52 protein-coding genes, 5 tRNA genes, 2 pseudogenes and 1 riboswitch (2 of these 60 running past the window's edge) are annotated in these 55,319 nt (G+C 69.8%); of the genes and pseudogenes, 22 read left to right on the top strand and 37 right to left on the bottom strand.

What is annotated here, in order from left to right:
* Positions 1-204: the start of a family 16 glycosylhydrolase gene (locus tag ACMATS_RS20540; RefSeq protein WP_414168667.1), read on the bottom strand. Its footprint begins 753 nt before the window's first position; only the first 204 of its 957 coding nucleotides appear in the window; the start codon lies at positions 202-204; the stop codon falls past the left edge of the window.
* Between the two features lie 231 nt (positions 205-435).
* On the opposite strand from ACMATS_RS20540, the gene trmB reads away from it, so the two are divergent.
* From trmB to ACMATS_RS20520, 4 genes are all read left to right on the top strand, one after another.
* Positions 436-1,254, top strand: coding sequence for a tRNA (guanosine(46)-N7)-methyltransferase TrmB (gene trmB, locus ACMATS_RS20535; protein ID WP_414168666.1), 819 nt, complete (start codon positions 436-438; stop codon positions 1,252-1,254).
* A 38-nt stretch (positions 1,255-1,292) separates the two neighbouring features.
* Positions 1,293-2,651: a PrsW family intramembrane metalloprotease gene (locus tag ACMATS_RS20530; protein ID WP_414168665.1), complete on the top strand. Its 1,359-nt coding sequence runs from the start codon at positions 1,293-1,295 to the stop codon at positions 2,649-2,651.
* 34 nt (positions 2,652-2,685) lie between these two features.
* Positions 2,686-3,162 carry a very short patch repair endonuclease gene (locus tag ACMATS_RS20525; protein WP_414168664.1) on the top strand — a complete coding sequence of 159 codons (477 nt, stop codon included), beginning with the start codon at positions 2,686-2,688 and terminating at the stop codon, positions 3,160-3,162.
* Positions 3,163-3,393: 231 nt separating this feature from the next.
* Positions 3,394-4,614, top strand: a complete 1,221-nt coding sequence (locus ACMATS_RS20520; RefSeq protein ID WP_414168663.1) for a NaeI family type II restriction endonuclease — start codon at positions 3,394-3,396, stop codon at positions 4,612-4,614.
* Here the strand turns inward: ACMATS_RS20520 and ACMATS_RS20515 are convergent.
* Positions 4,615-5,119 (bottom strand): annotated as a pseudogene (locus ACMATS_RS20515) (transposase family protein); the annotation flags it as partial.
* Positions 5,120-5,434: 315 nt separating this feature from the next.
* Positions 5,435-6,568 carry a DNA cytosine methyltransferase gene (locus ACMATS_RS20510; protein WP_414168662.1) on the bottom strand — a complete coding sequence of 378 codons (1,134 nt, stop codon included), beginning with the start codon at positions 6,566-6,568 and terminating at the stop codon, positions 5,435-5,437.
* Positions 6,569-6,726: 158 nt separating this feature from the next.
* Here ACMATS_RS20510 and ACMATS_RS20505 point away from each other — a divergent pair, with 158 nt between their 5' ends.
* Complete coding sequence (locus tag ACMATS_RS20505) at positions 6,727-7,482, top strand: HNH endonuclease (RefSeq protein WP_414168661.1); 756 nt, start codon at positions 6,727-6,729, stop codon at positions 7,480-7,482.
* 7 nt (positions 7,483-7,489) lie between these two features.
* Here the strand turns inward: ACMATS_RS20505 and ACMATS_RS20500 are convergent, their stop codons facing one another.
* Entirely contained in the window at positions 7,490-8,179 is a 690-nt protein-coding gene (locus ACMATS_RS20500; protein WP_414168660.1) for an ATP-binding protein, read from the bottom strand.
* Positions 8,180-8,378: 199 nt separating this feature from the next.
* Between ACMATS_RS20500 and ACMATS_RS20495 the strand changes: the two genes are divergently transcribed.
* Both ACMATS_RS20495 and ACMATS_RS20490 read left to right on the top strand, forming a co-directional pair.
* Complete coding sequence (locus ACMATS_RS20495) at positions 8,379-9,224, top strand: helix-turn-helix domain-containing protein (RefSeq protein ID WP_414168659.1); 846 nt, start codon at positions 8,379-8,381, stop codon at positions 9,222-9,224.
* Positions 9,224-9,433, top strand: coding sequence for a DUF397 domain-containing protein (locus ACMATS_RS20490; RefSeq protein ID WP_414168658.1), 210 nt, complete (start codon positions 9,224-9,226; stop codon positions 9,431-9,433). The genes ACMATS_RS20495 and ACMATS_RS20490 overlap by 1 nt, the downstream gene beginning before the upstream one ends.
* 114 nt (positions 9,434-9,547) lie before the next feature.
* Here the strand turns inward: ACMATS_RS20490 and ACMATS_RS20485 are convergent, their stop codons facing one another.
* The gene (locus tag ACMATS_RS20485) at positions 9,548-10,774 is read right to left on the bottom strand and encodes a serine hydrolase domain-containing protein (RefSeq protein ID WP_414168657.1); all 1,227 of its coding nucleotides are present in this window, start codon (positions 10,772-10,774) and stop codon (positions 9,548-9,550) included.
* Positions 10,775-10,919: 145 nt separating this feature from the next.
* Here ACMATS_RS20485 and ACMATS_RS20480 point away from each other — a divergent pair, with 145 nt between their 5' ends.
* Entirely contained in the window at positions 10,920-11,219 is a 300-nt protein-coding gene (locus ACMATS_RS20480; protein WP_414168656.1) for a hypothetical protein, read from the top strand.
* Between the two features lie 7 nt (positions 11,220-11,226).
* On the opposite strand, the gene ACMATS_RS20475 is transcribed toward ACMATS_RS20480, so the two are convergent.
* From ACMATS_RS20475 to ACMATS_RS20445, 7 genes are all read right to left on the bottom strand, one after another.
* Positions 11,227-12,171, bottom strand: a complete 945-nt coding sequence (locus tag ACMATS_RS20475) for an aldo/keto reductase (RefSeq protein WP_414168655.1) — start codon at positions 12,169-12,171, stop codon at positions 11,227-11,229.
* 53 nt (positions 12,172-12,224) lie between these two features.
* Positions 12,225-13,703, bottom strand: coding sequence for an MFS transporter (locus ACMATS_RS20470; RefSeq protein ID WP_390781380.1), 1,479 nt, complete (start codon positions 13,701-13,703; stop codon positions 12,225-12,227).
* 90 nt (positions 13,704-13,793) lie between these two features.
* Positions 13,794-14,885: a peptidoglycan DD-metalloendopeptidase family protein gene (locus ACMATS_RS20465; protein ID WP_414168654.1), complete on the bottom strand. Its 1,092-nt coding sequence runs from the start codon at positions 14,883-14,885 to the stop codon at positions 13,794-13,796.
* A 12-nt stretch (positions 14,886-14,897) separates the two neighbouring features.
* A riboswitch (cyclic di-AMP (ydaO/yuaA leader) is annotated at positions 14,898-15,068 on the bottom strand.
* 149 nt (positions 15,069-15,217) lie between these two features.
* Positions 15,218-16,339, bottom strand: coding sequence for a PP2C family protein-serine/threonine phosphatase (locus ACMATS_RS20460; protein ID WP_391150519.1), 1,122 nt, complete (start codon positions 16,337-16,339; stop codon positions 15,218-15,220).
* 100 nt (positions 16,340-16,439) lie between these two features.
* Complete coding sequence (locus tag ACMATS_RS20455) at positions 16,440-17,936, bottom strand: DEAD/DEAH box helicase (RefSeq protein ID WP_414168653.1); 1,497 nt, start codon at positions 17,934-17,936, stop codon at positions 16,440-16,442.
* Positions 17,937-18,148: 212 nt separating this feature from the next.
* The gene (locus tag ACMATS_RS20450; RefSeq protein WP_336410109.1) at positions 18,149-18,352 is read right to left on the bottom strand and encodes a cold-shock protein; all 204 of its coding nucleotides are present in this window, start codon (positions 18,350-18,352) and stop codon (positions 18,149-18,151) included.
* Between the two features lie 195 nt (positions 18,353-18,547).
* Entirely contained in the window at positions 18,548-19,384 is an 837-nt protein-coding gene (locus tag ACMATS_RS20445; RefSeq protein WP_391150514.1) for a DUF6227 family protein, read from the bottom strand.
* Between the two features lie 203 nt (positions 19,385-19,587).
* On the opposite strand from ACMATS_RS20445, the gene ACMATS_RS20440 reads away from it, so the two are divergent.
* Entirely contained in the window at positions 19,588-20,004 is a 417-nt protein-coding gene (locus ACMATS_RS20440) for a glyoxalase (protein ID WP_391150512.1), read from the top strand.
* A gap of 48 nt (positions 20,005-20,052) precedes the next feature.
* Here ACMATS_RS20440 and ACMATS_RS20435 read toward each other — a convergent pair whose 3' ends face one another.
* The 4 genes from ACMATS_RS20435 to ACMATS_RS20420 all read right to left on the bottom strand — a co-directional run bounded on the left by ACMATS_RS20435 (position 20,053) and on the right by ACMATS_RS20420 (position 22,384).
* The gene (locus ACMATS_RS20435; protein ID WP_336410112.1) at positions 20,053-20,325 is read right to left on the bottom strand and encodes a DUF1876 domain-containing protein; all 273 of its coding nucleotides are present in this window, start codon (positions 20,323-20,325) and stop codon (positions 20,053-20,055) included.
* A 485-nt stretch (positions 20,326-20,810) separates the two neighbouring features.
* A complete protein-coding gene (locus ACMATS_RS20430; RefSeq protein ID WP_390781371.1) occupies positions 20,811-21,059 on the bottom strand; it encodes a hypothetical protein in 249 nt (82 codons plus the stop codon).
* Positions 21,060-21,270: 211 nt separating this feature from the next.
* Positions 21,271-21,555 carry a hypothetical protein gene (locus ACMATS_RS20425; RefSeq protein WP_190076246.1) on the bottom strand — a complete coding sequence of 95 codons (285 nt, stop codon included), beginning with the start codon at positions 21,553-21,555 and terminating at the stop codon, positions 21,271-21,273.
* A 223-nt stretch (positions 21,556-21,778) separates the two neighbouring features.
* Complete coding sequence (locus ACMATS_RS20420) at positions 21,779-22,384, bottom strand: DUF5994 family protein (protein ID WP_390781370.1); 606 nt, start codon at positions 22,382-22,384, stop codon at positions 21,779-21,781.
* A gap of 302 nt (positions 22,385-22,686) precedes the next feature.
* Here ACMATS_RS20420 and ACMATS_RS20415 point away from each other — a divergent pair, with 302 nt between their 5' ends.
* Complete coding sequence (locus tag ACMATS_RS20415; protein WP_171086204.1) at positions 22,687-23,163, top strand: DUF5994 family protein; 477 nt, start codon at positions 22,687-22,689, stop codon at positions 23,161-23,163.
* Between the two features lie 21 nt (positions 23,164-23,184).
* Here ACMATS_RS20415 and ACMATS_RS20410 read toward each other — a convergent pair whose 3' ends face one another.
* The 3 genes from ACMATS_RS20410 to ACMATS_RS20400 form a co-directional block, all read right to left on the bottom strand.
* Entirely contained in the window at positions 23,185-23,607 is a 423-nt protein-coding gene (locus tag ACMATS_RS20410; protein ID WP_171086206.1) for a YjbQ family protein, read from the bottom strand.
* 396 nt (positions 23,608-24,003) lie between these two features.
* A complete protein-coding gene (locus tag ACMATS_RS20405) occupies positions 24,004-24,300 on the bottom strand; it encodes a hypothetical protein (RefSeq protein ID WP_190108330.1) in 297 nt (98 codons plus the stop codon).
* Positions 24,301-24,583: 283 nt separating this feature from the next.
* On the bottom strand, positions 24,584-25,909 hold the full coding sequence (locus ACMATS_RS20400) for a UDP-glucose dehydrogenase family protein (RefSeq protein WP_414168652.1): 1,326 nt from the start codon (positions 25,907-25,909) through the stop codon (positions 24,584-24,586).
* Positions 25,910-25,993: 84 nt separating this feature from the next.
* Between ACMATS_RS20400 and ACMATS_RS20395 the strand changes: the two genes are divergently transcribed.
* Positions 25,994-27,304 carry a UDP-glucose dehydrogenase family protein gene (locus tag ACMATS_RS20395; RefSeq protein ID WP_227723949.1) on the top strand — a complete coding sequence of 437 codons (1,311 nt, stop codon included), beginning with the start codon at positions 25,994-25,996 and terminating at the stop codon, positions 27,302-27,304.
* Between the two features lie 46 nt (positions 27,305-27,350).
* Here ACMATS_RS20395 and ACMATS_RS20390 read toward each other — a convergent pair whose 3' ends face one another.
* Together ACMATS_RS20390 and ACMATS_RS20385 are read right to left on the bottom strand one after the other, a co-directional pair.
* Complete coding sequence (locus ACMATS_RS20390) at positions 27,351-28,181, bottom strand: class I SAM-dependent methyltransferase (RefSeq protein WP_171086212.1); 831 nt, start codon at positions 28,179-28,181, stop codon at positions 27,351-27,353.
* 79 nt (positions 28,182-28,260) lie between these two features.
* A complete protein-coding gene (locus ACMATS_RS20385; protein WP_171086214.1) occupies positions 28,261-28,461 on the bottom strand; it encodes a hypothetical protein in 201 nt (66 codons plus the stop codon).
* Positions 28,462-28,667: 206 nt separating this feature from the next.
* Between ACMATS_RS20385 and ACMATS_RS20380 the strand changes: the two genes are divergently transcribed.
* Positions 28,668-29,390: a GntR family transcriptional regulator gene (locus tag ACMATS_RS20380; protein ID WP_171086236.1), complete on the top strand. Its 723-nt coding sequence runs from the start codon at positions 28,668-28,670 to the stop codon at positions 29,388-29,390.
* Positions 29,391-29,985: 595 nt separating this feature from the next.
* Here the strand turns inward: ACMATS_RS20380 and ACMATS_RS20375 are convergent.
* From ACMATS_RS20375 to ACMATS_RS20360, 4 genes are all read right to left on the bottom strand, one after another.
* Entirely contained in the window at positions 29,986-31,554 is a 1,569-nt protein-coding gene (locus tag ACMATS_RS20375) for a hypothetical protein (RefSeq protein WP_171086215.1), read from the bottom strand.
* On the bottom strand, positions 31,551-32,597 hold the full coding sequence (locus ACMATS_RS20370) for a bifunctional DNA primase/polymerase (RefSeq protein WP_171086217.1): 1,047 nt from the start codon (positions 32,595-32,597) through the stop codon (positions 31,551-31,553). The genes ACMATS_RS20375 and ACMATS_RS20370 overlap by 4 nt, the downstream gene beginning before the upstream one ends.
* Before the next feature lie 147 nt (positions 32,598-32,744).
* Positions 32,745-33,029, bottom strand: a complete 285-nt coding sequence (locus ACMATS_RS20365) for an integrase (RefSeq protein ID WP_171086220.1) — start codon at positions 33,027-33,029, stop codon at positions 32,745-32,747.
* Positions 33,026-33,271 carry a helix-turn-helix domain-containing protein gene (locus ACMATS_RS20360; RefSeq protein WP_414168651.1) on the bottom strand — a complete coding sequence of 82 codons (246 nt, stop codon included), beginning with the start codon at positions 33,269-33,271 and terminating at the stop codon, positions 33,026-33,028. Before ACMATS_RS20360 ends, ACMATS_RS20365 begins: the two co-directional genes overlap by 4 nt.
* A gap of 267 nt (positions 33,272-33,538) precedes the next feature.
* Between ACMATS_RS20360 and ACMATS_RS20355 the strand changes: the two genes are divergently transcribed.
* Together ACMATS_RS20355 and xerC are read left to right on the top strand one after the other, a co-directional pair.
* A complete protein-coding gene (locus tag ACMATS_RS20355) occupies positions 33,539-34,216 on the top strand; it encodes a hypothetical protein (RefSeq protein ID WP_171086222.1) in 678 nt (225 codons plus the stop codon).
* A pseudogene (gene xerC, locus ACMATS_RS20350) lies at positions 34,213-35,763 on the top strand (site-specific integrase); the annotation flags it as partial. The gene ACMATS_RS20355 and the pseudogene xerC, both read left to right, overlap by 4 nt.
* Before the next feature lie 86 nt (positions 35,764-35,849).
* On the opposite strand, the gene ACMATS_RS20345 reads toward xerC, so the two are convergent.
* The 4 genes from ACMATS_RS20345 to ACMATS_RS20330 all read right to left on the bottom strand — a co-directional run bounded on the left by ACMATS_RS20345 (position 35,850) and on the right by ACMATS_RS20330 (position 39,429).
* Positions 35,850-35,922 (bottom strand) — tRNA-Lys (locus ACMATS_RS20345).
* 132 nt (positions 35,923-36,054) lie between these two features.
* Positions 36,055-38,229 (bottom strand): DEAD/DEAH box helicase, encoded by a 2,175-nt coding sequence (locus tag ACMATS_RS20340; RefSeq protein ID WP_414168650.1) that lies wholly within the window; start codon positions 38,227-38,229, stop codon positions 36,055-36,057.
* 232 nt (positions 38,230-38,461) lie between these two features.
* Positions 38,462-38,950, bottom strand: coding sequence for a hypothetical protein (locus ACMATS_RS20335; protein ID WP_390781366.1), 489 nt, complete (start codon positions 38,948-38,950; stop codon positions 38,462-38,464).
* Between the two features lie 128 nt (positions 38,951-39,078).
* On the bottom strand, positions 39,079-39,429 hold the full coding sequence (locus tag ACMATS_RS20330) for a metallopeptidase family protein (protein WP_336410129.1): 351 nt from the start codon (positions 39,427-39,429) through the stop codon (positions 39,079-39,081).
* Positions 39,430-39,599: 170 nt separating this feature from the next.
* On the opposite strand from ACMATS_RS20330, the gene ACMATS_RS20325 reads away from it, so the two are divergent.
* From ACMATS_RS20325 to ACMATS_RS20300, 6 genes are all read left to right on the top strand, one after another.
* A tRNA-Glu gene (locus tag ACMATS_RS20325) sits at positions 39,600-39,672 on the top strand.
* Between the two features lie 38 nt (positions 39,673-39,710).
* Positions 39,711-39,785: transfer RNA gene (locus ACMATS_RS20320), tRNA-Asp, on the top strand.
* Positions 39,786-39,808: 23 nt separating this feature from the next.
* Positions 39,809-39,882 (top strand) — tRNA-Phe (locus ACMATS_RS20315).
* Positions 39,883-39,983: 101 nt separating this feature from the next.
* A complete protein-coding gene (gene hrpA / locus ACMATS_RS20310; RefSeq protein ID WP_414168649.1) occupies positions 39,984-43,970 on the top strand; it encodes an ATP-dependent RNA helicase HrpA in 3,987 nt (1,328 codons plus the stop codon).
* A 224-nt stretch (positions 43,971-44,194) separates the two neighbouring features.
* Positions 44,195-44,269 (top strand) — tRNA-Asp (locus tag ACMATS_RS20305).
* 211 nt (positions 44,270-44,480) lie between these two features.
* Positions 44,481-44,657, top strand: a complete 177-nt coding sequence (locus ACMATS_RS20300) for a DUF6274 family protein (protein ID WP_390781364.1) — start codon at positions 44,481-44,483, stop codon at positions 44,655-44,657.
* Positions 44,658-45,060: 403 nt separating this feature from the next.
* Here ACMATS_RS20300 and bldC read toward each other — a convergent pair whose 3' ends face one another.
* Together bldC and ACMATS_RS20290 are read right to left on the bottom strand one after the other, a co-directional pair.
* Positions 45,061-45,267 carry a developmental transcriptional regulator BldC gene (bldC, locus tag ACMATS_RS20295; RefSeq protein WP_003949541.1) on the bottom strand — a complete coding sequence of 69 codons (207 nt, stop codon included), beginning with the start codon at positions 45,265-45,267 and terminating at the stop codon, positions 45,061-45,063.
* A gap of 484 nt (positions 45,268-45,751) precedes the next feature.
* Positions 45,752-46,597, bottom strand: coding sequence for a hypothetical protein (locus tag ACMATS_RS20290; RefSeq protein WP_391150500.1), 846 nt, complete (start codon positions 46,595-46,597; stop codon positions 45,752-45,754).
* A 202-nt stretch (positions 46,598-46,799) separates the two neighbouring features.
* Between ACMATS_RS20290 and ACMATS_RS20285 the strand changes: the two genes are divergently transcribed.
* Entirely contained in the window at positions 46,800-47,933 is a 1,134-nt protein-coding gene (locus ACMATS_RS20285) for a Leu/Phe/Val dehydrogenase (protein WP_414168648.1), read from the top strand.
* 319 nt (positions 47,934-48,252) lie between these two features.
* Complete coding sequence (locus ACMATS_RS20280) at positions 48,253-48,513, top strand: DUF3073 domain-containing protein (protein ID WP_390781361.1); 261 nt, start codon at positions 48,253-48,255, stop codon at positions 48,511-48,513.
* A gap of 163 nt (positions 48,514-48,676) precedes the next feature.
* Here the strand turns inward: ACMATS_RS20280 and purM are convergent, their stop codons facing one another.
* Complete coding sequence (gene purM / locus ACMATS_RS20275; RefSeq protein ID WP_414168647.1) at positions 48,677-49,771, bottom strand: phosphoribosylformylglycinamidine cyclo-ligase; 1,095 nt, start codon at positions 49,769-49,771, stop codon at positions 48,677-48,679.
* A 47-nt stretch (positions 49,772-49,818) separates the two neighbouring features.
* Positions 49,819-51,336 carry an amidophosphoribosyltransferase gene (gene purF, locus ACMATS_RS20270; protein ID WP_336410136.1) on the bottom strand — a complete coding sequence of 506 codons (1,518 nt, stop codon included), beginning with the start codon at positions 51,334-51,336 and terminating at the stop codon, positions 49,819-49,821.
* A gap of 112 nt (positions 51,337-51,448) precedes the next feature.
* A complete protein-coding gene (locus ACMATS_RS20265; RefSeq protein ID WP_390781359.1) occupies positions 51,449-52,237 on the bottom strand; it encodes a maleylpyruvate isomerase family mycothiol-dependent enzyme in 789 nt (262 codons plus the stop codon).
* Between the two features lie 155 nt (positions 52,238-52,392).
* Complete coding sequence (gene purL, locus ACMATS_RS20260) at positions 52,393-54,642, bottom strand: phosphoribosylformylglycinamidine synthase subunit PurL (protein WP_391150494.1); 2,250 nt, start codon at positions 54,640-54,642, stop codon at positions 52,393-52,395.
* Positions 54,639-55,319 carry a phosphoribosylformylglycinamidine synthase subunit PurQ gene (purQ, locus tag ACMATS_RS20255; protein WP_390781357.1) on the bottom strand — a complete coding sequence of 227 codons (681 nt, stop codon included), beginning with the start codon at positions 55,317-55,319 and terminating at the stop codon, positions 54,639-54,641. The genes purL and purQ overlap by 4 nt, the downstream gene beginning before the upstream one ends.
* On the bottom strand, positions 55,316-55,319 hold the 3' end of the coding sequence (gene purS, locus ACMATS_RS20250; RefSeq protein WP_006604673.1) for a phosphoribosylformylglycinamidine synthase subunit PurS. The gene runs 242 nt beyond the window's last position; only the last 4 of its 246 coding nucleotides appear in the window; its start codon lies off the right edge, out of view; the stop codon is at positions 55,316-55,318. Before purS ends, purQ begins: the two co-directional genes overlap by 4 nt.

Genomic DNA, 55,319 nt, shown 5'->3' with positions numbered 1-55,319 from the left:
GACGAGCTTCCAGTCGCCGCGCTCGCGCGGGGCGGCGGCGTCGTCGCGGGAGCCGTCGGCGGGCTGCCCGAGGTGGCAGCCGGAGAGCAGTCCGGCGGTGACGAGGAGCGTCAGCGCCGAGAGCCGGGCGGCGGCGGGCAGGAGGCGCGGGCTCGTACGCCGTTTCGCGCGCCGTCTCGTACGCGATGTCGTGCACGTTCTCATGCGCGATCTCATGCGGATGTCCGTCTCGTGCGGGTGCGGGCGCCCTGACGGGCCGAGCGAGAAGGATCGTAAAAGCTGACATATCGCACTTTGGGTGCCGACACGGCGAGCCCGGCCCGGAGTGCCCCGTGCGGCTGTCCGCAGCCGGATTCCGTCGCCGGATTCCGTGGTCCGATCCGGGCCCAATGGCCCGGGACGCCCCACGCACCGCGCCCGTAGACTGACAGCACTGTGTCCGAGAACCTCACCCCCACCCAGGCCGCCGCCGTCCCGGCCCAGGCGCCCGCCCCCGCAGACCGGCCCCGCAGGGACCGTTCGGAGCCGATGTTCCCCGACGGCCCGGCAGCGGACCCGGCGGGTTCGCACCACGAGCGCCGCATCCGCTCGTTCCAGCCGCGCCGCAGCCGGGTCACGCCCGGCCAGGGCGAGGCACTGCGCCGGCTGTGGCCCACGTGGGGCCTCGACATCGACGGCCTCAGCCGCCTGGACCTCGGCGAGCTCTTCGGCGACCCGGCCCTGCCCGTCGTCCTGGAGATCGGCTTCGGCATGGGCGAGGCCACGGCGCAGATGGCGGCGGCCGACCCCGGCACCGGCATCCTGGCCTGCGACGTCCACACCCCCGGCCAGGGCAATCTGCTGAACCTCGCCGAGCGCAACGGCCTCACCAACGTCCGCGTGGCGAACGGCGACGCGATCATCCTGCTCCGCGAGATGCTCGCCCCCGACTCCCTCGCCGGCCTCCGCGTCTACTTCCCGGACCCCTGGCCCAAGAAGCGCCACCACAAGCGCCGCCTGATCCAGCCGGAGTTCCTGACCCTGGCCGCGACCCGCCTCGCGCCGGGTGCGCTGCTGCACTGCGCGACGGACTGGGAGCCGTACGCCGAGCAGATGCTGGAGGTCCTGACGGCGGCGCCCGAGTTCGAGAACACCCAGGCCGACGGCGGCTTCGCCCCGCGCCCGGAGTTCCGCCCGCTGACCCGCTTCGAGGGCCAGGGCCTGGACAAGGGCCACGTGGTCCGCGACCTGCTGTTCCGCCGCAAGACGGCGTAAGGCGTCTGAGGGGGAACCCTCTTCGTTAGGGTCAATGGGTGCATGAGTCCCTGCCCCCGTACCCGCAGCAGCCGCCCCAGCCCCCGCCGGGCGGTGTCCGGCACTACCGGCCCCGCCGGGCCCTGTGGGACACCCTCTGGGACAACAAGGCGGTCCGCGCGGGCGGGCTGATCCTGCTGCTCGCGCTCTGCGGCCTGATCATCCTGGCCCTGGTGCGCGAACAGACCGGCACGGAGGGCTTCCTCGTCGGCCTCGGCCTGGCCGTCCTGCCCGTGCCGCTCCTGATAGCGGCCTTCCGCTGGATGGACAGCGTCGAGCCCAAACCCTGGCGCAACCTCGCCTTCGCCTTCGCGTGGGGCTCCTGCGCGGCCACCCTCGTCGCGATCCTCGCGAACGGCTTCGCGACGAAGTGGCTCATGAACACCATCGACGTCGCCGACCGCGCGCGGGCCGCGGGCTGGGGTGCCACGTTCGTGGCCCCGGTGGTGGAGGAGAGCGCGAAGGCGGCCGCGGTCCTTCTCCTCTTCACCTTCCGCCGCCGGGACTTCAACGGCCTCCTGGACGGCGTGGTCTTCGCCGGCATCACGGCGACGGGCTTCGCCTTCACCGAGAACATCCTCTACCTGGGCAACGCCTTCGCCTCGGACCAGAGCTTCGGCCACGAGGGGTTGCCGTCGACGACGGCGGCGACGTTCTTCGTCCGCGTGCTGATGTCGCCGTTCGCGCACCCCCTGTTCACGTCAATGACGGGCGTGGGCTTCGGCATAGCGGCAGCCCTCCCGCCACGCAGACGGGTGTTGCGGGCGACGGTCCCCGTGCTGGGCCTCCTGACCGCCATGACCCTGCACGGCATCTGGAACGGCTCGGCGAGCCTGCCCGGCCTGGGTTTCCTGGCGGTCTACGCGCTGTTCATGGTGCCGGTCTTCGGCGTCCTGACGTGGCTGACGATCTGGTCCCGCCAGAACGAACTCCGCACGATCCGCACGTACCTCCCGGCGTACCAGGCAGCAGGCTGGCTGACGTGGCCGGAACCACTGGCGTTGTCGTCAATGCGCGCCCGGGGCATAGCCCGAGACACGGCCCGCCGCCAGGGCGGCGCCCCGGCGGCGCGCGTCGTGGCGGAGTACATATCCTTCGCGACGTCGCTGGCGTTCCTGCGGCAGCGGGCATACCGGGGGCTGGGGACAGAGGATTTCGGGGCGCGGGAGCAGGAACTGCTGCACCACTTGTGGGTGCGGAGGGATGTGGCCCAGCCGGCGCTGGCGGTGGCGGCGGGGGTGGGGGTTCCGGCGGCTGCGGGCCCGGGCCCGGTGCCGCCCGGGGCTTACGGGGCGGGGGCGGCGCCTTGGGGGTGGCCGGGGGCGTATGGGGCGGGGTGGCCGCCGCGTTCAGGGTGAACGCACCCCTCTGGACGGCACTACCCTCGGAACCGTGCCTGACGAGACCGAGTGGACGGCCCCTGAAGGATCTTGGGCCTCATCAGCTGCCCGCCGCCGCAACATGCAGGCAATCCGCAGCCGGGATACGAAGCCGGAGCAGCTGATCCGGCGCCTGGTGCACGCGCAGGGCCTCCGCTATCGCGTCGCGGCGAGGCCGCTGCCGGATCTGCGCCGCACCGCGGACCTCGTCTTCCGCCCGGCCAAGGTCGCCGTTTTCATCGACGGCTGTTACTGGCACGGCTGTCCGGAGCACTACGTGGCGCCCCGGACCAACTCGGGCTACTGGTCAGAGAAGGTAACCCGCAACGTGGCGCGCGACCGGGACACGGACGAACGGCTCATCGCTGCGGGCTGGCTGGTGCTCCGCTTCTGGGAGCACGAGGCGTCAGACGCTTGCTGCCTCAAGATCGTCGACACTGTGCGAACCCGACGAGCTGAGCTCGGTTCACCGGATACTGGACGGGACTAGGGCGCGTATCGGGTTGTGATCGATCTGTGGGGCTTTCCCGTGCTGCGTGACGCGTTCTGGTAGGCCGTCTTCCATGGCGCGGGAGCAACTGACGGATGCGGAGTGGGAATTCATCGATCTGCTACCTGCCGGTCGGCGCGTACGGCATGCGTCTCCCGCCGATTGACGACCGCGCCCGCCGCGGTCGGGCTCGTCGAACACGGCTGAGTACCTGCTGCCAGACTTCAGCGCATGACGATACAAGAGGGTTTGCCGTTCCCGCAGGATGCTGCTCAGGCTGGCATGCAGGGGTCGCGAGCGTTGGCGGCGATGCACTCGCGCCGCAACACGTTCCACACCTGGGCCCCCCCGCGCGAGGCCATGGGCAAGATGCCGCGCGAGTGGCGGATCCAGTCCGGTCTTACGCAGCACGTCCCCGATGACCTTGCCCCGTTCGTGGAGTGGTTCGACAACCAGCCGGAGGCGCGAGAGCGCTTCCGATGGGTGCTCCGGGACTCCCTCGATGAGTTGCTCGATGGTCAGCGGACGGGGCGCTGGGCGTACCAGCACCTGACGAAGACCGAGAAGACGTATCTCGGCACGGCCGTCGAGGTGAACCTCACCAAGGAGTTCGCCATCGACAACGGCACAGACCTCGACTGGTCCATCGCTGGCCTCGACATCGACTGCAAGTTTTCCAAGGATCTCGGCGGCTGGGAGATCCCGATGGAGATGTATCTGTGCGCTGACCATGGCGAGCGGGGTGGTCGTGCCAACCATGCTGCAGTCGTGACCTGGATGAACGACGACACGAGCCAGTGGGCCGCGGGCATAGTCCGGATCACCGATGAGCGCCTGCGCTGGAAGAAGGAGCTGGATGCAAACGGCAACCGCGTCCGTGCATACAACCGAGACAACAAGCGCAAGCTCTCCGACGGTGCCAAGTCTGAGGTGTACTGGCTCTGGGGTGGGCTCCAGACAGATCTGCCGACGAACCTGCTGCTCCACCTGGATGCCGAAGCACGCGAGCGGATTCTCACTGCATCGCTGCCGCGCCGAGCCTCGTCGGGCCAGCAGCGGCTGAACCAGCTATTCCGCGAGGTGCAGGACCGGATCGTTGGCCGACAGACCGTGTTGACCGTCGGCCAGCAGGACGACTCGCCGAAGCGAGCCCGCGACGCACGGAAGCATCTGCGCCCTGAAGGCATCGTCGTGCTGGGTCACCAAGGATCACACCCAGACGTCGCCCGTACGCTCGGATTGCCGGTACCGATTAAGGGTGAGTGGATCTCCACCCGCCTCGTTCCTGTTTCATCTGACGATGCGCGACCGAAGTTCTCACTGGACGGCCAGTTCTGGGCGCGCGCTCGTGGGAAGGAGCTGTTGCATCCCGAACCCGTTCCAGCGCCCGACCTTCCTGATGGCCGCAAGATCGATGGACCCCACTGCTCCGGGTTCGATATCACCTCGTAATCCTGAGCGCCAGGCGATCTCGGCGGCGTGAACGGCGGCACCGGTCAGCCCGATCCAGTTAGTGCTGCAGCGGGCCTTGCGGAAGATGCGCCGCCACTTAAGGCAGGCGAAGGCCCGTTCGCCTGGTGCGCGCAGGCGGGCATGGTCCCGGTTGAACTGGGTGTATTTCCCGGGCAGGTCACGGCCGTAGTACGAGGTGCGCACGGTGGCATTGGCTCCGCGGCGGTCCCGGTCCGCGAGGACGGGGAACTGCCTCGACAGGCACGCCTGGATCACGCCGTGCGCGGGCGACGGTCAGGTCATGGGTGCGGCCGGGCAAGGCCCGCGAGAACCACAGCGGTGTGCCGTCCGGGGCAGCCACGGCCTGCACGTTCATGCCGTGCCGCCGGTGCTTCATCGAGTAGTACGGCTCGTCGGTGGCCACGCGGCCGGTCGCGATCAGGGTGCCGTCGAGGACGACGGAACTCCCGGGCGGCAGTTCACACAGCGCGGCATGGAGGCTGGGGCGTGCCCGGCGTGGAAGCCCCACTGCCACCCAAAACTAAAAGACGTCGCAAGACTAAGCATTGTCTAGGGCGGCAATAGCGGCCAAGCTGGAGCGATTTTCGCCTCACCCTGTCCCAAGGGCTGCACTACGAGGCTTGCAACAAATCCCATGCCAGGCCTTCGCCGGGCGGTAGGCATCGCCTTCCGCCCGGCGAACGCGGCAGTGCTCATAAGCGGTTGTTACTGTCATGACCGACCCTGAATACTCATGATCGAGAAAGACGCCCGCTTGGAGGCTGCCGGACGAATCACCCTCAGGCACCGAAAGAGAGAATCACCCGAGGCGAGCGCCAACCAGATCCGTGTCACTGTCCGCAGGCTGCGCGGGGATAGCGTCAGCAGTTGCGGAAAGGGCCTCCATCTCCTCACGGCGAGCTTTGAGAGCCTTAATGATCTGGAAGCCGACAGCCTTGGCCACAGGGGGCGGGAATGCATTACCAACCTGACGGTAGGCAGCTGTCTTCCGTCCCTTGAAAACCCACTCTTGCTCATCGCCTTCAGGGATGAACCCTTGGATCATGGCAGCCTGCGGCACTGTGAGCATCGGACCGTTGTTGGTCCCAAGACCCAAATCCCGCTTCGGGTTCTTGGTCGTGCCGTCCTCACCTGGCTCGTCAGCAACGCCTAGCCCGCACACTCCGAGGTCCTTCCACGCCTTCTTTGCGCGGCTGGGTCCAAGGTCAGCTCCTCCGTGCTTCTTAGAGCCGCCGACCAAGGTCGGTGCGATGTCCTTCTTCGCTTGGCCGTACCAATCGTCGAAGTTCTTACCCGTGAGGCCGCGTGCCTTCATGGAATCCGCGAGCAGCTCTCCGACAGATAGCGGGGGAGCCTGTCCTTCTCGGGGTTTGTACCAAGATTCAGAATCGAAGTGATCCCAAACCTCCGGCTTGAGCGCAACAAGGATGCTGCGAGGCCTTAGTTGCGAGACACCGAAGTCACTCGCCTGCAGCTCCTGCCAGGAGCACTTGTAGCCCAGTGCACCCAACTCGTCCATGATCTCTTGACGGTAATCGTCGAACTTGGACTGCATCAGCCCGCGAACGTTCTCGATCATGATGGCGGGAGGATCCAGTTGGCTAGCCAATCGGATCATGGTGGGAAAGAGATCCCGCTCGTCATCCCGCCCGAGCTGCTTACCGGCCAAGGAGAACGGCGGGCACGGCACCCCGCCTGCAAGCAGGTCAATCTTCCCCTTGAGCTTCAGGGCCTTCTTGCTGTCGACGTAGCGGCGGAGATCGCCCTCTAGCACGTTCCAGCCAGGACGGTTGTGGCGAAGGGTTTCGCAAGCGTGGGGGTCGACTTCGATCAACAGCTCGTGCTCGAACCCTGCTCGCTCCAGGCCAAGAGCTTGGCCGCCGGCCCCAGCGCAGATCTCTACCGAGGTGAAGGCCGCCTTCTCGGGGCTCATGCACCCTCCTTCCGAACGTACTGAGCGGACTCTCTGCTGTCCGTACTCACAGAGGGTGACAGACCCCACTGACATCTCGACCTCATCCAGTGTGCGGCACGGCGAAGCCTCATCTGACCACTCCACACGCCACACCGAACGCTCATACGATATGGCGTATGAGGAGCCCCGCCTGGACCTGGGATGAACTGCTGCTGGCATGCACGCTCGTCGTCAACAATCGGTGGCGTGAGCTGCGGGAATCCGACAGCGAGGTTGCCGAACTCTCCACGCTGCTCCGTTCCCTCCCGCTGCATGACGACCATGCCCGAGCGCTTCCCCAGTTCCGGTCCGTGGGCAGCGTCAGCAGGAAGACCTCCGACCTTGCCACGAACCATCCCGACTACCCTGGAAAGCCGACCAGATGCGGCAGACTGGACAAAGCGGTAATCGCTGCCTTCATCGAACGCCCGGTAGAGCTCTCCAGGGCAGCTGCCGCCATCCGGAGCGGAATCGCCTCCGAGGAGTTGTCTCGGATACCCGAGCACCCCGAAGAGGCGGCGGAGGACGGCGCCACCGCGTTGGAGGGCAGGCTCCTCGCCCGCTGGACTCTCGCCCGCGAGCGCGATCCCAAGCTTCGCCGACTCAAGATCGCTCAGGCCAGGCGGCTCGGCCAACCTTTGCAGTGCGAAGTCTGTGCTTTCGACTTCGGCCGCTCGTACGGGAAGCTCGGCGAAGGCTACATCGAGGTGCACCACGTGCTGCCCCTCCACGTGTCCGGTCCGCAGGAAACAACACTCGAGGACCTTGCTTTCCTGTGCTCCAACTGCCATCGCATGTGCCACAGAAGCCGTCTAGGCGAATCATGGCGCACTCCCGCAATGCTCCGCGCGGAGATCCAGCAATCCGGCACGCGGCCGACTAACGCCATCTGATTGATCACTAGTCCCCGCTTGTCTGGGCAGGCTGAGCCATCCTCGCTTTGAAGAGGCTCTGTGCACGGCCGAAGGCAATATCCGCATCCATGTTGTAGGCGTGGAACCAGTGGAGAAGATCAGCGATCAACTCGGTTGCGGCCTCGTCTGGAGCAACGCACCCCAACGCCCAGTTTGCGCGCCGGGCCTCAGGGATTCGCCCGTAAAGAGTCAGAAGCGCCTCGGTGTACACGATCTGAGGGTCGTTGGCTTGGCCGCCAGGGCGACGCAGCCCCGTGCCGAGCTCACACCACACCACCTTGCCGTGCTCATGGGGAATCACTCCCCAGCGGTCAGCCACTATGGCCACGATGCCCAGTCCGCGGCCGGTTTCCTGCGTTGAGGCGGTGCACGCGAGCGAAGGCATCGCCTCCGCATCCGTGTCACTCACCTCGATGCGGAGACACGCTTCGTTCGCAGTCATCGTGACCCATGTCGGCGTACCTGCACCGACATGAGTGATCACGTTGGTGACGAGCTCCGTCACACACAGCTGCACCGCCTCCACGAGGTCCGGCACGCCCCAGAGCTTCAGGGGCGCACAGATGGTCCGCCGGAGGCGGGCGACTCGCTCGGGAACAGCCAGAAAAGGGAGTTCCCACTCCTTGGACGGCACACCGTACTGGCACACGTTCATGTGGATCAGCCCCTCCGCCATGGCAGCGCTGCGCAAGACGTGTCCGCGCGAGTGCACTGCGTACGCATCGCTGGAACCCGAGTATGGCAGTTGAGAAGTCTCGCTATGTAACTTCTCACAGACTCGCAAGGGTGAATCTTCAGGTGGCCCAACTTGTCTGCCACATAGCCTGGTTGGCCTGCCAAGGCAGCAGCCTGGCCACCAGAGGGAGGCAGACGTCATGCCAGTACGGACCACGACCCGCCGCCGCCAACTCGGCGCGACGTTGCGCAAGCTGCGGGCACGGAAGGGCATGACGCTGGAGGAAGCTGGTCTGCTCGTCGGTGTCTCGAAAGCAACAGTGAGTCGGTACGAGACACAGGCAGGGCCCGTGAAGTGGCCAATCGTTGACGCCTTGTGCCGTGAGTACGGAGCGTCCGAGGGTGAGCGCGGAGCCGTGGTCGCGTTGGCGAAGGAGGCGAAGCAGCAGGGCTGGTGGAACTCGTTCGCGGATGCCATCCCAGAAGACATGAATCTGCTACTCACCCTGGAGGACGAGGCGGTGCGCGAAGACCACTTCGCCTGCCTCTACGTCCCCGGGCTACTACAGACACGTAGCTACACCGAGGCCGTACAACACGCCTCCGAGATGCGGCACTCACCTGGAGCGATCAAGCAGCTCGTCGACATCCGCATGAAGCGACAGGAGATCCTCAACCGCGCGGACCCGCCCCACCTGTGGGCGATCCTCGATGAGTCAGTGATCCGGCGCGTCGTTGGTTCGCGCGAGGTGATGAGCGAACAACTGGAACACCTGCTGCAGGCCAACGAGTCCCCAGACATCACCTTGCAGGTGCTGCCCTTCGCCCGGGGCGCTCATGCGGCAGCCATGGGTAGCTTTGTGATCCTCGGCGGGGTGGAGCCGTCGCTCGACGTTGTGTACGTGGACATCCACGTCGGCTCGCTCTTCATGGAGAAGGAAGAAGAGTTGGAGCGATACAGACTTGCGTTCGACTACCTGCGCGCCCAAGCGTTGGATATGGCGGCCACCTCCGCCCTCATCGAGCGCGTTCTTAGGGAGATGTGATGCAGGAAGTGCCCTCAGCGATACCGAGGGAAGCTTGGTTCAAGTCCTCGTACAGCGGCGCAGGCACCACCGAATGTGTTGAAGCGGCCCACGTGGATCCGTGCACTGCCGTCCGTGACTCCAAGTACCCGTGCGGTCCCGTACTCGCCTTCTCGCGGGCGGCTTGGAGCGACTTCGTGATTGGCATACGCACCGGCGGGCTTGGCTGACCCAAGCCTGCCCTGGATGATCCGTTTGCGGATCGCCCGTTCCGCAGTGTCAGAAGCGAACGAGATGGTGGGCCCGTACCCCCGTCCCGGGCCCGCCACCGCGCCACGCAGCCGCTACCGCGCAGCCGAACCCGAAGCCCCCGTCGGCTTCGTCACCGCATTAGCTATCCGCAGCGCCATCTGCATCTGGCTGTTGTCCCGGTGCGTCGGCGTCCACGAGTACACCGCCGTGCGCTGCAGGTCCCGCGTCGCCACCACCGCCGAGTTGTAGCCGTACCGCTCCCCCGTCTTGCCCCAGAGGGTCACGCCGTTCACCGTGACCGTCTGGAGGCCCTTGCTGTAGCGGGCCGGGGTGCCGTCCACCATGCGCACCTCAGGTGCCGGCATCTCGAACATCTTGTTCAGCGTCGCCTTCGGCAGCACCTTGCCCGGCGTGAACAGGGCCGTGATGAAGCGGTTCAAGTCGCCCGTCGTCGAGATGACTTCGCCCTCGCCCCACGCCTCCGACTGGTCGTACTCCGTCGCGTCCTTCAGCGTGCCGTCCGACATCGCCAAGTAGCCGTGAACGTGCGGGCCGTGGAGCTTCGGATCGTTGCCCGGGAAAGACGTGTGGTGCAGGCCCAGTGGGCGCAGGATGCGGTCGCCGATCACCTTGCCGTACGGCTTGCCCGTGACCTTTTCGAGCAGCATGGCCGACAGGACGTAGTTCATGCCCCGGTACTCCTGCTTCGTACCCGGTGTGAACTTCATCGGGGCGTCGGGCAGGGTGGCCACGATCTCCTTCGGGGTCCACTGATCGTATCGGTGGGCCAGGATCTCTTCCGGGGTGTTCTTCTGCTTGGACTTCGGGATGTCCTCGCTCGGCAAACCGCTCGTGTGGTCCAGGAGTTGGGAGATCTTGATCGGGGCGTAGCTCTTGGGCAACAGGTTCGGCAGGTAGTCCTGGATCGGCTTGTCCAGGTTCACCTTGCCCTCCGCCGACAGCTGCAGGACCGCCGCCGCCACGAACATCTTCGTGATGCTGCCCGCCCGGAACGTGTCGTCCTGGCGTATCGGGGCGCCCGTCTCTCGGTTCGCCACACCCGCCGTGCCGTACCAACTCCCCGCCTTGCCGCCGACCCGCAGCTGGGCGGCCGTCGCCTGCGGGTGGTCCAGGTCGGAGATCGCCGCGCGCAGGGCCGCGGTGTCCAGCGGCGGGACCGCCGAAGTCGTGGAAGTCGTCGAGGAGTACGCAGTCGTCGGCGTCGCCGCCATCGCGGCCGGGGCCGCAACGCCCCCGAGCAGAGCGGCAGTCAGTGTGGCGCCCACCAGGGCCCGGCGGGACAGGAAAGTCGGAGTCATGACGATCAGGATTCCGGCGCGCGCCCGCCCGGCCATCCGGGAACAGCCCCCACCCTCCCCCGATGCCTCCCCGACACACCACTCAGGGTTAGCCTCAGGGTCACGGGGTCACTCGTCTCTGTACTGATCTGCACGGAGGTTGCGCATGAACGTTCCCCCGTCCCTCACCGCCGCCACCGGGCTCGTCGGCGGGTACGCCGTCGCCCGGTGGACCGGGAAGCGGCCCCTCGGCGGCGCCGTACTCGCCGCCGCCGGGACCGCTGCTGCCCGGGAGTGGAACGCCCGGGGCGGGGCCGCGACGGCCGCCGCCCTCACCGGCCTCTACGTCGCCGCCTTCGGCGGGTCCCACCCGCTCGCCAAGAAGGTCGGCGCCTGGCCGTCCGTTCTCGGCGTGGCCGCCACCGTTGCCTTCGCCTCCTGGGCGGCCACCGAGCGCAAGCGCTGACCGCGCCCTACGCCGACGCCTCCGTCAAGCGCGCCACCTCCGCCTCCGACAGGTGCAGGTCCGCCACAGCCAGCAGCGCCGGCAGCTGCTCCACCGTGCGCGCGCTCGCCAGCGGCGAGGCCACCGTCGGCTGCGCCGCCAGCCACGCCAGCGCCACCGTCGCGATCTCGGCGCCGTGTGCAGCCGCAATCTCGTCCAGCGCGGCCAGGACGCGCGGGCCGCGCTCCGTCTCCAGGTGTTCGGCCGCCTTGCCTGCCCGCGCGCTGTCCACGTCCGCCCCCGCCCGGTACTTGCCGGTCAGGAAGCCCGAGGCGAGGGCGTAGTACGGGACGGCGGCCAGGCCGTGCGCGGCGGCCACGTCCGCCAGTTCGCCCTCGTACGTGTCGCGTGACACCAGGTTGTAGTGCGGCTGGATGGCGACGTACTTGGCGATGCCGTTCGCCTCCGAGAAGTTGAGGGCCTCGGCAAGGCGGTCCGCGGTGATGTTGGAGGCCGCGATCTCGCGGACCTTGCCCTCCTTCACCAGGGCGTCCAGGGCCGTGAGGAACTCCTCCACCGGCACCGACAGGTCGTCGTAGTGCGTGTAGTACAGGTCGATGTGGTCCGTGCGCAGGCGGCGCAGGGAGTCCTCCACACCCGACTTGATGGCATCGGCGGACAGGCCGCGCGGCTCGGGAATGCCGGCGCCGACCTTGGTCGCGATGACGACGTCGTCCCGATTGCCGCGCGCGGCCAGCCAGTTGCCGATGATGGTCTCGGATTCACCGCCCTGGTTGCCCGGCGCCCAGACCGAGTACACGTCCGCGGTGTCGATGAAATTGCCGCCTGCGCCGACGTACGCGTCCAGGACGGCGAACGACTGGGCTTCGTCCGCCGTCCATCCGAAGACGTTGCCCCCGAGCGCGAGCGGGTGGACGGACAGATTGCCGATCTTCCGGAAGTTGTCAGCCATATCTTGATCAACTGCCCTTACCGGCCTGCTATTCCGCTGATTCGCCGTCCCCGCTATTCCGTCGGAGCCGGCGCCGGGGCCAGGAGAGGGTCCGGCGCCACCGAGGAGAGCGGTGCCGCGATGTCCTCCAGGGAGCGGCCCTCCGCCCGGACCGCCAGCAGCGCGGCGGTCAGTCCGGCCAGGCACATCAGCGTGGCGCCGATGTCGAAGGCCAGGACCGTGTCGCCGATGACACCGCTGCTGGTCAGCTGGGAGAAGAGCAGCGGGCCGCTGATGCCGCCCGCTGCCGTGCCCACCGCGTAGAAGAAGGCGATCGCCATCGCCCGGGTCTCCATCGGGAAGATCTCCGAAACGGTCAGATAAGCGCTGCTCGCGCCCGCAGAGGCGAAGAACAGCACCACGGACCAGCAGGCCGTGAGCGTGGTCGCGTTCAGGCTGCCGGTGCTGAAGAGATATGCCGTGGCGAAGAGGAGAACGCCCGCCAGCAGATAGGTCGAGGAGATCATGATGCGCCGGCCGACCGTGTCGAAGAGCTTCCCCAGGAACAGGGGGCCGAGGAAGTTGCCCGCGGCTATGACAGCGAAGTAGTAGCCGGTGTGCGAGGTGGAGACGCCGAAGAACTTGGTCAGAATCGCGCCGAAGCCGAAGGTGATCGCGTTGTAGAGGAAGGCCTGGCCGACGAAGAGCGCGAGCCCGAGAATCGCCCGCCTCGTGTAGTCCTTGAACAGGGTGCGGGCGATGACGCGGAAGCCGATGCTCTCGCGCTGGCGAATGGTGATCCGGCCGGCGGCGGGCGGCAGCGGCGCGCCTTTCTCGGCGGTGATGCGCTGCTCGATCGAGTCGACCAGTTCCTCGGCCTCCTCCCCCCGGCCGTGGATGAACAGCCAGCGTGGACTCTCCGGCACCTGCCGCCGTACGAGCAGGATGACCAGCCCCAGGATGACGCCCATCCCGAAGGTCAGCCGCCAGCCCACGCCACGGGAGAAGATCGCCGTGTCGAGCATCAGTATCGACAGCAGCGAGCCGCCTATTGCGCCGAGCCAGAAGCTGCCGTTGATGATGAGGTCGACGCGGCCGCGATAGACGGCCGGGATCAGTTCGTCGATGGCGGAGTTGATGGCCGCGTACTCGCCGCCGATGCCGAAGCCCGTGAGGAAGCGGAAGGTGAAGAACCACCAGGAGCTGAACGAGGCCGCGGTCAGCGCCGTCGCGGCCAGATAGACCGCGAGCGTCACCATGAAGAGTTTCTTCCGCCCGAATTTATCGGTCAGGCGTCCGAAGAAGAGTGCCCCCGAGCACGCCCCCGCCACATAGAGCGCGGCCGCCATGCCGGTGACCCCGCCGGAACTGATCGGCAGGCCGCTGCCCTTCTCGGCGAGCCGGCCGGCGATGTTCCCGACGACCGTCACCTCCAGGCCGTCCAGGATCCAGACCGTTCCCAGTCCGATGACAACCGTCCAGTGCCAGCGCGACCACGGCAGTCGGTCGAGTCGCGCGGGCACGGACGTGGAGATGGTCCTCGCGGTCGTCACACCATCTGAGTGCCCTATTTGAAGCAGAACATTCTCGGGCAAATGTGCGCACGAGCGGGCGTACGAATGTGCGAACCGGGCGGGGTCCGGCTACGGCTGGAGGCCCTTGTCCCGCAGCCACGGCAGCGGATCCACCGGCCCGCCGCCGTCCGGCCGCACCTCCAGGTGCAGGTGCGGGCCCGTGACGTTGCCGGTCGCCCCGACCCGTCCGATGACGTCGCCCGCCGCCACCTTGCCGGACGTGACCACCATCGACGACAGGTGGCAGAACCACAGCTCCGTGCCGTCGTCGAGGGTCAGCACGATGCGGTAGCCGTACGCGCCCGCCCAGCCCGCCTGGGTGATCGTGCCGCCGCCGACCGCCTTGACGGGCGTGCCCGTCGGGGCGGCGAAATCCTCGCCGGTGTGGTTCGCGGACCACATGTTCCCCGACTGCCCGAATCCCGCGGTGAGGGTGTACGAGCCGACGGGGAGGACGTACGAACCGTGTTCGCTGCGCGAGGGAGCCGAGGGCTTCGGCTCTTCGGGGGCGGTTTTGCCCTCCGGTTTGCCCTCCGACTGCGGCGCCTTCTCGGCTCCCGCCTGCGATTCCGCTTCCTTCGCCTTCGCCGCCTCTTCGGCCGCGGCCTTGCGGTGCGCGTCCTCCGCGGCCTTCGTCTCGCTCTGGCGGGCGGCCTCCTCGGCCGAGTCCTGCTGGTGCTCGGCCTGCTGGAGGATACGAGCACGCAGCGCTTCGCCGGCATCCGCGGCGTTCTGCGCCAATGCGGGAGCGGCGGAGCCGTTCGCGGATTCGGACGCCTCCTGCGGCGCGGCAGGCGCCGGGGATTCCTCTTCGACCACTCCGAGCAGCTTTCCGGCCATCTCCGGCAGTTCCTTCAGATCCGGTACGTCCGGCACGGATATCGGCGGCGCCGGACGGTCCTGGGCAGTCGCCATACCGCTCGCGCCGACCGCGGCGATGACACCCACGCCGAGTACGGCGCTGCTGCGAGCCATCGAGCCGCCGCGCTGTTTCGCGACCCGGTGCCGGCCGCGCGTGGCGGGTGCCGAGTCCTCGCCGGGGTTCCATTCCCCGGGGCCGGCGGCGGACGCACGTTCGTACGAAGCGTACGGGTCATGGGGATCGTGCGGAGCGTACGGAGGGTGCGAACTGCCGTCCGGAACCGGGCTGTTGGACGCCACCGGGGCGCACTCCTTTCCTTCCTGCTCGCCTACCGGGTTAGCTGCCGGGTTCGGAGGAGGAAGGTCCCCTACGGGCCGGCTGCTGCCGGTCCGATTCACCCCAAGGGTTGTGGTTCCCCGGTTCCCTGAAGTTGCTGGTCGCGCAGGTGTAGCCAGACGTGCGGGATTCGGCGAAGGCGCACGGTGCCGCCTCTTGCGGCGGTTTGACGACCGCGCTGCGTTATCGAACGTTAATAGACACGGCGGCCGATTTCCAAGCCGAAAGCGTGAATTCACGGGGCTCTTGGACAGGTTTTGCCATGCGGTGGGCGTGCCGCTCAGAACAAGATCGATTACGCACGGTGCGGATGCCCGCGGCGGATCGCCAGCAGAGCCATGTCGTCGGCCGTCTCACCGCCCGTGTGGGACGCGACGTCCTCGGCCAGGGCGTCCAGCAGGGCGTCCGGGCTGCGGAACTGGCGGCCGCTCAGGCGGCGCTCGGCGTCGTAGAAGGTGCCGTCCGCGTCGCGCGCCTCCGTCACCCCGTCCGTGAAGAGCAGGAGCGTCGTCCCCGGCGGGAACTCCCACTCCTGGACGTGGTCCGGCCAGGCGCCGACCTCCCCCAGACCGAGGGGCAACGCCGCCGGGCCGCGGTGCGCCTCGGTGATGCGGCCCGCGGAGTGGAGCAGGAGCGGAGGCGGGTGCCCGCGGTTGACCAGGCGGAGGAACGGGGCGCCCGGCGGCACTTCGGCCAGGACGGCGGTCGTGAAACCCTCGCTCTGGTCGAGGTTGGCGCGCCGTGCGCCCTCCCTCTGCAACGCGCGCTCCAGGCGCGCCGCGAGCCCTTCGAGCGTGCGCTCCTGCTCCGCCGCCTCACGGAACGCGCCGATGAGGACGGCGACCGCCTCGACCGCGCCGAGGCCCTTGCCGCGGACGTCGCCGACGATCAGGCGGACGCCGTGCGGGGTGTCCTGCACCGCGTAGAGGTCGCCGCCGATGCGGGCGTCGGCGTGCGCGGCCACGTAGCGCGCGGCGACGCGCAGGCCGCCGATGCGGGCCGGGGGCGTGGGGAGGACGGCGCGCTGGGCCGCCTCCGCGATGCCGCGCGCGGAGGCGAGGCGGCGGTCGCCGCGGCGGACGACGTGGTTGATGCCGAGGGCGAGGACGCAGACCGTCACGACGGTGACGACCTCGGTGATGCGCTCGCCGACGCCGATGGTGGTGCGGACCGCGGCCAGGCCGACGGTGGCTGCGATCGCCACGGCGGCCGTGACGAGGGTGAGGCGGCGGGAGAGCAGAGCCGCCGCGACGAGCGGGGCCGCGGCGAAGAAGGGGGCGGAGGTGTAGTTGGGGGGTGTGAGGTAGTCGAAGACGAGGCCGCCCACGATGAGGACGGCGGGCGAGACGGCCGCCAGACCGCGGGTTCCGCCGCGTACGGCGGTCGCCGGGGTTGCCGGTGGCGTGCCTCGGGTCACCTGCCCCAGCCTTCTGCTGGGCGCGGGCCTTGGCGAGCCGGGGTGCGCCGCAGGGGTGAGCAGGGGAGGGGTGCCGTCACCCCTCCCCTGACCCCGAACCTCAGGCCGTCGGGCGGCGCCGGTTCTGGCCGCCGCCGTTGTTGCGGCGGGGGCGGCGCCGGGGCCGCGACGTGGTGGTGGGCGTCGTCGCCGCCGTCGGCGCCGGGGCCGGAGGGGCGATGGTCACCGGGACGCCGCTCGGCTCGCGTGCGCCCGTGATGCGGGCCAGCTCCGGGTCCTCCGCGTGGACGCGCGCCACGTTCGGCGTGATCTTCGCCGTCGACATCATGCGGGTCATCTCGCGCCGCTGCTCCGGCAGCACGAGCGTCACCACCGTCCCCGACTCGCCCGCGCGAGCGGTCCGGCCGCCACGGTGGAGGTAGTCCTTGTGGTCGACCGGCGGATCGATGTTGACGACCAGGTCCAGGCCGTCGATGTGGATGCCCCGCGCCGCGACGTTGGTCGCGATGAGCGCCGTCACCTGGTCCGTACGGAACTGCTCCAGCACCCGGTTCCGCTGCGGCTGGCTCTTGCCGCCGTGCAGAGCGGCGGCCCGGACGCCCTGGGACAGCAGCCGCTTCACCAGGCGGTCCGCGCCGCGCTTGGTGTCCACGAACATGATCACGCGGCCCTCGCGCGCCGCGATCCGGGTGACCGTGTCCCGCTTGCCGTCCAGGTCCGCGACGTGCAGCAGGTGGTGGTCCATGGTGACGACCGCGCCGACGGACGCGTCCACGGAGTGCGTCACCGGGTCCGACAGGAAGCGGCGCACGAGGCGGTCGACGTTGCGGTCGAGGGTCGCGGAGAACAGCATCCGCTGGCCCTGCGGGTCCACCTGGTCGAGCAGCCGGGTGACCTGGGGCAGGAAGCCCATGTCGGCCATCTGGTCGGCCTCGTCCAGGACCGTGATCGTCACGTCGCCGAGCGCGCAGTCGCCGCGCTGGATGAGGTCCGCGAGTCGGCCCGGCGTCGCGACCAGCACCTCCGCGCCGCGCGCGAGGGTCTGGGCCTGGCGGCCGATCGACATGCCGCCGACGACCGTGGCCATCCGCAGGTTGACGGCGGTCGCGTACGGGGTGAGCGAGTCGGTGACCTGCTGCGCCAGCTCGCGGGTGGGGACGAGGACCAGCGCCAGCGGGCGCCCGGCCATGGCGCGGCGGCCGGCGGTGCGGGCGAGCAGGGCCAGGCCGAAGGCGAGGGTCTTGCCGGAGCCCGTACGGCCGCGGCCGAGGACGTCGCGGCCGCTCAGCGAGTTGGGCAGGGTCGCGGCCTGGATGGGGAAGGGCTCGGTGACGCCTTCCCGGGTGAGCGTGCTGAGCAGGGCCTTCGGCATGTCGAGCGCGGCGAAGGAGTCGACGGCGGGCAGCGCCGGCGTGGTGCTGACCGGGGTCTCGAACTCGCCCTGGAGCGGCGCGGCGGGCTTGCGGCGCGCCGGGCGGCCACCCTGCTGATCACCGTTGCCACTGCCCTGACGGGACGAGCGGGACGGGCGGGAATCGCGTGAGGGCCGGGAATCGCGCGACGGACGGGACGACGACGGGCGTGCGGAACGAGTCATTCGGGGACCTTCCCTGAAGAGGGGTGGCACGCCCGAAACGGAGTGGAACGGAGACTCTCAGCATCGCGGCGATCGTGCGTCGCGTGAGCCTGGGCGCGCTGGTGCTGGGCGACAAAAGGGCCCGCACCCAGTGGTGCGGGCCCTTTTGCGTTGTGCTTCATGCGTGCTGCGATGTCGCCTCACGCGGGGCCGGAGCGAACCGGCCGAGGTCGTCAGATGGTGACGATGTTCTCCGCCTGCAGGCCCTTCTGGCCCTGCGCGACGTCGAAGGAAACCTTCTGGCCCTCGAGCAGCTCACGGAAGCCGGAGGAGGCGATGTTCGAGTAGTGGGCGAAGACGTCCGGGCCGCCGCCGTCCTGCTCGATGAAGCCGAAGCCCTTTTCCGAGTTGAACCACTTCACGGTGCCAGTAGCCATGTCTATCTCCTTTAATGGGGTGGGCCCCACACCGGAATAGACCGGCAGAAACAAAAATGCGCCATCGGCTACAGAACCGAGGCGCACACGAGTTCATGGGTACCACAATTGCAACTAGACCGATCGTAGCACAGGCGTGCAGGGCGGCGGCTCCCCCTTTCGGGCCACGCCGCCCCGGGCCTCCCCTCGCTCCCCCTATAACTCGACGCCCTGCGCGCGGGCATGCCGGTCCGCGGCCACCTCCGCCTCGGCCTCGTCGAGATACACCTCACACACCAGGTGCCCGTCCGCGGTCATGTTGTGCTCCAGCTCCCACAGGCTGACCTCGCCCCCGCCCTCCAGCAGGAACGCGTGCTCGTAGAAGCGGCACCAGGGGGTGTCGCGGCCCGCGCCGCGCCGCCGCGGCTTGGTGATCAGCGCGATGTGATGGCCGAGCGCCCCCTGGAGCAGCTCGCGCACCACCTCGCCGGGGCCGTCCGCGTTCTCCGCGCGGCGCAGCAGGCGCCGGGCGTGGTCGGGCGAGGCCTCGGAGACGTACTCCTTGCGCGGCCGCGTCGGGCCCATCGCCATCAGGAGCTCCTCCGCCAGCCAGGCCGGCAGCTCCTCGTCCTCGCTGCCCGGGCCGATGCCGCCGCCGATGCGCTCGTGCACCCGGCACTCGGCGCGGTCCAGTGCGTCCTCGCGCGCGTACAGCTCGTAGAGGAAGCGCTCCTGCGGCCCGGTGTCGTGCTCCAGCTCGTACAGCAGCAGGCTGCTGCCGTCCGCGAGCAGGAAGATGTGCCGGTAGGTGTTGCAACGCAGCGGGCGGCGCTCGTCGTTGCGCTGGCGGTAGGAGCGCAGTTCGGCCTGGTGCATCAGGGCGGTGCGCAGCCGCTCCAGCACCGGCTCGCCGATCTCGAAGCCGTTCTGGGCCCGCCGCAGCAGCTCCGCGACCTGCTGGGCGGGCGTCCGCTCGCCCGCCTCCGCCCCGCCGGGGCACACGGCCTCGTCCCGGTGCTCCCCCTCGCCCCCGCCCGCTCGTGTCGTCGCCATGCCTCTCGACCTCCCGGCCTTCGTCCGGCCTGCCTCACCCCACCCCGCGCACTTACCGTAGCGGCGCGAACACGGCCCGGGGGTCGGGTTTTCTGCAACTGGCGCCGCGGCGACGGTCGGACGGGCCCCGCCGGGCCGTTCAACTGCGGTGTGCCGCCCGCCACTCCGTGGCCCCCTCCGGTGGCCGCTGGTACAACCGGCACATGACGACGACCACGAACAGCGGTGGCCCGGCCGGTGCCGAGGGCTTCGGCTTCGGCGGCCTGCACCATGTCCAGATCTCGATACCGCCGGGCGCCGAGGCGCTGTGCCGGGCGTTCTGGGGCGACGTGCTGGGGATGACCGAACTGCAGAAGCCCGAGGCGTTGGCGGCCCGGGGCGGCTGCTGGTTCCGGGGCGGCGGCGTGGAGGTGCACCTGGGCGTGGAACAGGATTTCCACCCGGCACAGAAGGCCCACCCCGGCATCCTCGTCCACGCGCTGCACCGGCTGGCCGAGCGTCTGGAGGAGCACGGGCACGAGGTGACGTGGGACGAGAACTTCCCCGGGTTCGACCGCTTCCACGCCTTCGACAAGCTCGGCAACAGGCTGGAGTTCATGGAGCGGCGCCCCGCCGCCTGAGCGGCCGGCAGGGCGCCGGTGGAAACGGTGACAGGGGCTTCAGGGGCTTCAGACGTGAAGCCGTTCGACGGGTTTGTGCGTGTGCGCCTCGATGTCCATCGCGGCGCTGTGCAGCAGCTGATGGCAGAGAGCGGACAGCGCGCGGGCGGAGGCCAGTTCGTCGCCGATAGCGGGGACGTTCTCGTCGCCCGGATTGCAGCGGGCCGTCCCCTCGCCGACCAACGGCTCGGAGCCACGGCCCTCGAGCCGCGCCTCGGCGTTCACCATGCTGTCGTGCTCGTGGATGCTGATCTGAACGTTCCAGGTCTTCGTGCCGGTCATGGGAGAGCCCTCCTTCACGCAGCACAGACACACACTGTTCCACCCACCACGCTGCCACGCTCCGGCGCCACCCGCACCCCGGGCGCGGGCCACGGCCGACGGGGGCCCACGAACACCACGAGGCCCAGGCCGGATGTACTCCGACCTGGGCCTCGGCGGTAGGCCGTGTGGGACTCGAACCCACAACCAATGGATTAAAAGTCCCGAGGAGATCGTCCAGGAGGACGAGCCGTAATCCAGCTCAGCGACTCCGGCGCAGGTCAGCACGGGTGTGGCGTCCGGCTGAGACAGGCTCGTCCGAGCCTGTCCAAGGGCGTCCGTGCACGCACCGCTCACGCATTGCTCACGCACTTTGTGAGGGCTGACCTGCGCCTTTGCGCCAGTCGCACCCGCCCGCAACGGGACTGGGAGCCACGTTGCTCCTTCTGTGAAGGAGATGGACAACGACACAGGTCCATGATCGGCAGCGCGCGCATGGGAGGCCGCTATTCCGTAGTGCCGCGACAGAGGCCCTCGACGCGGAACCACAGGCCCGGGGCGTAGACCGCGTGGATGACGGCTTCCTCTCCTCTTGCGACCCGCAGGATTCTCAGGATGCCGCCGGGAAGTACGTCGTACTGGTAACTGATCTCGGCGTTGCCCTCGACGGTGTCGTCGTAGGAGATGTCCGCCGTCCGATCGTTCGCGTATTCCTTCGGTGGGCGATTTTCCACCAGTTTGATGAAGACGCTCATGGGCCAACGGTACGGTCCTTTCGCGAGCTTCGCCCTCCGGGATGAGAAGGTCGCGGCACCCACCGTGTGGGACTCTCCTCATGTGCGGGGCAGCCCGGCCGGGTGCGGAGCTTCCTCCACGCGGAGCCCACGCCGATCAGGTCGAGTCGGCGATTCACTGGTGCCCTCAGGTCGCTGACCTGGGGGCATGTGCGGGGGCGTGCACGGACTGTCAGGCTTCGTCGTCCTGCGGGTGGTCGGCCGCCACGCTCCGGCTGGTCGCCAGCCAGGATCGCGCGGGCTCAGCTGGACGCGTGGTGTCGACGGTGAGGTGGAGCCGGGTACCGCCTTCGTGGCCGGCCGGATAGCTGCGTTGCTCAGTGGAATCGAAGCAGCGCCGGAGGACTTCCACGACGCGGCGGGCGGTCTCGGGGGACGCGGCGGTGATGCGAATGTCGGCGCGCCCTGCCGGCGGCACCGGCTCCGCTGGCATGGGGGTGGTGCGTGCGGACGTCATGGTCACTTCCTCCGGCCGGAGAAAAGGCGGAGTCGCCTGCGGTCCCCGTGCGGTTGCTCGTGGCGGTTTCGGGCGCAAAGAGGCCCGGCGGGGCCGATGGCCGACCGCGGGCGGTTCCGGCTCCCGCTGTCGTGCCACGGCAGGGCGCCGCCGCAGCGGAAGTCCGCGATCCTTTCGTCGTGCTGGGCGTTGAGCCGGTGGATCAGGAGAGCTCCCACCGCGATCACGATGAGGACCACGGCCGGAGTGACAGTGGTCTCCACGGTCCCCATATCCCTTGGGCGGAGCGCGGAGGCCCGGTCGGGTGCCCGGCCGGTGGCGGCGCGGTCCCGCCCTCCGTCTCCCACTCCTCTTCGCGGTCCCGTGACTGCGTCGCGTCGTCGGCCGCTCGTTCGTCCTCCATCAGCCGGCTCGCGGTGAGGAGGCTTCCGGGGGTGGTCGCGGCGGACATCAGCCGGGCGGCCGCGGCCGGCCCGGTCTCCGGCGGGATGATCAGCAGGTCCAGGCGGTCCGCGGAGTAGGAGAACAGCAGGAGCTTGTGCGGGTCCTGCTCATTGGTGAACCAGCCCACGTGCACCGTGTGCCCCTTGACGGAAACCTTGCGCGGGATCACGGGCCAGAAGGCCGGATTCACCGTGACGCGGGTGACCCGCCCCCAGGAATGGTCCAGCCTCTCCGCCAGTGCGGGGAGCTCACGGGCCAGGTCGCGAGAGCGGGGCCACCAGGCCCCATCCAGCAGGCCCGACGCCGTCCCCGGCGTCAGGGACAGGCGAGCGGGCGGCGAAGGGGCACGCTCAGCAGCGGTCGCAGAGCCGGTGGTCACGATCATGATGCGGACCTGTCCCCGGGCTCGTCGTCGACTGCCCGGCGTTGTGACTCGCCGGGAACGACACCCGCGTGGAGGCCGGTGTACGAAGTGTTCCCAGTCTCTCCACCCTACTCCGGTAGGCGACCTGCAGACCTTGCGCGACCAGGCAATTTTCGGGAGCGCAGGCGCGCGGGTCGAGTGGGCGAGCCCGCCACCAGCCTGCGGAGTACGGTGGGACTACTGCGAGCGGCTCGCCCGGCGACTGCGACGCACCCCGGACGACGAACGAAGACGCCGAACCCTCGGAGGCAGGCGAGCAGGCCATGGCCGATTCCGACACTCCACGCCTCCCCGGACTTCTGCCGGACGCGATCCACCATGCCGTGAAACCCGGGACGGCCCTCCTGCGGCTGGAGACGACACGGGAGCGCGGGGGAATCCTGGACGGCGCGTGGTGGCCGCGCTCCCGTGACATCGGTGCCGAGCTTCCCAGCCTGATCACCGCCCTGACCGAGCACGTCGGCCCCATCACGCGCGTCGGCCTGGACGCGAGCGCCTGGGAAGAGCTCCCGACCCGGCTGATCATCGAGGACCGGGTCGTGCGCATCGATTCCTTCCCGGTCGGTGACGACACGGTCCTCATCACCCGGGGCGAGAACGACCACTTCGCCCTGCTGGTGGTCCCGCCCGACGCCACGCCCGACGCGGCACGCGCCGCGATGGCCAGAGCCGTGCGGGCCGACAACGTCACCCGGGCCGAACAGATCCTCATCGACACCGGCAGCACCCCGCGGACCTGAACGTCGAGGCGACGGCTCGGGTCAGCCGAGGAAGGACAGCCGGACCTGGCGGTCGGGGCCGCCCTGGTCGGTGGTCACCACAACGACGGACTGCGAGGTCCCCAGCTCCAGCTCACCACCGATCACGGGCAGCGTGGCGTGCGGCGGCACCAGAGCCGGGAGCATGTGATCACGGCCGGGGCCCGAACCGCCGTGACGGTCCCGCCAACGGTCGTCCGCGGGAAGAACCTCGCGGAGGGCCGCCAACAGGTCGTTGTCGCTACCCGCGCCGGTCTCGATGACCGCCAGACCGGACGTCGCGTGCGGGGTGAAGACGTTCAGCAGCCCATCTCGCCCGTGAGCGACCTCCCGGAGGAACGCGGTGCACGCGTTCGTCAGGTCGTGCATGGTCTCGGCGGAGCCTGTTGTCACGTCGACAATGCGGGTGGTGAAGGTGCCGGTCATGGTTCACCAGTACCCGCTGTTCGGGAGCAGCGTTGACGGCTGGACGGGTTGTTCCGCGGGGACTCCGGCCGCCCGAACAGCCCCACTGCCCGACAAACCTCAAAAGCAGCCCGATCAGCCCTGTGCGTGACGTGGGGCCGGAACGGGTTGCGCGGTGAGGCCCATCCCTCGCAGGTACACCGTGCCGCCAGCTGACGGCTCGTAGCTCTCCAGCTTCTGCGCCTGCCACGGCCCGGAGCGGGCCGCCACAGTTCTGGAGAAGGGTCCTGGGGCGGCCGTGCCCCCTACCGTTGGACGCCCGACGAGTGGTGGGCCGATCCCCGGCGGTCGCTCGATGTACTCGCCGGAGTCCCCGGCGGGCGGACGACGGTCCGCGACCGCTGGGCGGCGGCTGCCTCAGCCCAATGCCCGGAACTGCTGGCTGCTAGGAGGGATGATGTCCAGGCTCGGGGTTGACGCGGCCACCAGCAGGCACGCGGCAGCCGGGGAGAGGCCGGGCCGGATGAGCTCCACCAGCTCGGGGGGCATCAGATCGATCAGTTCGCCGCCGTGCAGCGGTGACGAGGCGAACGTGGTCAGCCCGGCGGCGCGGGCCTGGACGAGCGGGCCCCAGCCGCCGAGGGACTGGCGGATCGGGCGGTCCATGATCAGGCTGACCGTCCAGGACGGCAACGCCCCCTCCACCGCGTACATGGGAACCCTCTCCGCCGACGGGCAGTGCCTGACCTTCTCCGACGTCGACCTGGCCATCCCCACTGGTGGCGCGCACCCGGCCAGGTGTGTCTGCGTGAGCACCGGCGATGACACCCCCTGGGCCCCACCAGCGGGGAGTTCTCCGTCGGCGGCCAGACCTCGCCGTCCACGACCATCGAGGTCATCTGAAGAACGAGCGGCCTCGCGTCTCCTGGTGACCGGGGACGCGAGCCCGGTGAAGGACCGCAACAGGTGGCTGCGCGCCCACGTGCGGGAATGTCGTTCAGCTCGTCAGTGCGTACCCGAGTCCCTGGTAGACCCATCCGGCGTCGGTCCAGCGGCGGGCGTCGAGGGTGCCGCGTGCGTCCACCAGTCGGTACTGGGCTGGCTTGGCGATGAGGAGTTCGGGGTCGGCGTCGGCGTACTGCGGCCAGTGGGTCAGGTGCAGCAGAACGTCAGCGCCGTCCAGAACCCGCTCGAAGTCGTCGACGCATTCCAGCTCGGGGGCTTGGCGGCGGACTGTGGGCAGGGCCCTGGGGTCGTGGATGGCGACCGAGGCCCCAGCGGCGTGAAGGTCAGCGGCCACGGCGAGGGCGGGCGAGTCGCGGACGTCGTCGGTGCCGGGCTTGAAGGCGGCTCCCCACAGGGCGACCCGGCGACCGGCGAGGCTGCCGTCGCACGCCTGACGGGCGAGGGCGACGACACGGCGCCGGCGCCGGATGTTGATGGCGTCGATCTGGTGCAGGAAGCCGGCTTCGGGCACCCCGAGTTGCCTGCCACGCGCGATGAGGGCCCGGATGTCCTTGGGGATGCAGGAGCCGCCGAACCCGAGGCCGGAGTCGAGCATCGCGCTGCCGATGCGGGGGTCGTGGGCGAGGGACTCGGCGAGGGTGTGGATGTCAGCGCCGGATGCCTCGCACAGGGCCGCCATCGCGTTGATGAAGGAGACCTTCGTGGCGAGGAAGGCGTTCGCAGCCGACTTGGCCAGTTCCGCAGTAGCCAGGTCCGCGACGACCAGGGGCACCCCGGCCTCGGTCCACGGTGCCCAGACCCTCCGAAGCGTCGCTTCTGCCTGCCCCGCGCACGTGGGGAGGCCGACGATAATCCGGGTGGGGCGGGCGGCGTCTTCGAGCGAGGTGGACTCGCGCAGGAAGTCCGGCGACCACGCCACCGTCACCTGGGCGCCGTCGGGGGCGTGGTCGGCGGCGAGCCGACCCATGCGGGCTGCGGTGCCGACGGGGACGGAGGACTTGCCGACGATCAGACAGCGGCCCGAGGCGCGGGAGGCGAGCGAGGTGATGGCGGACTCGATCGCCGAGAGGTCTGCGCCGAGCCCGCCGTCCTGCTGCGGGGTAGGCACGCACACGAAGTGCACGTCCGCGAACGCGGCGGCCTCCTCGTACGAGCCGGTGAACCTGAGCAGGCCCGAGGCGTGATGCTCGGCGACCGCTTCCCCGAGCCCTCGTTCGTCGAACGGCGCGAGGCCCTGGCTCAGGCGTCCGAGAACTGCGGGTGAGACTTCGACGCCGAGCACCTCGTGCCCGATGGCCGCGAGGGAGCAGGCGTAGGGGGCGCCGAGGCGCCCACAGCCGATCACAGTGACTTTCACGGGCTTGACCTCCGTCTTTGTGTGGCTGTGCTCGTTGGTGGTTGTGTGGCGGGCCACGACATCGCCGAGAGAAAGGCGCTTGCAGTGCGGATGACCGTCATTGGGTGCGGGCACCTGGGAGCCACGCACGCCGCCGCTATGGCCGAGATCGGACACGACGTCATCGGGGTCGATATCGACCCGGACAAGATCGAGACCCTCAACTCGGGCCGGGCCTGGTTCCGTGAACCCGAACTCGATGACCTGCTCGCCCGGCACGTCGGCGGGCGACTGCGGTTCACCACCGACATCCGGGCTGCGGCCGAGCACGGTGAGGTGCACTTCATCGGTGTCGGGACGCCGGACCTTCCCGACGGCAGCGGCTACGACCTCTCGCAGGTCTTCGCCGCCGTCGAAGCCCTCGCCCCACACCTGACCGGCCGGTGCCTGATCGTCGGCAAATCCACCGTGTCGGTTGGCACCACGGCGGCCGTCCGGAAACTGGCGCACCGTCTGGCTCCGGCCGGTGAGGCCGTCGAAGTCGCTTGGTCGCCGGAGTTCTTGCGCGAGAGCCACGCGGTCGCCGACACGCTCCGGCCGGACCGGATCGTGGCCGGTGTCTCCTCCCCCTGGGCGGAGAAAACCATCCGGGAGGCGTTCGCCCCGATCGTGGACGCCGGTTCCCCGCTGATCGTCACGGACCCGGAGACGTGCGAACTCGTCAAGGGGGCCGCCAACGCCTACCTCGCCACCCGCATCTCGTTCATCAACGCGATGGCGAACCTGTGCGAGGCCACCGGGGCGGATGCGGCCGTGGTCGCCCAGGCCATCGGCTACGACACCCGCATCGGACACCGGGCCATGAGCCCTGGTCTCGGATACGGGGGCGGCTGCCTGCCGAAGGACGTGCGGGCCTTCACCGCCCGTGCCGAAGAACTCGGCGTGGGCGACTCGTTCGCGTTCCTGCGGGGCGTGGACGCCATCAACCGCGACCGCCGGTCGCGCACCGTCGAACGGGTACGGGCGGTGGTCGGCGGGGAGCTGACGGGCAAGAGGGTCACCGTGTGGGGAGCGGCGTTCAAGCCGGGAACCGACGACATCCGCGACTCCCCGGCCCTCGATGTCGCCGACCGCTTGCACGATGCCGGAGCGGTCGTGACGGTCTTCGACCCGATGGCCAACGCCAACGCCCGTGCCGGACACCCCGACCTGGCGTATGCGGGGAGCGCCATCGAGGCCGCCCGGGACGCGGCCGTGGTGCTGCTGGCCACCGAGTGGCCACAGTTCGCCGACGCCGACCCCGAAGCCGTCGGCCAGGCCGTGGCCGACCGCGTCCTGATCGACGCGCGCAGCACCATCGACACCGACCGGTGGGCGATGGCCGGCTGGACCGTTCACCGCCTGGGCAAGGGCTGACCGGTGCCGGGTGTCCCGCGCCTCGTGGGCACGGGACACCCCTGCTTCAGCCACGGCGGCCGGTGATCAGCGCGGCTGTCGCCGTGTACTCGAACCGGCCAGACGGCTCGGCCGCGATCAGCACTTCGCGTAACGCGTCCTCGAAGGCGCGCCGCTGGTCGCCGAGCACTACCGGGGAGGAGTAGGCGTAGGTCAGCTGGGCGCCGATCAGTTCCTCGGTGCTGTACGACACCAGGTGCTCGGCCCGTGTGACGGTGATCTGGTGGAAGGCCGAGCGCCTCAGCACGCTCTCGTGGTCTCCCTCGGGTACCCGGTAGGACTCACGTGGGCCGGCTGCCGGGGCGGTGCCGACGAACCGGGCTCGCACCTGGCCGATGAGCTCGTGCCACCACGGCCGTGGGGCACCGGCGGCGTGCGAGCACAGCAGGGCGACGAACCCGCCCGGTGCCGTCACCTCGTCCAGTTGCCGCAGGACCTGTTCGCGGTCCATCCAGTGGAAGGCATCGGCGGCCACCGCCCCGGAGACCCCACGTACTCCGGGGAGGCAGGCCACGTTCTCCGCGGTGGCCTGGCGCCAGTCGGTGCCGGACAGCCCGCGTTCCTTCTCCTCCGCGCGGGCGGCGTCCAGCATCTCCGGGCTCGGGTCGAGGGCGATGACGTCGACGCCGCGTACGGCCAGGTCCAAGGAGACGGGGCCGGGGCCGCACCCCAGGTCGAGCATCCGGGGGGCCGCCGTGTGCTCGTGGGCCATGGACGCGATCAGGTCCAGCAGGACCGGCGGGTGCGGGCGCCGGTAGCGGACGTACCAGGACGCCGTGGTGGAGAAGATCTCCGAGGGCTTTCGGTACGGGGTGGGGTGGTCGGTCGTTTCGGTCATGGGAAGTGCACCTCCGATGGTCGGTGGTGTGCTGAGCGGCAAGGGCGCCGACAGCGTGGCCGTCGGCGGGCCGCGGTGGTCACTCCTGCGTGAGGTCCGGGAGCGAGATCCCGGAAGGCAGATGCGGGGCCTTGCCGGCGTGCTCCTGGCAGGTCATCAGGCCCAGGCACGCGACGGTGGCGGCGATGCCGAGGCCGTAGACCCAGGCCGCGATGGTCCCGACGAGATCGACGGGCTTGCGGAGCCGTCGACGGGGGTGGTGCTGTGCGTGGTGGCTCACAGGCGCGAGTCCTTCCAGGCATGCGTGATCGGCCCGACACTGAACGTGTGGCCTAGGCCGTAAGGATGCTCGGCCTAGGCCACTCAACGCAAGACCAAGGAGTGGCCTAGTACACTCAACTGACCTAGGCCACACCACACTTGGGAGCCGCCACCGTGAACAACGTTCCGGAATCCGCAAACCCGACCGAGGCCCAGCACCCCTACATGCGCCTCGCGGCCGAGTTCCGCCGCCGTATCCTCGACGGCGAACTCCCCGAAGGCACCAAGCTCCCCAACCACCGCGCCCTCGCTGCCGAACACGACGTTGCCGTTGCCACGCTGCAAAAAGCCCTCGGACAGCTCCAGGTCGAGGGCTACATCCGCACCAGTCAGCGCGGCACCTACATCGCCAACGCGCCCAAGGCCGGGTCCTCCGGCTACGACCGGATCACGCGCGTCCTGCGGACCGGCAGCGTCCTGGGCGACGGCGAGACCGTCATTGTCACCGAAGCCCACCTCATCGTCCCGCCCCTGTACGTCGCCGACATCTTCGACCTCGACGAAGGCGACCAGGTCGTACGCCGCCAGTGGCACACCGGCCGGGGCCAGCAGCGGCTCATGCTCGCGGTCACCTGGTACCCGGCCGAGTTCGCCGTCCTGGTGCCCGACCTGCTGTCCACCGCCGCGGGCAAGGCCCCGGGCCTGCTGCCGCGCATCATCGAAGCCACCGGCCGGCGCCCCGTCGAAGGCCGTGACGACATGCACGCCCGGGACGCCGAGCCCCGCGAGGCCGATTTCCTCGGTCTGAAGACCGGCACGCCGATACTCGCCGGAGCCCACCGCCTGTGGGACGACCAAGGGATCATCGAGTACGGCGAATGGTGCCTGCCGTACCGCCACGTCATCGGCTACGAGTACCGGTTCGACGCCGCCCCCGACCAGAGGTGAGCGATGGTCCGAGCGCCGGTGATGTGTTGAAGCCGATGCACGGATGAAGGCGCATACAGCGAGGCAGCAGCACGGACGGCATGTGGGTTCGCTCACACCACACGGGTGACGAAGTTGGCCCAGGCCGACGGGTGGCGGGCCGAAAACTGTCGCATATAGGAAAACTGTCAGACGGACCTTTATTTTGCCGTTTGGGAGGGCAGCCCACCGGTTCTGCGGCACTGATTCGGACCCAACAATGTCAGTGGTCCGTGCTATTCGCGCGCGTGCGCGCGCAGTCGCGACCGGTCGCGAAGCGATGCACTGGCTGGGGGGACGTGGGGGGACGCTGCTCTTCCATGTCTCCTCTCCCTTTCTTTCCCCACCTTTTTCAGAACAGAGAAGACAGGGGGATAGAGCGTCCCCGCGTACCCCTCCAACGGAGCCGAGCGGGCCAGAGCCTCCACATTCCCTGCTCCCCCGCCTTCTGGGGCGTCTCGTGCCAGCGGGTGACTGTCCCCTGAGCGTCCCCCCTCTTGACCGTGATCGTCCCCCGGGTACACCTGCGCCCCGGGAGCCGTTCGCTTCCCGGGGCGGGGGTCGACCGCTACGCCGCCTACGTCTCAGCGGTGATCGTGTACTTCCTGCCGTTCTTGTTGCTCTTGGAGCGTGTGATGTAGATGCCGCGCTGTCGCAGCGACGGCGCCGCGGTGTTGAGGCACGCGCTCAGCGATGCTGCTGTGCGCGGGAAGGGTTCTCCTGGGCGCACACGCTCGGAGAGGAAACCGTGCAAGTCGGTCATGGTTCCAGACCAGCCTTCGCGCGGAAACGACGGTCCGAGGGCCCAGGTACACAGCGCGACGATGGCCGGATCGCCGTCGAGGACCGCGTCCACGAGGTCCCTTTGGGCTCCGTCGTACGTGCTGGTGCCCGACCAGCCGGTCACCCTGTCGAGTGCGTACAAGATCTCGTAGAAGTCGGCCATGCGGGGGCGGTGGGTGAGATCGGCAGCGGCCTGGGGCAGCTCGGCCCAGACGAGGGCGGCCAGGTCCAGCATCGCCCCGAGGATCTCGGGGTGCGCCCGCTCGTACCCGCCCCACAGGTCCGTGATGGTCCGCCGCTTGGTGATGGGCCTGAGTTCGAGCGGCATCATGCGCTCGGAGAGGTCCGATTTCAGTGCGCCCACGTCGATGCCGGTGAGCAGGATGGGGCGCTCGAAGGCCAGCACGCTGACGTCGTTGTCGCTGTAGAGCGCGCGGCTGACGTCCGCGCTGCCGGTGACCACCCGGCTCAGGAATTCGGAGAGCTTGAGCGGGATGCTCAAAAGGTTGTCGAACGGCAGGGTCCAGCCGGCCGTTGCCGTGACGCTGAGGTCCCTGTCGTTCGTCGGTGCCTGGCGCAGCGGGGTGCGGGGGCCGTCGAGCAGACCGACGAGCATGCGGCCGGAAGTGGTCTTACCAGTGCCTTGCTCGCCCGTGAGGTAGGCGATCGGCCGGGGAATGCTCGGCCGCAGGGCGGCGAGCAGCCAAGCGACGGCCAGGGGCAGGGTCTTCTCGGTGAACGGCAGCAGTTCGGCGAAAGCCTCCATACCCGCTCGCCATCCGCCCGTAGGGCTTACTGGGAGAGGCAGTCGGCCCACGAGCTTGGTGCGTCGCCACACAGGACCGGTCGAGGGGTCGGGGTAGGTGAGGGTCCACTCGCCGGGGGCAATGCGGACCGACTGACCGTCGGCCCGGCCGAGGTCGAGCCAGGTCACGTTGGGATCGTCGGGGTCGGGCGCGACGCGCAGCCAGAGCTGGGATTCGGGTGCGTCACAGGCCAGCGCGTCGAGTGCGGCGATGGCGTCAGCCAGGGCGCTCTGCGACGGAGGGTGGTTGTAGGTGGTGAGGTAATCACGGATCAGGTGCTGGCGCAGGCTGCCGGAGGCGCTGTGGGCCTTGGCACGCAGCGGGACGGCGATGGCGGGACCGTTCTCCGGGACGGCGTAGGGTTCGCCGTCGCTTTCGTTGCGGAAGTAGCGGAATCCGTTCTCGCCGATGAGGCGGAGCAGTTCGGCCTGCGGCGGCTGCCTGTGCCGACCCTGCGGCGCCCGGCTTTCCGCCTCGGCGTACGCGTCTCGTCCGCCGGGGATGGCAACGAGAGCCCGCGCTATGGCTGCCGCGTCGTACGGCTGGGACATCGTCATGCGGCGGCCCCCAGTGTGCGCGGCTGGCGGGCCCCGGCGGAGAGGCCGGAGCGGATGGCCGCCTGGGCTTCCTTCTCGGGCAGGCCCGCATGGTGGGCAGCGTCGAGCAGCGCATCGGTGACCTGGGCTCGGTCGAGGCCGGCCGGGGTGATCAGGGTGCCCAGGCTGAACGCGGCCCGGTTCAGGGTGTCGTTGCGCGTGCCGGAGGCCGCCTCTGCGACTGCGCGCAGCTCGTCACGTACGGCAGCAGCCACATAGCCGCTGCCCACGCTGCGGCGCGTACGCCAGGGCAGCACGACGCGCGGCCGCTCCGGGCGCACACGGTGTCCGGTGCGGTCGAGGTCTCGGGCGAGCCACACGGGCAGTTCGGCGACCGTCCGGCAGTCGCCTTGCAGCGTGTACCGGCCCGCTCGGGTGGCGGTGCCCGGTGCCACGGCGTACGACGAGCCGGCACGGACGTCGAGCTGCCAGCCGAGCGCGCCGACGAGCGGGCGCCACGTCGTGCCAGCGGGGGCGCGGAACCAGAGGTGCACGCCTCCCGAGGGGGTCCGCACCGTGAAGGTGGGTGTTCCCTCGGGATAGCGGGCGCGGCGCGCTTCGCAGAGCAGGGCGAGGACGTCGCGGCCGTCGTGGATGCTGCCGGGGGCGAGGTCGTCGGGCAGGTCGACTCCGGGGAGCAGTTCGGCGGGATTCTCGGGCGGCTGTCCGTCGTGGCAGTCGATGTCGAGGATGACCAGGCCGGAGGGTCCGGCCGCGATACCGACTCCGGCGGCAGGCATGCGGGCCCACCAGGCGGTGATGCGTTCGGGGTCGGCTGTGGCGGCCAGGACGCCATGGCAGGGGCGGCCGACCTCGATGCATTCGCATCCGTGGCCGTCGTGCTGGACGTAGCGCGGGTTGGGGCGCTCCTTGGTTCCCGAGGAGCATCGGGCGCAGCCGCGCATCGGCACCTTCGTGCCCGGCGAGAGAGGGATCACATGCCAGCCCTGTGCCGCTGCCCACAGGGCGACGCGGCGCGGGTCGGGGGCGGTCGTCGTGCTCAAGCGGCTGCCTCCCCGTCGGCGGGCGACTGCCCGGGGAAGCAGGCGATGGTGGGCGTACCGGAGCGGTGGGTACGCTCGGTCACAGAGGTCTCCTTACCGGCGGCACGGGGCGGGCTTGGTCGTTCGCACCCCGTGCCGCCGCGTTGTTCATGCAGCAGCGGGGACGGAGGCTTCGAGGGCCCCAGCGGATGCGCCAACATCCGCGCGGGGCCCGCCCTCGTCTTCGGGGGCGACACCGAGCACCTCCAGCAGCTCGGCGGTCACGACGCGCAGAGTCCGCCCCAGGCGCAGAGTGCGCACCGGCAGTTCATCGCGCTTGGCCAGGGCGTACGTGGTGCTGCGTCTCAGGCCGAGGGCACGGCCGGCCGTCTCAAGATCAATGGCCGCGGGCAGTGCCAGCAGCTCAGCACGGGTCAGTCCGGGGCTCGTCATGCAGCCGGCTCCCTGCTGTCCCGAGACGCGAGGGCGCGAAGGACCCGCGCGTACCGAAGGGCTGCTTCTCCGCGTGGGGCTCGCTTGCCCTGCTCCCAGCGCCACACGGTCGAGGGGTCGACCTCGCAGAGTTCGGCGATCTCGGAAAGGGTCAGGCGGGCTTCGGTGCGGGCCTGGCGCGCCGAGCCGGACATGGCGGCGTCGCGGACCCACACGAGTTGAGGGACATCGGTTCGGACCATGGTCAGACTGTAGTCGAAAGCTTGCCGGATGGCGATGTTTCACGCTTGATAGGCAATGTTTAGGACCACCTCCCCGAGGGCTCACTCACCCCTTAGCAAACGGTTGGTCCTGACCTTTCACGCTTGATATTCCATACCTTTCACGCTTGATACCTCCACCGCGATCACCGACACCTCCACACTCGCTTGCAGTCGCGACGCATTTCACGACCCGCCACTCCACGCCGTAACCTTGCCGCTTCTTTGCCGATGAGGCAGGATGTAGCCATGCATCCATACGACACCCCCGAGGGGTGGGACTATCTAGCCGTGCCGGGCTGGCCGTACGACCGGTTCCAGGGCAATCCACCGATCGTGGACATCGGCGACAACTTCAAGGTGCCCAGCCACTTCACGGGGATCGCGACCGAGAAGCGCAGCGGCATGACCATCGCTCTGTGCTTTCATGCGGCCCCCGGACGGGGCATGAACCTGGTCGCTGTCATGGGCGCGGATGAGCTCACGTTCCCGCTGGAACTCGCCGTGAAGACCGGGTCGGTCCTCAAGTGGAAGTACGTCGCGGCCATGCAACTGGTCGACGATGAGGCTGCGGTCGATGCCGCCGGGGGATGGAAGCGGTCCGAGGAGCAGCAGGCCCTGACGACGGCACAACGCAAGGAACGGGCACGGGAGCTGCTGGCGCCGTTGCTGGACCAGATGCCCGGGCCGCCCCCGGCGCAGGGTCCGGGAGGACGGCGCAATCTGACTCCGGAGCATCTGGCGACGGTGGCCGAGGTCTACCGCACGGCACATGAACAGGGCCAGCCGCCCACGAAGACCGTCGCCGACCACTTCGACATCTCGCACTCCACGGCCGCCAAGTGGGTCGGCGCAGCGCGCAAGCAGGGGCTACTGGGGCAGGTCCGGAAGGGCTCCAGAGGATCGAACGAGGGGGATGAAGGGTGAAGGGTTCGACGTACCGGCGGTGCCACTGCCGCGACCCGGAGACGGGGAAGTCGCTCGGTGCCTCTTGCCCGAAGCTGAAGCAGAAGCGGCACGGTACGTACTCCCTCCGGCAGGAACTGCCGGCGCGGCCGGACGGCAAGAGACGCTCGTTCGCCCGGGGCGGCTACGACACCAAGACCGAGGCCCAGGCCGACCTCGACAAGGTGCGCGCCCTCCTCGCCCTCCCCGACACCGACGACGCCGAGGGGCAGCACCGAATAGCCGAGTTGCTGGAGAAGGTGGCGGCCGACAAGGCGCCGCTGCCCGACCTCGAAGAGACCCGGCGCAAGTTCCGCACCGGGCAGTCCCTCACCGCACACATCACCGTCGGCGAGTGGCTTGACGAGTGGCTGGCCTCGAAGAAGATCCGGAAGACGACAGCCAACGGGTACACGTCGCACATCCGTGTGCACCTCAAGCCGCGCATCGGGCATCTCAGGCTCGACCGGCTGAACGTCGGCCACCTGGTGGAGATGTTCGACGGGATCACAGACGACAACGAGGTGATCGCCGCAGAGAACCGGGCCCGGCGTGAGCAGGTCGCGCGCTGCAAGCACGGCCGGCCGGGCGCCCCGAAGGCAGCCGACCGCGCGAGATTGACCGAGGAGCGCGCCAAGCTGGCCGAGATGAAGCCGTTCCGGAAGCTGACAGGAGCGGCCACCCGGCAGCGCATCCGGTCAACGCTGCGGGCCGCCCTGAACGCTGCTATCGCGCAGCAACTCATCACCTTCAACCCGGCCGAGCATGTCGAACTGGAGTCCGGCAAGCGGCCCAAGGCGCTGCTGTGGACCGAGGAGCGGGTACAGCGGTGGCTTGCGACGGGCGAGAAGCCGAGTCCCGTCATGGTGTGGACCCCGGCACAGGTCGGCGCCTTCCTGGACGAAGCCGAGAAGGACCGGCTGTACGCCTTCTTCCACCTGGTCGCCCACCGCGGTCTGCGACGCGGCGAAGGCGTCGGGCAGGACTGGGAGAACGTGGACCTCGACGGTGCCAGTCTGACGGTGGCCAAGGAGCTCGTACAGGACGGCTGGACGCCCTACGAGTCCGATCCGAAGACGGACGGCAGCGCGGGCACGATCGCCCTCTCCAGCGGCGTTGTGGCCGTTCTGAGGGCCCATCGGGTGCAGCAGGCGAAAGAACGTCTCAAGTGGGGCGCGGCATGGGTCGACACGGGCAAGGTCTTCACGGAGGAGGACGGTTCCTGGCTGCACCCCGAGAAGGTGTCCGAGGCGTTCCGGCGCATCTCCAAGGCGGCCGGACTGCCACCGATCAACCTTCGTGATCTGCGCCATGTAGCCGCGACTCTGATCCATGGAGGTGGCGGAGACATCCACACCATCAAGGAGACCCTGCGGCAGTCCTCGATCAAGCTCACCTCGGACACGTACACGAGCCTGCTCCCCGAGGTCGATCGGGAGGTGGCCGAGGCTGCCGAGCGGCTGGTCCCCCGGGCACGCCCGGCAACGGCTGGAGACACCGCCGCTCACGCATCGCTCACGCAGAAGCCGGAGAATACGGCTTCGCCCCGGCTGGAGAAGCCCAGCCGGGGCGAAAAGATGCAGGTCACAGGTGGTGCTGTGACCTCATCGGGTAGTAGGCCGTGTGGGACTCGAACCCACAACCAATGGATTAAAAGTCCACTGCTCTGCCAATTGAGCTAACGGCCCGCACCCGCAGCATAGCCCGGCCGACCGCCGGAGCCCGAGTCGTTATGGCCCATGCAGTTGCGCGGACGGCCGAAAGACGAGGGCCCGTACGGCATCAGCGTGCCGTACGGGCCCTCAGATCAGTTGCGGGGATCAGCCGTTGCGCTTCCAGCGCGGCTTGTCGGCGCGGCGGTCGAAGCCGGCGCCGCGGTGGTCGTCACGACGGCCGGAGGGGCGGTCGCTGCCACCGGAGCGGAAGCCACCGGACGGACGGTCGCTGCCGCCGGAGCGGAAGCCACCGGAGGGGCGGTCGTCGCGGCGGTCGCGGTTGAACGGACGGTCGCTGCCACCGGAGCGGAAGCCACCGGACGGACGGTCGTCGCGGCGGAAGCCACCGGAGGGACGGTCGTCACGGCGGAAGCCGCCACGGTCGCCACCGCGGTCGTCACGACGCTCCTCGCGGCGGAAACCGCCCGAGGGACGGTCGTCACGGCGGAAGCCACCGGAGGGACGGTCGTCGCGACGGAAGCCGCCACGGTCGCCACCGCGGTCGTCACGACGCTCCTCGCGGCGGAAGCCACCGGAGGGACGGTCGTCACGGCGGAAGCCGCCACGGTCGTCGCGACGGTCGTCACGGCGGAAACCGCCCGAGGGACGGTCGTCACGGCGGTCGTCGCGACGGAAGCCGCCGCGGTCCTCGCGACGGTCGTCACGGCGCTCGTCACGACGGTCGTCGCGGCGGAAACCGCCCGACCGGCGCTCGAAGTTGCCCCGCTCGTCGCGGCGCTCGAAGGACGACTGCTGGCGCGGCTCCGGAACGGCAGCGGCGGCCTCCTCCTTGGCGGCCTCGACTGCGGCCTCCTCGGCCGCGGCGGCGACAGCGGCCTCCGGGTCCTCGCCGCGCTCACGGGCGGCGCGGGCCAGCAGGCGGTCGGCCTCCTCGCGGAGCTCCGTGGCGCGGCGCTGGGCGCGCTCCAGCTCGCGGTTGAGGCCGGCGAGCTCGCGCTCGGCCTGCTTGGCGGCGTTGGCCGCGGAGTCGGCCTGGACCTCGGTGAGGGAGCGGGCGCCGGTGATCTCGGCGACCTCCGGGTCGAAGACGCCGGCACCGCCGACGATGTGGCGCGAGGCGTCGACGCCCGCGTCCTCCATCAGGCGGAAGATCTGGCGGCGCTGGTGCGGCAGGGACAGCGAGACGACCGTGCCGGACTGACCGGCGCGGGCCGTACGGCCGGAGCGGTGCAGGTAGTCCTTGTGGTCGCCCGCCGGGTCGACGTTGAGGACCAGGTCGATGCCGTCGACGTGGATGCCGCGGGCGGCGACGTCGGTGGCGACCAGGCAGTTGACGCGGCCGCCCTTGAAGTCCTCCAGGACGCGGGTGCGCGCACCCTGGGTCATGCCGCCGTGCAGCGCGTCCGCGCGCACACCGGCGTCGAGCAGCTGCTCGGCGACGCGGTCGGCGCCCATCTGGGTGCGGACGAAGATGATGGTGCGGCCCTTGCGGGCGGCGATGGCGGCGGTGACCGGCGCCTTGTCCTTCGGCTTCACGACGAGGACGTGGTGGGTCATGGTGGTGACGGCACCGGCCGACGGGTCGACCTCGTGCGTGACCGGGTTGACCAGGTACCGCTTGACCAGCGTGTCGATCTCGTTCTCCAGCGTCGCGGAGAACAGCAGGCGCTGGCCGCCGCTCGGCACCTGGTCGAGGATCTCGGTGACCTCGGGCAGGAAGCCCATGTCGGCCATCTGGTCGGCCTCGTCGAGGACGGCGACCTGGACCTTGTCGAGCGAGGCGGCGCCGCGGTCGATGATGTCGCGCAGACGGCCCGGGGTGGCGACGAGGATGTCGACGCCGCGCTCCAGGGCGTAGATCTGGTTGCCCATGGACGTACCGCCGCAGACGACCTTCATCTTCAGGCCGAGCACGTCGCCGTACGGCTGGAGGGCGTCGGCGACCTGCATCGCCAGCTCACGGGTCGGGGTGAGGATCAGGCCGCGCGGGCGCTTCTTCTCGGTGCGGCCGTCGGCCAGGGTCGACAGCAGCGGCAGGCCGAAGGAGAGCGTCTTGCCGGAGCCGGTGCGGCCGCGGCCCAGGATGTCCTTGCCGGCCAGGGCGTCCGGGATGGTCGCGGCCTGGATCGGGAAGGGCGTGGTGACACCGTTCTGCGCGAGCTTGCGGACGACGGCGTCGTCCAGGCCCAGGTCGGCGAAGGTGATGGTGGGCTCGGCGGCCTCGGTGGCCTCGTCGGCCTCGGCAGCAACCTCGAGCTCGTCGAGAACGATCTCGTCCTCGGCGGCGGGCATGATGGTCTGGTCAGTGGAAATGGACATGCGAAATGCGAAACCTTCCGGAGTTTCGGCACGCGCCCAAGCTCCGTGTCGGCTTTCGCAAACGACCGCCTCAATGCGGTCAGCCACGGCAAGGTAAGGAACGCGCCACACGGCGCGCTTCTGTGCAGGCGCCGGGCAAATGGGATCAAACGATCTACCACCATACGCACCTCATGCCGTCCTGCGCAAGCCGCCTGTTCATGGCCTGCGCCACAGTCCCGCCCGCCGGCCGCTACGAGGCCGGCCCGGCCTTCGGACCCGGCTGCGGGGACGGCGGGGCCGACGACTCCGGCGGCGGGGACGGCGGCGAGGACGGCGAGCCGGCCGGCGGCGTGGGCGGCCGGTCCGGCGGCGGGGTCGGGCGGCCTGGAGCCGTCTGGCCGCCGGCCGGCTTCGACGGCGCGGGCTTGCCCGGGCGCACGGCGGGGGGCGACACGCCGGGGGTCGCGGACGCCTCGGCCGACGGCGAGGCGGACCGGCCGCCCTTGGCCGAGGGGCTGCCGCTCGCGCCCCTGAGCGCCTTGGCGTCCGTCCGGCCCGGCCGGTCGCCCGGCAGCCGCACCGCGCCGTCCGCCTGCGGACCCGACTCGCGCTGCTTGTCCGTGCCCGAGGGCGCGGGGCGGCCCGGGTCGCTCACACTCATGCAACCGCCGAGCGCCATGGCCGTGACGGCCACGGCCGCGATGCGGGTGAGTGCCGAGTGCGCTGAAGGTACGCGCATGGGGGACCGCCTTCGGGTCGCGGGGGACAGGCGACCTGCCCAACTGGCCCCGCCCCGCCCAGGACACGCGTGGCCCGCCGCGGCCCGATCCGAACAAGCCGGCGACCGGCGCCCCTCCCCCGGACCCGTCACCCGTAGCCGAGTGCGTGCAGCCGCTCGTCGTCGATCCCGAAGTGGTGGGCGATCTCGTGAACGACCGTCACCTCCGCCTCGTGGACCACCTCTTCCCGCGTGGCGCACATCCGCAGGGTCGGGCCCCGGTAGATCGTGATGCGGTCCGGGAGCACGCCCGCGTACCACTCGCCGCGCTCGGTCAGCGGCGTCCCCTCGTAGAGCCCGAGGAGTTCCGGGTCCGCGGCGGGGGGCTCGTCCTCGACGAACACCGCGACGTTGTCCATGAGCCGCGTCAGCTCCTGCGGGATCCGGTCCAGGGCCTCGGCGACCAGTTCCTCGAAGTCCTCGCGCGTCATCTCCAGCACGCCCGCCATTGTCCGGCACGAAGGCCTCCGATGCCCGGACCCGACGGCTGCCGGAGGCCGTCGGAGCCCGTCCCGGGAGCCCGGAGGCAAACCGTTTTGGCGTTAGGTCCCTGCATCCCATATGCTTCTCACGTCCCCGAGGCGCTGCGAAGCGACAAGGTGGGCCGACAGCCCTCATCGTCTAGTGGCCCAGGACGCCGCCCTTTCAAGGCGGTAGCACGGGTTCGAATCCCGTTGGGGGCACGCAAGATCCTGTGCGAGACTGGTTCTCGCACGAGCTTGGTCCTGTGGAGCAGTTTGGAGTGCTCGCCACCCTGTCAAGGTGGAGGCCGCGGGTTCAAATCCCGTCAGGACCGCTGCGATCCCTCGTGGATCGTGTGGCTGGGTAGCTCAGTTGGTACGAGCGTCCGCCTGAAAAGCGGAAGGTCGCCGGTTCGACCCCGGCCCCAGCCACAGCGAGCCCCTCGTCCTCGGACGGGGGGCTCAGTGCTTTTCCCGGGCACCCTTAAATGCGTTCGCCGCTTCACGGCGGCTGGTGCGATCCTGGATCCCGTATGTCTACGCAGCCTGCCCTCGCCCCCTTCGCCGACCTCTCCGGCCGCCTGCCCGAGCTGACGCTCCGCGATCAGCAGCGGCTCGGGCGCCGGCTCGACGGTGCGCGCCGTATCCGCAAGCCCGAGGCCCGTGCGGCCGTGCTGGCCGAGATCGCCGAGGGCATCGCGGAGGCCGAACTGCGCGTCGAGGGCCGCCGCGCGGCCGTCCCGGCCATCACGTATCCCGAGCAGCTCCCGGTCAGCCAGAAGAAGGACGAGATCCTGGCGGCCGTCCGCGACCACCAGGTGGTGATCGTCGCGGGCGAGACGGGCTCCGGCAAGACCACCCAGATCCCCAAGATCTGTCTGGAGCTGGGCCGCGGCGTCAAGGGCCTCATCGGGCACACCCAGCCGCGCCGGATCGCGGCCCGCACGGTCGCCGAGCGGGTGGCCGAGGAGCTGCGCACCCCGCTGGGCGAGGCGGTCGGCTGGAAGGTCCGCTTCACGGACCAGGTCGGCGACGACACGCTCGTCAAGCTGATGACGGACGGCATCCTGCTCGCCGAGATCCAGACGGACCGCGAGCTGCGCCAGTACGACACGATCATCATCGACGAGGCGCACGAGCGCAGCCTCAACATCGACTTCCTGCTGGGCTACCTCGCCCAGCTGCTGCCGCGCCGCCCCGACCTCAAGGTCGTCATCACCTCGGCCACCATCGACCCCGAGCGCTTCTCCCGGCACTTCGGCAACGCGCCGATCGTCGAGGTCAGCGGCCGTACGTATCCGGTGGAGGTGCGCTACCGGCCGCTGCTGGAGCAGGGCTCGGAGGACGCCGACCGCGATCAGATCACCGCGATCTGCGAGGCCGTGGACGAGCTGCAGGCCGAGGGCGACGGCGACATCCTGGTCTTCCTCTCCGGCGAGCGGGAGATCCGGGACACGGCGGATGCGCTGGAGAAGAAGAAGCTCAGGTTCACCGAGATCCTTCCGCTCTACGCGCGGCTGTCCCACGCCGAGCAGCACCGGGTCTTCCAGCGGCACACCGGGCGCAGGATCGTTCTCGCCACGAACGTCGCGGAGACGTCCCTGACCGTCCCGGGCATCCGCTACGTCATCGACCCCGGCTTCGCCCGCATCTCGCGCTACAGCCACCGCACGAAGGTCCAGCGCCTGCCGATCGAGCCGGTCAGCCAGGCCAGCGCCAACCAGCGCAAGGGCCGCTGCGGCCGGACGAGCGACGGCATCTGCATCCGGCTGTACGCGGAGGACGACTTCCTCTCCCGGCCGGAGTTCACCGACGCGGAGATCCTGCGGACGAACCTGGCGTCCGTCATCCTGCAGATGACCGCGGCCGGCCTGGGCGACATCGAGAAGTTCCCCTTCATCGACGCGCCGGACCGCCGCAACATCAAGGACGGCGTGGCCCTGCTGCAGGAGCTGGGCGCGGTCGATGCCGAGCAGAAGGACCCGAAGAAGAGACTCACCCCGCTCGGGCGCAAGCTCGCGCAGCTCCCGGTGGACCCCAGGCTGGCCCGGATGGTCCTGGAGGCCGACCGCAACGGCTGTGTGCGCGAGGTCATGGTGATCGCGGCCGCGCTGTCCATCCAGGACCCGCGCGAGCGGCCCTCGGACAAGCAGCAGCAGGCCGACCAGCAGCACGCGCGCTTCAAGGACGAGACGAGCGACTTCCTCGCCTTCCTCAACCTCTGGCGCTACGTGCGCGAGCAGCAGAAGGCCCTGTCGTCCTCGGCCTTCCGCCGCATGTGCAAGTCGGAGTACCTGAACTACCTGCGGATACGCGAGTGGCAGGACATCTACTCGCAGCTGCGCACGGTCGCCAAGCAGATGGGGATCCACCTCGCCGAGGAGGACGCGGCGCCGGAGCGGATCCATCAGTCGCTGCTGGCGGGTCTGCTGTCGCATCTTGGCCTGAAGAACGCCGGGGGGGAGGGCGGGAAGGAAACAGCCAAGAACGAGTATCTGGGCGCCCGCAGCGCCAAGTTCGCCGTGTTCCCCGGCTCGGCGCTCTTCCGGAAGCCGCCGCGCTGGATCATGTCGGCCGAGCTGGTGGAGACCTCCCGCCTCTGGGCGCGCGTCAACGCCCGTATCGAGCCGGACTGGATCGAGCCGCTCGCCCAGCATCTCGTCAAGCGCACCTACAGCGAGCCGCACTGGGAGCAGAAGCAGGCCGCCGTGATGGCCTACGAGCGCGTGACGCTCTACGGCGTGCCGATCGTGACCGAGCGGAAGGTCAATTACGGGCGGATCGATCCGGAGACCAGCCGGGATCTGTTCATCCGCAATGCGCTCGTCGAGGGCGACTGGCGGACGCATCATCAGTTCTTCCACGACAACCGGAAACTCCTCGGCGAGGTCGAGGAGTTGGAGCACCGGGCGCGGCGCCGCGACATCCTCGTGGACGACGAGACGCTTTTCGACTTCTACGACCAGCGGCTGCCCGAACACGTCGTCTCCGGCGCGCACTTCGACTCCTGGTGGAAGCACAAGCGCCGCGAGGAACCGGAGTTGCTCAATTTCGAGCACTCCATGCTCATCAACGAGAACGCCGAGGCGGTCACCAAGGACGACTATCCGGACTCGTGGCGCCAGGGCGCCCTGAAGTTCCGGGTGACCTATCAGTTCGAGCCCGGTGCGGACGCGGACGGCGTGACCGTCCACATTCCGCTCCAGGTGCTCAACCAGGTCTCGGCCGAGGGCTTCGACTGGCAGATCCCCGGACTGCGCGAGGACCTGGTGACGGAGCTGATCCGCTCGCTGCCCAAACCGATCCGGCGGAACTGCGTCCCGGCGCCGAACTTCGCCGCGCGGTTCCTCGACGGCGCCGTCCCGCTGCAGGGGCCGCTGACGGCCGCCCTGGCGCGCGACCTGCACCGGATGACGGGCGTGCGAATGGAGGCCGAGGACTTCGACCCGGCCAGGGTCCCGGACCACCTGAAGATCACGTTCCGGGTCGTGGACGAGCGGCGCCGGAAGATCGCCGAGGACAAGGACCTGGAGGCACTGCGGCTCCGGCTCAAGCCGAAGACGCAGGCCGCGATCAACAAGGCCTTCGAGCAGTCCACCGGGAAGCGCACCGCCGGACCGGCCGGCGGCACGGGCACCGCGGGGCCGGAGCAGCGGTCGGGGCTCACGCAGTGGAGCATCGGCACCCTGCCGCGCACCTTCGAGACCCGGCGCGCGGGCCAGCCCGTCAAGGCCTATCCGGCCCTGGTCGACGAGGGCTCGTCGGTGGCGGTGCGGCTCTTCGACACCGAGCCCGAGCAGCGCGAGGCGATGTGGCGCGGCAACCGCCGGCTCATCCTGCTCAACCTGCCGTCGAACCCGGCCAAGTTCGTCCAGGACAAGCTCGGCAACCAGCAGAAGCTCGCCCTCGCCCGCAATCCGCACGGCTCCATCCCGGCGCTGTTCGAGGACTGCGTCGCGGCCGCCGCCGACCGGCTGATCGCGGTGCACGGCGGCCCTGCCTGGGACGAGGAGTCCTTCCGCAAGCTCTTCGACGCCGTGCGCGCCGACATCATGGACGCCACGCTGGACACCGTCCGCAAGGTCCAGGAGGTGCTGGCCGCCTGGCAGGCCTGCGAGCGCCGCCTGAAGGCGACGACGAGCCCGACCCTGCTCCCGTCCCTGACGGACATCAAGGAGCAACTGGCCGAGCTGATCAAGCCCGGCTTCGTGACGGCCCACGGCGTCCGCCGGCTGCCCGACCTCATGCGCTACCTGGTGGCGGTCGACCGGCGGCTGACCCAGCTGCCCACCAACGCCGAGCGGGACCGCACGCGGATGGCCAAGGTGAAGGAGATGCAGGACGAGCACGCCTGGCTGCTGGAGCAGTTCCCCAAGGGCCGCCCGGTGCCGCAGGAGGCGCTCGACATCCGCTGGATGATCGAGGAGCTGCGGGTGAGCTACTTCGCGCACGCCCTCGGCACCGCGCACCCCGTGTCCGACAAGCGGATCGTGAAGGCGATCGACGCCCTCGTGCCGTGACGCTCCCGCTGGGGGTGCGGTTCTTTGTCGGGTGCGGGTCCGCTGTGGCTGCTCGCGCAGTTCCTCCCCCAGCTACCGCTGGGGGTGCCCCCAGCGCCCCTGACGGGGCGCGGAACCCGCCGTGCCCCAGATCACTCGCCGCACGCCGTGATCGGGTTCGACCGCACCCCCTGACCTGCTGTAGAGTCATCCACGCAACGACGCGAGAGCGGACGGTGCACCAAGGTCCTGTGGAGCAGTTTGGAGTGCTCGCCACCCTGTCAAGGTGGAGGCCGCGGGTTCAAATCCCGTCAGGACCGCATCGAAGTGAAGCCCGTCCCCTTGCTGGGGGCGGGCTTCACTGTTGTCTGCCCGCGGCGGAGCCGCCGTCGGATGCGGCAAATCCCGTCAGGACCGCACAGGTTGAGGCCCGGATCCCATGGATCCGGGCCTTTTCGTACATGGGCTTGCTACTTGACCTTGACTGGGACACGTGCCAGGGGTACCCAGTCAATGGGAGGTGCTGCCCCCATGCCCACGACCACCCGCCCCGACGCCGCTCGGCACGAGACGCGGGCGTTGCTGCGCGCCCATCTCGCGGCCGCGTCGGGCTACCGCCATCTGACCAGACACTGCCCGGTCTGTCACCGCCTCCTGCGGCTCGCCCAGGAGGCGGCCGACGCGGTGCCGGAGCAGAGCGCTTCCTGACGGCCGGCACCACGGCCGGCAGCGCGGCCAACGGCAGCCGCTCCCGCGACAGTCGGGCCTCAATACCGCAGCGGCACGGCGCATTCAAGAAACCTGCGCTGTGATGGGAGTCACGTAAACAGTTCCCACGGATGGGGAACTCACGCCCTCCGGGCGGCCGGTCAATTTAATATGTGCAATTGCACTGCCCACCGAGGATCCGTACGACGCGGCATGGTGACGACATAAAAAGATCGCGCTGGGCCCGGCGGAGCCCAGCGCGATCGACGACTCGCCCAAGTCGGTGGGCAGGGAACCTGTTGGGGCAGGCGCCCTCGTCGTTTTGCTGCTTGGTGAAGCGTGGTGCCTGAGTGGGCGGCGTCCGGGTTGGGGGCCCCGGTCAACACCCGGTCATTTCAGTTGTTCAGGCCTCGCTGCGCTGCTGCGGAATGCCCGCCAGCAGGGCACGGACCTCCGCTTCGCGGTAGCGCCGGTGTCCTCCGAGCGTGCGGATGGACGTGAGCTTGCCTGCCTTGGCCCAACGGGTGACCGTCTTGGGGTCCACGCGGAACATCGTGGCAACCTCAGCCGGGGTCAGCAGCGGCTCGGCATCAGGGGTGCGAGCGGTCATGAGCGGCCTCCTCGGGAGAACCGAACCATCACGTCGGTTCTTTCCTCTAAATTCTGCACCTTGACCCGCGTTGCCCGAAATGGCGGACGCGGGCCGAGTCGGTTATAGGACGAACGGCTTGTCCTCGGCACTACAACTACACCATCTGTCCAGCCACGTCGGCCAAACCGATGGAATTGCCCTCTCAGGTGTTCAACCTCGACGGAAGCCGACCGACCGTGCCATAGCGGACAGTCACGCCACCGTGACGATCAGTCACAGCGGGATCAGGGGTCACCAGACCCGCCAAGGAGTGCAATACCGATCTATCCGCCCTTAGTTGGACGGAAGGAGCCCTTCCCGGACTCCTTGTCCTATTTTGCCACGGCGATGGGCGATGGGCGCAAGACCTGACGAAAGTGCGTTAGGTCACGGTTGCCGCAATGGCCCGGATCGGGACCTAGGTCCTGGAGACACCCTGCCAGACCCGCCGCCCCGATCCCGTTCAGTTGGCGAACTGGCGGTCCCGTACGGCCCGCCAACGCTCCGTCAGCCGTTCGTACGCCTCTCCCGCCCGCACCCCGTCTCCGGCCCGCAGCGCCGCCAGGCCCTCCTCGGTGTCCGCGGCGGAGCGGTCCTCGGCGAGCCGTGCCTCCGGAACCATATGCACCAGCCCGCCGTAGTCCAGCTCGACCAGCGAGCGCGGGTGGAATTCCTCCAGCCACCGCCCCACATCTACCAGGCCGTCGATGAGCGGCCCCTCCTCGATGGCGTCCCGGAGCGTGCGCAGTCCCCGGGCGACCCGGCGCCTGGCCTGGACCATGGGGGTCCGGTAGCGGAGCACGACCTCCTCGCCGGCCGGCTCGCCCTTGCCGTACTCCCGCTCCTCGCCGGAGAAGAGGACGAACCAGCGCAGCGGCACCTGCCACGTCGCGGTGCGGATCCACGGGCGGGCGTCCGGGTTGCGCTCCTGCCAGCGCTCGTAGTCCGCCTGCGCCTGGCGGCGGACCACCGGGGGCAGCGCCGCGTCCAGCACCGGGGCCGGCAGCCGCGCCGCGAGCTCCTCCAGCGCCAGCCAGCCGCGCAGCCGGGTGCGCCAGGGGCAGACGCAGACGACGCCGTCCACGACCGCGACGAAGGCGTCCCCGCTCTCGTGCACCGGGACCGGGACGGGCGGGGTGGGCAGCAAGTCGGCCAGCGAGCGGCGCAGTTCGTCCTGGGCGGAGGGCAGGCCCGGCCGGCGGGCGTAGCGGGCCCAGTGCGAGCGCTCCGGCTCGGGGAACGCGCCCAGCGGCTCGTAGACCCGCAGGTATGCCGCGTACGGGACGGTCACCGACGACGCCAGGCCCACGCTCGCTCCCTCAAGCCGCTGGAGAAGGGGGAGTTGACGGGCGCCCTCCCCATACGGTCCAAATCGTCCCACGGCGCCGGACCACGGGAGGGTGATCCTCGGCACGGGACCCGTCCAGGGGCTTTCCAGGCCCTACCCTCGTGCCAACCGGCCCTCCGCCACCCCGAGGAGGGCGACCGACGCGACATATGGAGTCACCACCGTGACTGACGTACGTCCCTCCTCCGGCGCCGCCGACGGCGTCCTGCACAGCCTGTTCACGTCCGACCAGGGCGGCCATGAGCAGGTCGTGCTCTGCCAGGACCGCGAGACCGGCCTCAAGGCCGTCATCGCCCTCCACTCCACCGCCCTGGGCCCGGCCCTCGGCGGCACCCGCTTCTACCCGTATGAATCCGAGAAGGACCCCGTAGAAGCAGCGGTGCGGGACGCGCTGAACCTGTCGCGCGGCATGTCGTACAAGAACGCCATGGCAGGGATCGAGCACGGCGGCGGAAAGGCCGTGATCATCGGCGATCCCGAACAGATCAAGACCGAACAGCTGCTGCTCGCCTACGGCCGCTTCGTGGCCTCCCTCGGTGGCCGCTACGTCACCGCCTGCGACGTCGGCACCTACGTCCAGGACATGGACGTCGTGGCCCGCACCAACCGCTGGACCACCGGCCGCTCCCCCGAGAACGGCGGCTGCGGCGACTCGTCCGTGCTGACCGCCTTCGGCGTCTTCCAGGGCATGCGGGCCGCCGCGCAGACCCAGTGGGGCGAGCCCACGCTCCGCGGCCGCCGGGTCGGCATCGCCGGCGTCGGCAAGGTCGGCCATCACTTGGTCGAGCACTTGATCACGGACGGCGCGGAGATCGTGGTCACCGACGTCAGGGCGGACGCGGTCGCGCGCATCACCGCCCGCCACCCGCAGATCACGGCCGTCGCGGACGCGGAGGCGCTGGTCCGCACGCCGCTCGACGTCTACGCCCCCTGCGCCCTGGGCGGCGCGCTCGACGACGCCACCGTGGCCGCCCTGACCGCCACCGTGGTCTGCGGCGCCGCCAACAACCAGCTCGCCCATCCGGGCGTCGAGAAGGACCTCGCCGACCGCGGGATCCTCTACGCGCCGGACTACGTGGTGAACGCCGGCGGCGTGATCCAGGTCGCCGACGAGCTGCACGGCTTCGATTTCGACCGCGCCAAGGCCAAGGCGACCACGATTTTCGACACGACCCTGGCAATATTCGACCGAGCCAAGGCCGACGGCATCCCGCCGGCCGCCGCGGCGGACCGGCTCGCCGAGCAGCGCATGGCCGAGGCCCGCGCCTCCGTGCCCCGCCAGGCCGCCGCCCGTTAGCCCGATCGGGCGCACGGTCCCCGCACAGGGGTCCCCACAGAAGGCCGCCGGGAGGTGTGAAAGGAGAGATCCCTCTCACCTCTCGGCGGGTCGGCGCCCAGGACACGTTAAAATCGCAGCTGACCAGCGGGGACAGGGCGCCTCGCCGGTTGTGCTGCGTGGCACGTCATGCGGGCGACGTACCGTATGGCCGCGGAAGCAGGTACCGTTGAAGCCCTACAGGCCGGACACCTAACCCAGGGGTCCGCTCTGACTCATGAACGTGAACGCGTGTCAAGACTCTGGGGCCGTCGAGCCCCGTCAATGAGGGGGTCGAGCCATGGGGCGCGGCCGGGCCAAGGCCAAGCAGACAAAGGTCGCCCGCCAGCTGAAGTACAACAGCGGCGGGACCGACCTCTCGCGTCTGGCCAATGAGCTGGGCGCAACGCAGCCGTCGACGAAGCAGCCGCCGCAGAGCGAGCCGCTCGAAGACGAGCTGGACGACGACCCGTACGCCCAGTACGCGGCGCGTTACAACGAGGAAGAGGACGAGGACGAGCACAGCCCGTCCGATCAGTCCGCTTACCGTCGCCGCGCTTGACGCGTTGACATTCTCTTCACCGACCCGGTCCGGGCTTTCGCCCGGACCGGGTTGTGTGCTGCCTGCACGTGCGGGTCCGCTGTGGCTGATCGCGCCCACGCGGCGGAGCCGCTGATGGTCACAGCCCCGCGCCCCTTCGGGGCGCGGTTCACCGTGGTTCACCTCAGACCGCGTACTCACCCGTCAGGGTCACCGCTTCCGCGTGGTCCCCGCGGTTCGTGATCTCGCCTGCCACCCACGCGTCCACGTCGCGGTCCGCGAAGGTGGCCAGGGCCACGTCCACCGACTCCTGCGGGACGACGGCGATCATGCCGACACCCATGTTCAGGGTCTTCTCCAGCTCCAGCCGCTCGACGCCGCCGAGCCTGCCGACCACGTCGAAGACCGCGTCCGGGGTCCACGTCGACCGGTCGACGGTCGCGTGCAGGCCGTCCGGGATCACCCGGGCCAGGTTGTTGGCGAGCCCGCCGCCGGTGATGTGCGAGAAGGCGTGCACCTCGGCCGTCCGGGTGAGGGCCAGACAGTCGAGCGAGTAGATCCGGGTCGGCTCCAGCAGCTCCTCACCGAGGGTGCGGCCGAACTCCGGGACCTCGCGGTCCAGCTCCCAGCCGGCCCGGTCGAAGAGCACATGGCGGACCAGTGAGTACCCGTTCGAGTGAAGTCCGGAGGAGGCCATCGCGATGACGGCGTCACCCTCGCGGATGCGGTCGGCGCCCAGCAGCCGGTCCGCCTCGACCACGCCCGTGCCCGCGCCGGCCACGTCGAACTCGTCCGGTCCCAGCAGACCCGGGTGCTCGGCGGTCTCGCCGCCGACCAGGGCGCAGCCCGCGAGGACACAGCCCTCGGCGATGCCCTTGACGATCGAGGCGACCCGGTCCGGGTGGACCTTGCCGACGCAGATGTAGTCGGTCATGAACAGCGGCTCGGCGCCGCAGACGACCAGGTCGTCCACGACCATGCCGACCAGGTCGTGGCCGATGGTGTCGTAGACGCCCATGCGCCGGGCGATGTCGACCTTGGTGCCCACGCCGTCGGTGGCGGAGGCGAGCAGCGGGCGCTCGTACCCCTTGAGGGCCGAGGCGTCGAAGAGGCCGGCGAAGCCGCCGAGGCCGCCGACGACCTCGGGGCGGGTGGCCTTCTTCACCCACTGCTTCATCAGTTCGACGGCGCGGTCGCCCGCCTCGATGTCGACGCCCGCGCTTGCGTAGCTGGCACCGGTGCCCGCGTGCGAAGCACGCTCAACAGACTCAGCAGACATGACGTTGAGATCTTTCGTGTCGTTCGTTACTGCGGGGCTACGGAGTGCTACGGACGGCGCAGCGCGTCGGCGGCGTCGTGGCCGCCGGCCAGCTCGGTCTCCAGGAGGTGCTTGCCGAGCCGCTCGGGGTCGGGCAGTTCCATGGGGTACTCGCCGTCGAAGCAGGCGCGGCAGAGGTTCGGCTTGGCGATCGTCGTCGCCTCGACCATGCCGTCCAGGGAGATGTAGGCCAGCGAGTCCGCACCCAGCGACTTGCCGATCTCCTCCACGGTCATGCCGTTGGCGATCAGCTCGGCGCGGGTGGCGAAGTCGATGCCGAAGAAGCACGGCCACTTGATCGGCGGGGACGAGATCCGGATGTGGACCTCGGCCGCACCGGCCTCGCGGAGCATCCGGACCAGGGCGCGCTGGGTGTTGCCGCGGACGATCGAGTCGTCGACGACCACCAGGCGCTTGCCCCGGATGACCTCCTTGAGCGGGTTGAGCTTGAGGCGGATGCCGAGCTGGCGGATGGTCTGCGAGGGCTGGATGAAGGTCCGGCCGACGTAGCTGTTCTTCACCAGGCCCGAGCCGTACGGGATGCCGCTCGCCTCGGCGTAGCCCACGGCGGCCGGGGTGCCGGACTCCGGGGTCGCTATCACCAGGTCGGCGTCGGCCGGGGCCTCGGCGGCGAGCCGGCGGCCCATCTCCACGCGGGAGAGGTACACGTTCCGGCCGGCGATGTCGGTGTCGGGACGGGCGAGGTAGACGTACTCGAAGACACAGCCCTTGGGGCGGGCCTCCGCGAAGCGGCTGCTGCGCACGCCGTTCTCGTCGATGGCGACGAGCTCGCCGGGCTCGACCTCGCGCACGAAGCTCGCGCCCACGATGTCCAGGGCGGCCGTCTCGGAGGCCACCACCCAGCCGCGCTCCAGGCGGCCGAGGACCAGCGGGCGGATGCCCTGCGGGTCACGCGCGGCGTACAGCGTGTGCTCGTCCATGAAGACGAGGGAGAAGGCGCCCTTGACGTCGGGCAGGACCTTGGCGGCCGCCTGCTCGACGGTCAGCGGCTTGCCGTCGTCGTCGGTCTGGCCCGCGAGCAGGGCCGTGACCAGGTCTGTGTCGTTGGTCGCGGCCACCTGGGTGGCGCGGCCGTTCTCCCGCGGGAGGGCGGCGACCATCTCGGCCAGCTCGGCCGTGTTGACCAGGTTGCCGTTGTGGCCGAGCGCAATGGAGCCGTTCGCCGTGGCCCGGAAGGTGGGCTGGGCGTTCTCCCACACCGAGGCTCCGGTGGTGGAGTAGCGGGCGTGACCGACCGCGATATGGCCCTGGAGGGAGCCGAGGGAGGTTTCGTCGAAGACCTGGGAAACCAGTCCCATGTCCTTGAAAACGAGGATCTGGGAGCCGTTGCTCACCGCGATGCCCGCGGACTCCTGTCCACGGTGCTGCAGCGCATACAGCCCGAAATAGGTGAGTTTTGCGACCGCTTCTCCCGGAGCCCAGACACCGAAGACGCCACATGCGTCCTGGGGGCCCTTTTCGCCGGGGAGCAGGTCGTGGTTGAGTCGTCCATCACCACGAGGCACACCTTGAGTCTATGGCAGGGACGAGGTTCATCCGAACCGGGGACGGGCGGGAATTCTCACACCACGCTGCGCCACGCGGTGCGCACAGCGCATCACCGGCAGCGTCATGTCCTCAGCCGAGCAGGGGCAGTTGCGCGGAGATGTCGGCCCGTTCGCCACTCGCAGTGACGGATGCGGCAGCGACGGCTTCCGGCCAGGCGACACGCCCCGCGGCGAGGCGGATCCAGGTCAGGGGATCGGTCTCCACGACATTGGGCGGGGTGCCGCGGGTGTGCCGGGGGCCCTCGATGCACTGGATCACCGCGAAGGGCGGGACACGGACCTCCACGGAGCCGCCGGGAGCCCTGGCGGCCAGGGTGTCGGCGAACAGGCGGGCGGTGGCGGCCAGCGCCTGGCGGTCGAACGGGATCTCCGCGCCCAGGGCATCGGCGAGATCGTCGGTGTGGACGACGAGTTCGGCACAGCGCGTGACCAGGAAGTCGTCGAGCCGCATGGCACCGGAACGGACCGCGAGGAGGCGGTCCGCGGGCGCGACGGAGGTCAGTTCGGCGAACCGGGCGGCGATGTCGTCGAGGAGGTCGAGCGGCTTCGCTTCTGCGGCCGTTTTACGGGCCACTTCGTCGGCGTGCGCGGCCAGGGCGGCCGTGGCCGCGGGCCACTCCACCGGGGTCATCTCCCTGGCCGGCGCGGCAGGGGCTTCGAGGGTGCGGTTGACGACGCCGACGGTGAGGGGGATGTGGGTGACCAGCTCGCGCACCGTCCACCCGTCGAGGCGGGTGGGCAGGGCGAGTTGGCCCTCGCCGAGGCCGGCGACGGCGGTCCGCACGTGCTGCAGCTGTGCGGTGATGGCTGCCGCCAGCTTGGCGGCGTCGTACTTGCGGGCACGCTGAGTTGGAGGCATGGCCCTCAGCGTAGGGGCCGCCTCCGACAATCTCCGGCAACCGTGCCGGGAGGGTTGCGCGTTCGGCTGCGGGCCAGTTGTGGCTGGTCGCGCCCACGCGGCGGAGCCGCATATGTGAACAGCCCCGCGCCCCTACGGGGCGCGGGGACCGCCAACTACGCCAGCAGCGCCGGAATCGTCGCCTCGTGTGCCTCCCGCAGCTCGGCCAGTGGGAGGGTGAACTCCCCCTGGACGTCCACGGAATCGCCGTCCACCACGCCGATCCGCACCGCCGGCAGGCCCCTCGCCCCGCACATGTCCGTGAAGCGGAGCTCCTCGCTGCGCGGGACCGAGACGACGGCGCGGCCCGCCGACTCGGAGAAGAGGAAGACGAACGGGTCCAGGTCGTCCGGGACGACCAGGCGGGCGCCCCGCCCGCCGCGCAGGCAGGACTCCGTCACGGCCTGGATCAGGCCGCCGTCCGACAGGTCGTGCGCCGCGTCGATCATGCCGTCGCGCGAGGCCGAGATCAGGATCTCGGCGAGCAGCTTCTCGCGTGCCAGGTCCACCTTCGGCGGCAGGCCGCCCAGGTGGTCGTGGATCACCTGCGACCAGGCCGAACCGCCCAGTTCCTCGCGGGTGTCGCCCAGCAGGTAGAGCAGCTGCCCCTCCTCGCGGAAGGCCATCGGCGTACGGCGGTTGACGTCGTCGATGACGCCGAGCACCGCGACCACCGGGGTGGGGTGGATGGCGGTGTCGCCGGTCTGGTTGTAGAGCGAGACGTTGCCGCCGGTCACCGGCGTGCCCAGCTCCAGGCAGCCGTCCGCCAGGCCGCGGGTGGCCTCGGCGAACTGCCACATCACCGCCGGGTCCTCGGGCGAGCCGAAGTTGAGGCAGTTGGAGATGGCCAGCGGCCGGGCGCCGGTCGCGGCGACGTTGCGGTACGACTCCGCGAGCGCGAGCTGCGCGCCCGCGTACGGGTCGAGCTTGGCGTAGCGGCCGTTGCCGTCCGTGGCGACGGCGACACCGAGGTTCGTCTCCTCGTCGATGCGGACCATGCCGGAGTCCTCCGGCTGCGCCAGCACCGTGTTGCCCTGCACGAAGCGGTCGTACTGGTCGGTCACCCAGGACTTGGACGCCTGGTTCGGCGAGGAGATCACCTTCAGGACCTGCGCGCGCAGCTCCTCCGGGGTCTGCGGCCGCGGCAGCTTCGCCGCGTCGTCCGCCTGGAGCGCGTCCTGCCAGCCGGGGCGGGCGTACGGGCGCTCGTACACCGGGCCCTCGTGGGCGACGGTGCGCGGCGGGACGTCGACGATCTGCTCGCCGTGCCAGAAGATCTCCAGCCGCTCGCCGTCGGTGACTTCACCGATGACGGTGGCGATGACGTCCCACTTCTCGCAGATCTCCAGGAAGCGGTCGACCTTGCCGGGCTCGACGATCGCGCACATGCGTTCCTGCGACTCGCTCATGAGGATCTCCTCGGGCGAGAGGGTCGCGTCGCGCAGCGGCACGTGGTCCAGTTCGACGCGCATGCCGCCCGAACCGGCGCTGGCCAGCTCGCTGGTGGCGCAGGACAGGCCGGCGCCGCCGAGGTCCTGGATGCCCTCGACCAGGTGCTCGCGGAACAGCTCCAGCGTGCACTCGATGAGGAGCTTCTCCTGGAAGGGGTCGCCGACCTGGACGGCGGGCCGCTTGGCCGGGCCCGTCGAGTCGAAGGTCTCCGAGGCGAGGACGGACACGCCGCCGATGCCGTCGCCGCCCGTGCGGGCGCCGTAGAGGATGACCTTGTTGCCGGTGCCGGAGGCCTTCGCGAGGTGGATGTCCTCGTGCTTCATCACGCCCACGCACAGGGCGTTGACCAGGGGGTTGCCCTGGTAGCAGGAGTCGAAGACGACCTCGCCGCCGATGTTGGGCAGGCCCAGGCAGTTGCCGTAGCCGCCGATGCCCGCGACGACGCCGGGCAGCACCCGCTTGGTGTCGGGGTGGTCGGCGGCGCCGAAGCGCAGCGGGTCCATCACGGCGACCGGGCGGGCGCCCATGGCGAGGATGTCGCGGACGATGCCGCCCACGCCGGTGGCCGCGCCCTGGTAGGGCTCGATGTAGGAGGGGTGGTTGTGCGACTCGACCTTGAAGGTGACCGCGTAGCCCTGGCCGACGTCGACGACGCCCGCGTTCTCGCCGATGCCGACGAGGAGGGTGTCGTTCTCGGGGGCCTTCTCGCCGAACTGGCGCAGGTGGACCTTGCTCGACTTGTAGGAGCAGTGCTCGGACCACATCACGGAGTACATCGCGAGCTCGGCGCCGGTGGGCCGGCGGCCGAGGATGGTGCGGATGCGCTCGTATTCGTCCTGCTTGAGGCCGAGTTCGGCCCAGGGCTGGGCGGTGTCCGGGGTTTCGGCCGCGTGCTTGACCGTGTCGAGAGTCATGCGTTGACCAGCTTCTTGAGGAGCGAGGTGAAGAATCCGAGGCCGTCCGTGCGGCCCGTGCCGACCAGCGGCTCGACGGCGTGCTCGGGGTGCGGCATCAGGCCGACGACGTTGCCGGCCGCGTTGGTGATGCCGGCGATGTCGCGGAGCGAACCGTTCGGGTTGCCGTCGAGGTACCGGAAGGCCACCCGGCCCTCGGCCTCCAACTCGTCGAGGGTGTGCTCGTCGGCGACGTAGCGGCCGTCGATGTTCTTCAGCGGGACGGAGATCTCCTGGCCCGCTGCGTAGTCGGCGGTCCAGGCCGTGTCCGCGTTCTCCACCCGCAGCTTCTGGTCGCGGCAGATGAAGTGCAGGTGGTTGTTGCGCAGCATCGCGCCGGGCAGCAGGTGCGTCTCGGTGAGCACCTGGAAGCCGTTGCAGATGCCGAGGACGGGCATGCCCGCCTTCGCCTGGTCGATGACGGACTCCATCACGGGCGAGAAGCGCGAGATGGCGCCCGCCCGCAGGTAGTCGCCGTAGGAGAAGCCGCCCGGCAGGACCACGGCGTCGACCTGCTTGAGGTCCTTGTCGCGGTGCCACAGCGGCACGGGCTCGAGGCCGGCGATCCGGACGGCGCGCTGGGTGTCGCGGTCGTCCAAGGTGCCGGGGAAGGTGATGACCCCTACGCGTGCGGTCAC

The organism is Streptoverticillium reticulum (genome assembly GCF_047456005.1).
GTDB classification, from domain to species: domain Bacteria; phylum Actinomycetota; class Actinomycetes; order Streptomycetales; family Streptomycetaceae; genus Streptomyces; species Streptomyces reticulum.
The sequence above is the reverse complement of the archived record's forward strand: the minus strand, read 5'-3'. Positions and strand labels throughout refer to the sequence as shown.

What these genes read in the sequence shown, in the direction of transcription:
- ACMATS_RS20520 (WP_414168663.1), top strand. Translation starts at nt 3,394, where the DNA reads ATGACGATACAAGAGGGTTTGCCGTTCCCGCAGGATGCTGCTCAGGCT.
- ACMATS_RS20510 (WP_414168662.1), bottom strand. Translation starts at nt 6,568, where the DNA reads ATGAGCCCCGAGAAGGCGGCCTTCACCTCGGTAGAGATCTGCGCTGGG.
- ACMATS_RS20505 (WP_414168661.1), top strand. Translation starts at nt 6,727, where the DNA reads ATGAGGAGCCCCGCCTGGACCTGGGATGAACTGCTGCTGGCATGCACG.
- ACMATS_RS20500 (WP_414168660.1), bottom strand. Translation starts at nt 8,179, where the DNA reads ATGGCGGAGGGGCTGATCCACATGAACGTGTGCCAGTACGGTGTGCCG.
- ACMATS_RS20495 (WP_414168659.1), top strand. Translation starts at nt 8,379, where the DNA reads ATGCCAGTACGGACCACGACCCGCCGCCGCCAACTCGGCGCGACGTTG.
- ACMATS_RS20490 (WP_414168658.1), top strand. Translation starts at nt 9,224, where the DNA reads ATGCAGGAAGTGCCCTCAGCGATACCGAGGGAAGCTTGGTTCAAGTCC.
- ACMATS_RS20485 (WP_414168657.1), bottom strand. Translation starts at nt 10,774, where the DNA reads ATGACTCCGACTTTCCTGTCCCGCCGGGCCCTGGTGGGCGCCACACTG.
- ACMATS_RS20480 (WP_414168656.1), top strand. Translation starts at nt 10,920, where the DNA reads ATGAACGTTCCCCCGTCCCTCACCGCCGCCACCGGGCTCGTCGGCGGG.
- ACMATS_RS20475 (WP_414168655.1), bottom strand. Translation starts at nt 12,171, where the DNA reads ATGGCTGACAACTTCCGGAAGATCGGCAATCTGTCCGTCCACCCGCTC.
- ACMATS_RS20455 (WP_414168653.1), bottom strand. Translation starts at nt 17,936, where the DNA reads ATGACTCGTTCCGCACGCCCGTCGTCGTCCCGTCCGTCGCGCGATTCC.
- ACMATS_RS20450 (WP_336410109.1), bottom strand. Translation starts at nt 18,352, where the DNA reads ATGGCTACTGGCACCGTGAAGTGGTTCAACTCGGAAAAGGGCTTCGGC.
- ACMATS_RS20445 (WP_391150514.1), bottom strand. Translation starts at nt 19,384, where the DNA reads ATGGCGACGACACGAGCGGGCGGGGGCGAGGGGGAGCACCGGGACGAG.
- ACMATS_RS20440 (WP_391150512.1), top strand. Translation starts at nt 19,588, where the DNA reads ATGACGACGACCACGAACAGCGGTGGCCCGGCCGGTGCCGAGGGCTTC.
- ACMATS_RS20435 (WP_336410112.1), bottom strand. Translation starts at nt 20,325, where the DNA reads ATGACCGGCACGAAGACCTGGAACGTTCAGATCAGCATCCACGAGCAC.
- ACMATS_RS20430 (WP_390781371.1), bottom strand. Translation starts at nt 21,059, where the DNA reads ATGAGCGTCTTCATCAAACTGGTGGAAAATCGCCCACCGAAGGAATAC.
- ACMATS_RS20425 (WP_190076246.1), bottom strand. Translation starts at nt 21,555, where the DNA reads ATGACGTCCGCACGCACCACCCCCATGCCAGCGGAGCCGGTGCCGCCG.
- ACMATS_RS20420 (WP_390781370.1), bottom strand. Translation starts at nt 22,384, where the DNA reads ATGATCGTGACCACCGGCTCTGCGACCGCTGCTGAGCGTGCCCCTTCG.
- ACMATS_RS20415 (WP_171086204.1), top strand. Translation starts at nt 22,687, where the DNA reads ATGGCCGATTCCGACACTCCACGCCTCCCCGGACTTCTGCCGGACGCG.
- ACMATS_RS20410 (WP_171086206.1), bottom strand. Translation starts at nt 23,607, where the DNA reads ATGACCGGCACCTTCACCACCCGCATTGTCGACGTGACAACAGGCTCC.
- ACMATS_RS20405 (WP_190108330.1), bottom strand. Translation starts at nt 24,300, where the DNA reads ATGTACGCGGTGGAGGGGGCGTTGCCGTCCTGGACGGTCAGCCTGATC.
- ACMATS_RS20390 (WP_171086212.1), bottom strand. Translation starts at nt 28,181, where the DNA reads ATGACCGAAACGACCGACCACCCCACCCCGTACCGAAAGCCCTCGGAG.
- ACMATS_RS20380 (WP_171086236.1), top strand. Translation starts at nt 28,668, where the DNA reads ATGCGCCTCGCGGCCGAGTTCCGCCGCCGTATCCTCGACGGCGAACTC.
- ACMATS_RS20375 (WP_171086215.1), bottom strand. Translation starts at nt 31,554, where the DNA reads ATGACGATGTCCCAGCCGTACGACGCGGCAGCCATAGCGCGGGCTCTC.
- ACMATS_RS20365 (WP_171086220.1), bottom strand. Translation starts at nt 33,029, where the DNA reads ATGACGAGCCCCGGACTGACCCGTGCTGAGCTGCTGGCACTGCCCGCG.
- ACMATS_RS20360 (WP_414168651.1), bottom strand. Translation starts at nt 33,271, where the DNA reads ATGGTCCGAACCGATGTCCCTCAACTCGTGTGGGTCCGCGACGCCGCC.
- ACMATS_RS20355 (WP_171086222.1), top strand. Translation starts at nt 33,539, where the DNA reads ATGCATCCATACGACACCCCCGAGGGGTGGGACTATCTAGCCGTGCCG.
- ACMATS_RS20340 (WP_414168650.1), bottom strand. Translation starts at nt 38,229, where the DNA reads ATGTCCATTTCCACTGACCAGACCATCATGCCCGCCGCCGAGGACGAG.
- ACMATS_RS20335 (WP_390781366.1), bottom strand. Translation starts at nt 38,950, where the DNA reads ATGCGCGTACCTTCAGCGCACTCGGCACTCACCCGCATCGCGGCCGTG.
- hrpA (WP_414168649.1), top strand. Translation starts at nt 39,984, where the DNA reads ATGTCTACGCAGCCTGCCCTCGCCCCCTTCGCCGACCTCTCCGGCCGC.
- ACMATS_RS20300 (WP_390781364.1), top strand. Translation starts at nt 44,481, where the DNA reads ATGCCCACGACCACCCGCCCCGACGCCGCTCGGCACGAGACGCGGGCG.
- bldC (WP_003949541.1), bottom strand. Translation starts at nt 45,267, where the DNA reads ATGACCGCTCGCACCCCTGATGCCGAGCCGCTGCTGACCCCGGCTGAG.
- ACMATS_RS20280 (WP_390781361.1), top strand. Translation starts at nt 48,253, where the DNA reads ATGGGGCGCGGCCGGGCCAAGGCCAAGCAGACAAAGGTCGCCCGCCAG.
- purM (WP_414168647.1), bottom strand. Translation starts at nt 49,771, where the DNA reads ATGTCTGCTGAGTCTGTTGAGCGTGCTTCGCACGCGGGCACCGGTGCC.
- ACMATS_RS20265 (WP_390781359.1), bottom strand. Translation starts at nt 52,237, where the DNA reads ATGCCTCCAACTCAGCGTGCCCGCAAGTACGACGCCGCCAAGCTGGCG.
- purL (WP_391150494.1), bottom strand. Translation starts at nt 54,642, where the DNA reads ATGACTCTCGACACGGTCAAGCACGCGGCCGAAACCCCGGACACCGCC.